Here is a 57,223-nt window from a genome sequence, read left to right as displayed (position 1 = left end):
GAACAGGCCGCATGGGGCGACGTGGCCGGGTTCGGGGCGGGGCTGTGGCGCTGGCCGTCGAAGCTTGCGCAGGCCGCGAAGCTCGTCTCGGCCGCCTATCGGCCCGATGCGCATGTCGTCGAAGCGTTCGGCGACAAGCGGCTCGAACGCGTGCGGATTCGTCAGGGCGATCGCGAGTTCGACGTCGACTGCGACCGGCTCGCGTGCGGCTTCGGGCTTGTGCCGAACACCGTGCTGCCGAGTCATCTCGGCTGCCGGATCGACAACGGCGCGGTGGCGGTCGATGCGCACCAGCGTACGAGCCGCGATGGTGTTTTTGCGGCGGGTGAGTGCACGGGCGTCGGCGGCAGCGAACTGGCGATGGTCGAAGGCGAAATCGCCGGTTTGGCGGCGACCGGGCAGACGGCGCAGTTGGCCGCGCTGGTTACGCAGCGGGCGCACTGGCAGGTGTTTGCCGATGCCGTGCGCGAGCGTTTCGCGATCCGCGAGCCGATCCGCCGGCTCGCGCGGGCCGACACGTTGCTGTGCCGTTGCGAGGACGTGCGTTTCGATGCCGTCGCGCAAGCGCCGGGCTGGACGGCCGCGAAACTGCAATCACGTTGCGGGATGGGCGCGTGCCAGGGCCGCGTGTGCGGCGCCGCCGCGCAGGCGCTGTTCGGCTGGACGCCGCCGGTGCCGCGCACGCCGCTCGTGCCCGCGCGGGTCGGCACGCTGATGCTGGACAGTACGGCATCCTGCGATGGCGCGTGACGCGTCGCGGCAACCCGGCACCACGGCACCACGGCACCACGGCCCCACGGCCCCACGGCACCACGGCACCACGGCACCACGGCACCACGGCACCACGGCACCACGGCCCGGTTGACACCGGGCCGAGCCATTCATTCCGCCTTCACTTTCTCCCATCCGCCGACCTGCGGCGCCGCACAGGCGCGCAGGCACTCGATCGTCGCGGCCACGGCCGCGCGATTCGCGCTGTCGGGGTGCCAGTACATCGACACCGCGCCCTGGCCCTCGAGCCGCATCGGCAGGATCCGGATCGCGTTCAATTGCGCGAAGCGCTGCGCAGCACGATGCGACGCCACGCCGAGCAGGTCGGTGTTGTTCAGCAGCGTGAGGTTGAGGATCGACGAATTCGATTCGACACAGTGTGGCGGCCGTACGCGGCCGGCGGCCGATAGCGCGGCCTCCAGCGCGTTGTGCACGGGCGTGCCCGACGGCCATACGATCCACGAGTAAGCGAGCACGTCGTCCCAGCCGACCGACGTCGCACCGGCGAGCGCATGGCCGGGCCGTGCGACGAACACGACCGGGTCGACATACAGCGCTTCGGCATGCAGCAGCGGATCGACGGATGTCGACCCCGAGCGGCCGACCACGATATCCAGTTCGCTGCGTGCGAGCTGCGGCATCAGCTGGTTCATCGTGCTCTCGGTCATCCGCACTTGCGCGCGCGGCATCCGTTTCAGCAGCTGCGACACCGCGAGCGGCACCGTGTCGGCCGCCGCCACGCCGGACGTGCCGATCGTCACGAGGCCGCTGCCGCCTTCCCGCAGGGCGGCCATGTCGTCGCGCGCGACGTCGAGCTGCGCTTCGACACGGCGCGCATGCTCGATCAGCGCTTCGCCGTACGTCGTCGGCCGCAGGCCGCGCGCATGCCGCTCGAACAGCGGCAGCCCGACATCCTCTTCCAGTTCCTTCAGCCATTTCGACAGCGCGGGCTGCGTGGTCGCGAGCGCGACCGCCGACTGGCTCAGATTGCCGGTGCCGGCAAGGCTCAACAGTACCTGCAGATGCCGCAGTCGCAGCCGGTGGGTCCAGTCCATCGCATGCCTCGTCGCGAGTAGGTATATCCAGAAATATATGGATCAGATGATTTGACCATTTTACCGGGTATGTCTGGGTCGAATATAAATCAGCTAACGGACTGCAGCACGGTCCCGCCCCGACATAGCGCCGACGCCGATCGGCCGACTCCAAGGAGACATCATGACGACCCACCCGGACGCGTCGCGCGCCGCCTACTACGCACGGATCGCCGAGCAACGCCTGGCGCCGCTGTGGGAATCGCTGCACAACCTCGTGTCGAAAACCCCGCAGCCGGCCGCGCAGGCCGCGATCTGGAAGTACGCGCAGGTGCGCGACCTCGTGATGCAGGCCGGCAGCGTGATCAGCGCGGAAGAGGCGGTGCGCCGCGTGCTGGTGCTGGAGAACCCGGGGCTGCCCGGCAAATCGAGCATGACGCCGACCCTGTACGCGGGCCTGCAACTGATCCTGCCGGGCGAGATCGCGCCGAGCCACCGGCATACGCAGTCGGCGCTGCGCTTCATCGTCGAAGGGCGTGGCGCGTGGACGGCCGTGAACGGTGAGCGCACGACGATGCATCCGGGCGACTTCATCATCACGCCGTCGTGGGCATGGCACGACCATGGCAACCCGCCGGAAGAAGCGGGCGGCGAACCGGTCGTGTGGCTCGACGGGCTCGACATCCCGCTGCTCGCGAACCTCGACGCAGGCTTCGCGGAGAACTACCCGGAAGCCGTGCAGCCCGTGAATCGCCCGGAAGGCGACAGCTTCGCGCGCTTCGGTCACAACATGGTGCCGGTGCGGCATCGCGCGAGCGATCCGACGTCGCCGGTATTCAGCTACCCGTATGCCCGCACCCGCGAGGCGCTCGACGCGCTGTACCGGAACGGTGAGCTCGACGCGTGGGACGGTGTGAAGCTGCGCTACGTCAACCCGGCGACGGGCGGCTGGCCGATGCCGACGATCGCCACCTTCATGCAGTTCCTGCCGGCCGGTTTCGATGGCCGCACGTACCGCAGCACCGACGCGACGATCTATTGCGTCGTCGAAGGCGGCGGCACCGCGCATATCGGCGGCAATGCATTTGAATTCGAACCGCACGACATTTTCGTCGCGCCGTCGTGGGCGCCCGTGCGGCTATCGGCGTCATCCGACAGCGTGCTGTTCAGCTATTCCGACCGGCCCGTGCTGTCCGCGCTGAACCTGCTGCGCGAAGCGCGCGACTGACAGCGGTCGCTTTCGACGATTCGTTTCCCGTTTTCCGTTTCCCGTGCGTCGCTGCGGCGGCGCGCCCCCTTCATTCGAATTGATGCTGGAGCCATTCATGACTTTCGTTTTTCCGCCCGAAGCGCCGGTGGCGCTCCCCGTCGCCGGCAGCGACGCGCAGTTCGCGGTACGCCGGGTGTATTGCGTCGGTCGCAACTACGCGGCCCATGCACGTGAAATGGGCTTCGATCCCGATCGCGAGCCGCCGTTCTTCTTCTGCAAGCCGGCCGATTCGATCGTGCCGGTCGCGTACGGCGAAACGCTCGATCTCGCATATCCGTCGCAGACGCAGAACTATCACTACGAAGCCGAACTCGTCGCGGTGATCGGCAAGGGCGGCTCGGACATCCCGCTCGAGCGCGCGCTCGAACACGTGTGGGGCTATGCGGTCGGCCTCGACATGACGCGCCGCGACCTGCAGATGAAGATGCGCGAGATGGGCCGGCCGTGGGAGATCGGCAAGGCATTCGACCGCTCCGCGCCGATCGGGCCCGTGCATCCGGCGAGCGACGTCGGTCATTTCGAGCAGGGCGGCCTGTGGCTGACCGTCAACGATGCGACGAAACAAAAGAGCGACGTGTCGCACCTGATCTGGTCGGTCGCGGAAACGGTGGCCGACCTGTCGAAGTTCTTCCGCCTCGAACCGGGCGACGTGATCTTCACGGGCACGCCCGAAGGCGTCGGCGCGGTGGTCGCGGGCGACGTGATGAAGGTCGGCGTCGAACGGCTTGGTGAACTGACCGTGCGCGTGGTCTGACGCATCTTGATCAAAAGGCGACATCGTGCAACTGCATAGCTTCTTCAACAGTTCGACGTCCTACCGGGTGCGCATCGCGCTCGCGTTGAAAGGGCTGCCGTACGACACGCTGCCGGTGAACATCCGCACCGGCGAGCATCGCGAGGCGGCCTACGTCGCGAACGTGAACCCGTCGGCCGCGGTGCCGGCGCTGGTCGACGGCGATTTCCGTCTCGGGCAGTCGCTTGCGATCCTCGATTACCTCGACCAGATCCAGCCGACGCCTCGCCTGATTCCGCTAGAACTGCGCCAACGCGCGCGCGTGCTGGAACTCGCGGCGCTGATCGCATGCGACATCCATCCGGTCAACAACCTGCGCGTGCTGCGCTATCTCGACACCGAGTTGAAGGTCACGCCGCAGCAGAAGACCGCGTGGTACCGGCACTGGATCGCGGAAGGAATGGCCGGCGTCGAGCGGCTGCTCGCGCGCGCGGACGAGGGCCCGTGGTGTTTCGGCGACACGCCGACGCTGGCCGACGTGTGCCTCGTGCCGCAGGTCGCGAATGCGTTGCGGATGGATTGCGACCTGAGCGCCTATCCGCGCAGCCTCGCGGTGTTTGAACACGCGCGGCACGAGCCGGCGTTCGACGCGGCACAGCCGCAGCGACAACCGGATTACGTCGCGTAACACAAAGCAGGAGACAGACATGGGTGAGACAAAACACAACGGCCGGCGCGTGCTGGTGATCGGCGGCGGCATCGGCGGCCTTGCGACGGCGCTCGCGCTCGCGCGCCAGGGCATTCGCGTGAAGCTGCTCGAACAGGCAGACCGGATCGGCGAGATCGGCGCGGGTATCCAGCTCGCGGCGAATGCATTCAACGCGCTCGACGCGCTGGGTGTGGGCGAGGCCGCGCGCAGCCGGGCGGTGTTCACCGACTGGCTGCAACTGATGGATGCGGTCGATGCGCGCGAGGTGGCGCGCGTCGATACGGGCGCCGCGTACCGCGAGCGCTTCGGCAATCCGTATGCGGTGATTCATCGCGCGGACATTCACCTGTCGATCTACGAGGCGGTCAAGGATCATCCGCTGATCGAATTCCGGACGAGCACGCAGGTGTGCGGCTTCGAGCAGGACGGCAACGGCGTGACCGTGACCGACCAGCACGGCGAACGTTATCGCGCGGATGCGGTGATCGGCTGCGACGGCGTGAAATCCGCGATCCGTCAAGCGCTGATCGGCGACGCGCATCGCGTGACGGGCCACGTCGTGTATCGCGCGGTGGTCGACGTCGACAACATGCCGCAGGACCTGCAGATCAATGCGCCGGTCGTGTGGGCCGGCCCGCATTGCCATCTCGTGCATTACCCGCTGCGCGGCGGGCGGCAGTACAACCTCGTCGTCACGTTCCACAGCCGCGAGCAGGAAACCTGGGGCGTGCGCGAGGGCAGCAAGGAAGAAGTGCTGTCGTACTTCGACGGCGTCCATCCGCTGCCGAAGCAGATGCTCGACCGGCCGACGTCGTGGAAGCGCTGGGCGACCGCCGATCGCGATCCGGTCGAACGCTGGAGCGAAGGCCGCGCGACGGTGCTCGGCGACGCCGCGCATCCGATGACGCAATACATCGCGCAGGGTGCGTGCCAGGCGCTCGAGGACGCGGTGACGCTCGGCGCGGCCGTGGCCCGCACCGATGGCGACTTCGAGGCCGCGTTCGCGCTGTACGAACGTGTGCGGATTCCGCGCACCGCGCGCGTGCTGTATTCGGCGCGCGAGATGGGGCGGATCTATCACGCGAAGGGCGTCGAGCGGCAGGTGCGCAACGGGCTCTGGGTCGGCCGCACGCAGGCGCAGTTCTACGATGCGCTCGACTGGCTGCACGGCTGGCGCGCGGAGGATTGCCTGAAGTCCGTCGCGTAACGCGGCACGGTTGGCCCGATTCCGGCGGCGCGTCATTCAACGACACGACGCGCGACCGCCTTCCTGGAGGAGACACCATCATGACCGATACGCTGTCCATCGACGTCAGCGAATGGATCGACCGGCATCGCGTGGCGCCGTTTCAGGCCGCGATCGTCGTCCTGTGCTTTCTGATCGTCGCGATCGACGGTTTCGATACCGCATCGATCGGGTTCATCGCCCCCGTCATCCGCGCGGAATGGGGGCTGTCGCCCGCGCAGCTTGCACCGGTGTTCGGCGCGGGGCTCGCGGGACTGATGGCCGGCGCACTCGTGTTCGGGCCGTTCGGCGACCGGTTCGGCCGCAAGCGGCTGCTGCTCGCCTGCGTGGCATGCTTCGGCATCGCGAGCGCCGCGTCGGCGAGCGCGGGCGGCCTGACCGAGTTGATCGCGTGGCGCTTCGTGACCGGGCTCGGGCTCGGCGGCGCGATGCCCAATGCGATCACGCTGACGTCCGAATACTGCCCGGCGCGACGCCGCTCGCTGCTGGTGACGACGATGTTCTGCGGCTTCACGATCGGTTCCGCACTCGGTGGGCTTGCGGCTGCGTCGTTGATCGAACACCACGGCTGGCGTTCGGTGCTCGTCGTCGGCGGCGCCGCGCCGTTGTTGCTGCTGCCGGTGCTCGCGTGGCGGCTGCCGGAATCGGTGCGCTATCTCGTCAACACCGGCGCGGCGCGCGAGCGGATCGCGGCGATGCTGGGGCGCATCGCGCCGGATCCGCATCTTGCGAACGCGTCGTTCATCGCGCCCGCCGGCAAGCCGGCCGGGTCGCCGCTCGGCCGCCTGTTCGGTGCCGACCTGCTGCGCGGCACGCTGCTGCTGTGGCTCACGTTCTTCATGAGCCTGCTCGTGATCTACCTGCTGTCGAGCTGGCTGCCGACGCTGCTGCGCACGACCGGCGCGACGCTGCAGACGGCCGCGCGCGTGACCGCGATGTTCCAGGTCGGCGGCACGCTTGGCGCGATCGTCCTCGGCGGGCTGATGGACCGTTTCGACCCGCATCGCGTACTGGCCTGCAGCTATGCGGCGGCCGGCGTATTCGTCGCCGCGATCGGCGTGTTTGCCGCATCGCCCTGGGGCGCCGCGCTCGCCGTGTTCGCGGCTGGCTTCTGCGTGTCGGGCTCTCAGGTCGGTGCGAACGCACTGTCGGCTGCGTTTTATCCGACCGAGTGCCGCACCACCGGCGTGAGCTGGGCGAACGGGATCGGCCGGGGCGGTTCGGTCGTCGGATCGATGGCGGGCGGCGCGATGCTCGCGATGGGCGTGCCGTTGTCGACTGCGTTTGCCGTCGTCGCGGGGCCTTGCGTGATCGCGGGGATGGCGGTGCTGGCGCTCGGCGTGGTGCGTGCCGATGCGGCGCGCATGCCGGCCGCGAAGGCGATCGCGGGCAAGCAGACCACTTGAGCGAAGGAAGCGGTGTAAAGCCGTTTGCCGGCAAACAGCGAGGATCATCATTATATAAATTAATATAATATTGATGCTTTAATTGTCCCCCTGCGCCGATGAACGACGATCTATCCCCCGGGTTGCCGGAACCCGGCCCGATGCGCGCGGCCGCCGAATCGGCCTGCGCGCTGCTCAAGGTGCTGTCGAATCCCGACCGGCTGCTGCTGCTTTGCGAACTGTCGCAGGGCGAGCGTTGCGTCAGCGATCTCGAGACCGCGCTGGACATCCGCCAGCCGACGCTGTCGCAGCAGCTCGGCGTGTTGCGTGACAACGCGCTGGTTCGCACACGCCGCGAGGGCAAGAACATCCACTATTCGCTCGACAGCCCGGCCGCGATCGCGGTGATGGGCGTGTTGTACGAACAGTTCTGCGGCCCGGCCGCGAAGGGGCGGCGCGATGCAGCTTGATGCGCTTCATTTCACGCCGTGGCTGTCGCTGGCCGGCGGCGTGCTGATCGGGCTCGCGGCCGCCTGGCTCGTTGCGTTCAACGGCCGGATTGCCGGCATCAGCGGCATCGTCGGCGGTCTGCTCACGGCACGCGCCGGCGAGCGCGACTGGCGCGCGGCGTTCATCGCCGGACTGATCGCCGCACCGCTTGTGACGTACGTCGCAGGGAATCGTATGACGCCGCTTGTCGATGCAGGCTGGGTCGAACTGGCGGCGGCCGGGCTGCTGGTCGGCGTCGGCACGCGCTACGCGGGCGGTTGCACGAGCGGTCACGGCGTGTGCGGGATGTCGCGCGGTGCGCTGCGCTCGGTGGTCGCGACGGTGGTCTTCATGGTCGCGGGCTTCGTGACCGTCTTCGTGCGACGGCACGTGCTGGGAGGCTGACATGCAGGCAGGGTTCGCGTTTCTGGCCGGGCTGCTGTTCGGCGTCGGCCTCATCGTGTCGGGCATGGCCAATCCGCAGAAGGTGCTCGGTTTTCTCGACCTGGCGGGGCGCTGGGATCCGTCGCTCGCGTTCGTGATGGCCGGCGCGATCGGCGTGGCCGTGTTTGCGTTCGCCTGGGCGAAGCGACGGACGCGGACGTGGCTCGGCTTGCCGATGCAGTTGCCGGCCGCGCGGGCGATCACCGTGCGGCTGGTTGCCGGAAGTGCGGTGTTCGGCATCGGCTGGGGGATCGCCGGCTTCTGCCCGGGGCCTGCGATCGTGTCGATCGGCTTCGGGTCGGCGAAGGGGATCGTGTTCGTCGTCGCGATGCTGGCCGGGATGGCGGTATTCGAATGGGTCGAGCGGCGCAGGAGTGTGCGGTGATGTCGTGATCGTCGCGTGGCAGGTAGGGCGCGACGGTTGAACCGGTCAAAGTCGGTTGATTCGTATGAGCGCGGTCGAACCGGATCGCGCCAGATTTCTGCTGAATGATGCGGTGGCAGCCTGATGCACTTCAGTGACGCGACATATCGCGATTTCAGGAATGCTCGCGTACTTGATGGCCGCCGCGTATCCGTCCGGACAGCCGGCGCAGGATCGTGCGCCACACCGCGAGCACGCCGGGCGGTTCGGCCGGCGCCACGATCGCGGTACTGACCGCGCCCGTGCCGCCGGCCGACAGCGCTACGTGACCGGCCGTCTCGAGCGTCAGGCATTCGCCTTCGTCGAGCAGGCGGCGAATGTGCTGCGGGGTGTCGGGCAGCCAGTCGAGCCCGCCGTGGCGCAGCGTGACCGCCAGCGCGCCGTCCAGCACGATTACTTGGCTGCCCTTGTCGAACCACGCAAAGTGGCTTTGCCCGGCGTCGAGCCGGATGTGATGCGTTCGCATGGCGATTCCCTTTCCCGGTTGCACGGCCTCGCGACGGCGAGGCGACAGCGTGCCATCAGGTTAGGGAAACGGGCACCGGCACGACAGATTCAGGGGCCGGGAATCTGTTGCGGTGCAGACGACGATTTTGCGTCGCTGTATCGGTGGGTTTCCCCGGAATCTGTATCTGGCGTGCGATCGGCCGCGCGGGCACGATCGGCTGCATGACGCCTTTCGCCGATTCATCCCGCCTGCCTTTGCCCATGGACGGCGAGCCGCTTTACGAACGGCTCGCCGAGCATTACCGCCGCATCATCGCGGCCGGCACGCTGTCGCCCGGTGACCGGATGCCGTCGGTGCGCGCGTTCATGGCACAGCACGGCGTGAGCCTGTCGACCGCGATCCAGGCGTTCCGGCGGCTCGAGGATACCGGCTGGTGCGAAGCGAAGCCGCGCTCCGGCTACTTCGTGCGGCGCCGCGCGTCGGCCGCGCTCGACACGCTGCCGGAAAGCGACGGGCCGCCGCTGAGCGTCGAGCCGCCGTTCGCGGGGCTGCACGAACGCGTGTCACGCGTGATCGACCGCGCGAACGCGGCACCCGATGCGCTGAATCTCGGCGGCGCGTCCGCGCTGGCCACGCTGTATCCGGCCGAGCGCCTGCAGGCGCTCGCGATCCGGTTGTTGCGGCGCAAGCCCACCTTGCTGACCGATGCGGGGCCCGTCGGCGGTTCGCCCGAATTCCGGCAGACGATGGCCAAGCGCGCGCTGTCGTATGGCGTGACGGTGACGCCGGACGACGTGATGTCGACGAGCGGCGGCGTCGATGCCGTGAATCTCGCGTTGCGCGCGGTGGCGCGCCCCGGCGACACGATCGCGATCGAATCGCCGGCCTTCTTCGGCTTGATCCAGTTGCTCGAAAGTCTCGGCCTGCGCGCGCTCGAAATCCCGGCCAGCCCGACGACCGGCCTGTCGATCGATGCGCTCGAAGTGGCGCTGACCGCGTACCCGGACATTCGGGCCGTGGTCGTCGTGCCGAACCTGCAGAACCCGCTCGGCTGCGTGATGCCCGACGCGCGCAAGGCCGCGCTTGTCTCGCTCTGCGCGCGCCATGGCGTGGCCGTGATCGAGGACGAGCCTTATCGCGAGCTCGTCGAGGCGCCGCAGCCGGTCAAGCCGGTGAAGGCGTGGGACCGCGACGGCACGGTGATCTACTGCCCGTCGTTCAACAAGGTGCTGGCCCCGGGGATGCGGCTGGGCTGGATCAGCGCGGGGCGCTGGCACGCACGCGTGAAGATGCTGAAGTTCGCACACAGCCGGCACAACGCCGCGTTGCTGCAGGCCGTTGCCGCGGAATTCGTCGGCTCGGGCGCGTTCGATCGCCATCTGCACCGGTTTCGCGAACAGTTGCGCGTGCAGCGCGACGTGACGATCGATGCGATTGCGCGGCATTTCCCGGCCGGAACGCGGATGAACCAGCCACCGGGCGGGATGCTGCTGTGGATTGCGCTGCCGGACGGTGTGCGCTCCGAGGCGCTGTTCGACGCCGCGCTGGCACACGGTGTCAGGGTCGCGCCCGGCTCGATCTTCTCGAATTCCGACCGCTTCGACGGCTATATCCGGCTCGCTTGCACGCGCGTGGCCGATGCGGCGCACGAAGCGGCATTCGAAACGCTCGGCCGCCTCGTACGGGAAGCCACCGTGGCCACGTAAGCACGGTGTCGGCCGGGCGGGCTAGCGAATGCGCAGGCCCTCCGTCTTTCCGGGCCACCGACACGGCGAGCCGCCGCCATTTCATCGGCTGGCCGAGTGCGTGGCGAGGTGCTGGCGGATCAACGACAGGTAACGATCGCCGACCGAGAAATCGCGTGCGGCGCGCGGCCGTTCGGCCTGGCGCAGCGTGGCCGGTGCGCTCATGCCCAGATACCGGCAGACGGCGGAGGGGAAGGGCTTGCGCGTATGCCCGAGCTGGCGAGCCGCGCGCTCGACGCGGGCATCACCGACCTGAGCGCGGAGCCACGCCAGCACTTGGCGATCAGCTTCGTTGACGATACGGACCAGATGTTCCATCGCGCACCTCACTGTTCATAAATACAGTACTGTAAATATAACCAGTGTTTGCGGTGACCGCAAGCGGGTGCGCGTGCGGCTGGCCGTTCGGCCAGGGTCAGCGAGCCGGCACGGCGGTTCGCGTGATCCGGCCGGCAGGGGCGGCGGGCGCCACAGGGGCGGCCACCTTCGTATAGCGCGCGTCGGTCAGCGTGCCGAGGAACGCGACGATGTCGTCGATTTCCGCGTCGCTCAACGCGGGCGGCGTGCCCGGCCGGCGGTTCATCGGCGTCGAGTTGACGTTGATGTTGCCGCGGTATGCGGCCGGCACGTCGTCGAACGTTCTGGCCCCGTGATACCAGAAGCCCGGGTCGGTCGAGCGCGTGTTGTAGAACGCGACCGCGTCGCGCAGCGTCGTGAACACGCCGTTGTGCATGAACGTTTGCTTGACCGCGACGTTGCGCAGCCCCGGCGTGCGCAGGTAGCCGCACCATTGCGTCGGCTCGGGCCAGCGCAGCCGCCTTGCGGTGTCGCACAGCCCGTTGTCGAAATGGCGCGGATCGCGGTTCGCCGGCAGCGCGCGGTTACGCGGCACCGCGATCGCGTCGTAGCCGAAATCGGTGAAAAGCGAACGCTCCGGGCGGCTCGATGTTTCCGACAGCGTATGGCAGCTCATGCAGTTGCCCTTGTCGGGATTCCGGAACAGCGCGAGGCCGCGCATTTCGGCCGGCGCGAGTGGCTTGCGCGTGCGCAGGAATACATCGAAACGCGACGTGAACGGCGCCATCTCGTCGCTCTGCAGATAGGCCTCGATGGCGAGACCCATTGCACGCACCAGTTGCTCGGGATCGCGCCGCACCGGCGCGCCGAAGCGCGCGGCGAGATCGGGCGCGAGTTCGGTCGCGTCGACCTTGCGCAGCAGCGCGGCCGGCGACGGGTTGTTCATCTCGTTCGGGTCGAACAGCGGCCCGCGGATCTGCTCGGCAAGCGTATCCGCGCGGCCATCGCTGAACAGGCCGCCGAACGGCGACGGCGCGGGTGCGTCGTCATCCTGATAAAAGTGGCGGCGCGGGACGTAGCGAACGTAGAGCAGCGACGGCGCGTTGCGCTGGCTGAAACGCCCGGGCCGGCTGCCTTCCGGCACGCCGGGCCCCGCGAGCGAGGCGGCCGACAGCGTCGGCGCGAACGCGCGGCCCGGGTCGTGGCAGCCCGCGCACGACATGCCGCGCGGCTCGGACAGCCGCGGATCGAAGAAAATCCGGCGGCCGAGCGCGACGAGCGTCGGGTCGGGCGCGAAGCGCGCGGTCGCCGCATCGACCTTGCCCGTCACCTGCGGCGTGCCGTTGCCGATCGTGTCGACGACTCGCGACGGCGGCGCGCCGGGGAGCAGGACCGTTTCGGCCGGCGCGGCGTGAGCCGCGAGCGCCAGGCCGGCGAATACGGCCGCCGTGGCCAGCGTGCGCAGCGTTTGCAGGCCGCCCGCACGGCGGCCGTCACATCGAACCACTTCACTCACGGCGCAATGAACCCCGTCTTGTCGCAGGCGAGCGTCGTGCCCGACTGGTTGCACGACGCGAGCAGCTTGCCGGCCGCCGAATACGCGTGGAACACCCAGCCGGTCGCCGGGGCGGCGCGGCGTTCCATGATCAGGAAGCCGAAGCTGTTGTTGTGCGACAGCCGTTCGATCACGGCGCCCGGTGCGGGCGTCAGGCCGGCCGGGAACGGGTCGGGCAGCGCGACGTCGAGATTGTCGCCGCCGTTGCCGGACACGATCGTCGCCGGATGCCCGGACGAGAAGTTGATCGCCTGGAAATCGTGCACGTGCCCGTGCAGCGCGACGTGCACGCCGGGCGGGTAGTACGCCTGGGCGTTGAGGCTCGACATCACCGACTGCAGCGCGAGGTTGCCCGGCGCGGGCGTGCTGCCGGCGATCGGCGCGAACGCGAGGATCGGATGATGGTTCGTGAAGATCGTCGTGGTCATGCCGGCCTTCGACGCGAGCGCGGCGACCGTCTGGAACTGCTTCTGGTAGATGCCGAATTGCGCGTCGGTCGTCTTGAGCGGCGTGCGGCCGACCTTCGCGGTGTCGAACACGATCACCTGCGAGCCACCGCCGAGCGACACCGCATAGGGTTCCGAATAGTTCGCGTTGTTGTCGTTGGCCGGATCGTCGCACGAGCGCGCGGCCGAATACGGGCGCGGATCGAGGAAGCGGAACCAGCCCTGGCCCGCACGTGCGCACTCCTCGTGGTTGCCGCGCACGACGACCCATGGCGCCTTCGCGAGCAGCGGGGCGGCCGGGCGGAACAGGTCGGCCTGCCACGTATCCCAGCCATAGCCCCACGGGCTGTCCTTGCAGCCGGCGATGTCCGGCGGGCACGCGTTCTCGCGATAGTGGTAGTCGCCGATATGCATCACGAGGTCGGGCGACAGCTTCGCGACGCTGGCCGCGATCGTGTCGAGCGGCCAGACCGATGCGTCGTTGCACGCCTGCCACGCGTTGTCGGCCTTCTTCATGCGGCAGCCGGTGTCGGCGATGATCGCGATGCGTTGCGGCTGCGCCTTCGGCAGCGGCAGCGTGCGGCCCGCGACGCTCGCCGCCTGCGCGCCGGCCGGCAGCGTCATCTCGCAGACGGACACCGGGAAGCTCGACGGCTTCGAATCGGCCGGATCGCTGGCGGTCGGCCGCTGGGCGAGGGTCGCGGCGCCCGCGCGCACGGACATGCGCGACAGCTTGCCGTCGGCGGTCAGTTGCGGGCACAGCGGATCGCCGGCCGACGCGGGCGTGTAGTTCGTGATGACGCGCGCGATCGCCTGGTTCGCATCGCCGATCTCGACCCATGCGGCCTGGACGTTGACCGACGCGCTCGCCGGATCGGCCGGCGAATCGATGTGGTTCGAGCACGCGGACAGCGCGGCGAGGGCAGCAAGGGGAGCGCAGCGCACGAGCAGCGCGCGCGTGAGGAGTCGTCGCATGGGAGGCACCGTAGGAAAGTCGTCAACGATACGCAGCGCGAATGTAAGAAATGTGAAAAGAGGGGGGCGCTTGCATGTGGCCGGGTGTCGCCATCGGAGTGCTTGACCTCAAGCCGGCTTGAAGCAGCAAAGTGTGATGCACGATCAATGAACCAGAAGGGGAATCGACGATGGAAACCGGCCAGCCCAATGACGAACAATCCGCGCTCTGGAACGGCCCGTCGGGGCGCGCGTGGGTCGACACGCAGGCGCCGATCGACCGGATGTTCGAACCGCTGGAGAAGTTGCTCGTGGATGCGGCGGCCACGTCGTCCGCGCGCAGCGTGCTCGACGTCGGCTGCGGCACGGGCGCGGTCACGCTCGCGATCGCGCGGCGGCTCGGGGCGGACGCGCAATGCACGGGCATCGATATCTCGGCCCGGATGATCGACGCCGCGCAGGCGCGTGCGGAACGCAGCGGCGTTCTCGCCCGCTTCGTGCGCGCCGATGTGCAGACCCACGCGTTCGAGGCCGCGAGCGTCGACCTGATCGTGTCGCGCCTCGGCGTGATGTTCTTCGCCGATCCGGTCAGGGCGTTCGCGAATCTGCGGCGTGCGGCACGGCCGAATGCGCGGATGCGGTTCATCGCATGGCGCAGCGCGGCCGACAATCCGTTCATGACGCTCGCCGAGCGGGCCGCCGCGCCATTGCTGCCGAAGCTGCCCGCACGGCGGCCGGGCGCGCCGGGGCAATTCGCGTTCGGCGACCGGCAGCGCGTTGCGTCGGTGCTGTCGGACAGCGGTTGGGCGGACATCGCGATCGAGCCGGTCGATCTGGCGTGCGCGCTGCCTGCTTCCGCGCTGGACGACTACATCTCGCGGCTGGGCCCGGTCGGGCTGGCATTGCTGGAGGTGGACGAGGCAACGCGGCGGCGCGTGGTCGACACGATGCGCGCCGCGTTCACGCGTTACGTGGAGGGTGCCGATGTACGCTTCGACGCGGCATGCTGGCTCGTGACGGCGCGGGCACCGTCCGTGTGACGCGTTGCGGTAACGAGGCAGGTCAAGGAAGGGCCGGCCGGTTCGCCCCGCGCGTGGCCGTTCGCGCGGGACGAAGCCGGGCCGCGTGACGCACGCGCGTCAGTGTCGCCGCGCGCGCAACATCAACCACGCGCATCCGCCGGCGACCAGGGCGAGACCGAGCAGGACGGCTTCGATGCCAAGCGCAAACCCGGGCGGCATGTCCCCGGTATCCGGCACCGGCGACAGGTTGATGCCCATCGCGATGGCGCCGCCGGCGAGCAGCGCCGCGCAGACGATCCAGTAGACCTTGCCGCGGGGCGCCGCGGCCCGGATTCGCCACAGCGCGATGCCGGCGCCGCCGAGGTAGAGCACGGCGAGCGTGCCGAGCGCGATGACGTCGGAGGCACGGCTTTGCAGGAGTCCGGTCATCGTGCCGCTCCATCGCGGGCGGCGGACCGCCACGGCGAGGCAAGGGTGGAGTTCATTCGGCCTCCGTCGCATGCCCCGGCGCGCGGCTCAGCAGATGCGTGCGCTTGTCGGCCGCGAGCGACACGTAGCGTTCGTACTGGCGCAACACGTCGGCAATCACTTCGTCGCCGCGCAGGTATTCGACGTCGTAGCCGAGCCGCCCGTCCTCGAAGAACGTGACGATCCCGTACACGTGGGCCCGTTCCGCTGCCGGCTCGGCCGCCTCGCGCACCAGGAACGCGGCCGCGGATTTCACCGTCACGCGCACGCCATACACGAAATCGCGGTGGTCGGCGGTCGGCACGGTGAGCCGCACGGCGTCGTCGCTGTCGCGCTGCACGTTCGCATCGACACCGCTCGCGCGCAACTCGTCGGCGACTTTGCGCAACGCGGGCTCGACCGTCTCGGCGACGAACTGGCGCGCTTCGGCTTCGGTCGTCTGCCGCAGGATGTGCGTCAGGCGGTGACGCCAGTGCTGGCCGGTCCAGAAACTCGTCGCGGGCGCGACGTCCTGAGAATAGTGCACGCGGTCGGCCGCGAGCCCGCGCCACAGCCCGTAGCAGAGCGCGAGCATGATGATGGCCACAGGCAGCGCGGCGATCAGCGTCATCGCCTGCAAGGCGCCGAGCCCGCCTGCCACGAGCAGCACCGCGGCCGTCACGCCGAGCAGCGCGGCCCAGAACAGCCGTTGCCAGACGGGCGAGTGCGCGTTGCCGCGCGTCGCGATCTGGTCGAGCACGAATGCGCCCGAATCGGCGGACGTGACGAAGAACACCGCGATCAGCACGATCGCGACGATCGACAGCCCTTGCGACAGCGGCAGGAAATCGAAGAAGCGGAACAGCAACGCGTCGACATTGGTGGCCGTCTGCGCGAGCGCGCCGGCGGCGCCGTGCGTATCGAGCCAGATCGCGCTGTTGCCGAACACGGTCATCCACACGAGATTGAACGCGGTCGGCACGAGCAGCACGCCGATCACGAACTGGCGGATTGTGCGGCCGCGCGAGATGCGCGCGATGAACATGCCGACGAACGGCGACCACGATACCCACCAGGCCCAGTAGAGGATCGTCCAGCCGCCGAACCAGCCTTCCTCGCGCGGCGACGCGTATGCATAGGTGCGGAACGACAGGTCGACGAGATGCGACAGGTACTGGCCGATGTTGTCGCCGAGCGCGCGCAGCAGGAACGACGTCGGTCCCGCGACGACCACGAACGCGAGCAACAGGAACGCGAGCAGCAGGTTCAGCTCGGACAGCCGCCTCACGCCCTTGTCGAGGCCGCTCGCGGCGGAAGCACCCGCGAGCAGCACGACCAGCACGACGAGCCCGATGCGGAACGCGTTGCCGCTGGTGTCCCAGCCCACGACCGTGTGCAGGCCGGCGCTGATCTGCATCACGCCATAGCCGAGCGTCGTCGCGATGCCGGCGACCGTGCCGACCAGCGCGAACGCGTCGACCGTGTGGCCGATCCAGCCGTTGATGCGCTCGCGCAGCACCGGATACAGCCCCGAGCGCAGCGTCAGCGGCAGGTTGTAGCGGAACCCGAAATACGCGAGCACGAGCCCCATCAACCCGTAGATCGCCCACGCATGGAAGCCCCAGTGGAAGAAGGTCATCAGCATCGCTTCGCGCGCGGCGGCGGGCGTGCCGGGGTCGACGGTCGGCGGCTTCAGGAAGTGCTGCATCGGCTCGCCGACGCCGAAATACATCAGGCCGATGCCCATGCCGGCCGCGAACAGCATCGCCGTCCACGACACGAAGCTGAATTCGGGTTCGGCGTCGTCGGGGCCGAGCCGGATGTTGCCGAAGTCGCTGGCGGCGATCAGCACGAGAAACACGAGGAAGCCGGTCACGGCGAGCACGTAAAACCAGTCGAAGCGTGCGATGACCCATTGCTGGCCGGCGGAGAACAGCGCGCCGGCTTCGCTCGGGTGCAGTGCGCACACGACGAGCAGCGCGCCGATGACCGCGAGCGCGGGCAGGACGACCTGCGGCTTGAACGTCGTGCGGGGCGAGGGACGGGAATCTGGCATGGCTGGCATCCAGTTGTGGGCGCAACGAGGCGCGACGCCGCCCGGCGCGCGTGTCGCGCGTCGGACCCTGATACGGCGTGCGTCGAGTGTACCGCGGTGTCAGGACTGCAAGAAGGGGCATGCAGAAGAGATAAACCTGACGAATTGTAAGGTATTGAGAAGATCGAGAAAACCCGGGAGGTTCGCCCGGCGGGCGGACGGGGCGCTGCGAACGCCGTGGCGGACGTATATCGGGCGCCCGGACGGCGCGCGTGGAATGCGGGAAATGCGCGTGTCGTCCGGGGCAGGGGCAGCGCGCCGAAAGCGCTGCCGCGAGGGTTCAGAACGTGACGGCGATGCCGGCCATGCCGACGAACTGGCCGTGCGTCGTCGATGGCGTGAGCTGCTGCGAATCGCCGACGATCGGCGCCGCATCGATCACGTGGCCGGCGCCTTGCGCACCGAGCGTCTGCCCGCTCGAATGCGTGTACGCCTGCAGCGCATAGAGCGTCGTGCGCTTCGACAGGCTGTACGACTCCTTCAGCGAAACCTGCTGGTAGCGGGCCGCACTGTTGATGCCGTTCGCCTTCGACGCGAGCGTGTACGCGAACGCGCCGGCCACCGAGAACGCCGGCGTGAAGCGATACGCGGCGAGCGCGCCGTAGGTGTTGAACACGGCCGTGTCCGTGAACGCGGAGCCGTTGCCGGGCAGGTACTTCACGTTCGAGTAGTTGAGACCCATCGTCAGGTCGCCGAGCGTGTAGTTGCCGGCCGCCGCGACCTGCTCGACGGCCTTCGCGGTCAGGTAGCCCTGGTTCAGCACCGACACCGCGAAGCTGCCCGACGCGGCGGTCGCCGGATTCAGGAAACCGGCCGACGAGCCCGAGCTGTTGATGCGCAGGTAGCCGGCCGCGACGCCGATCGGCCCGTTCGCATAACGCAGCGCGGCGCTGAACGTGTTGCCCTTGCCGGTCGCGCCGGCAATGCCGCCGAAGGCATACATCGCGCTCGCGGTCAGCCCGGCGAAGGTCGGCGACGTATAGGTAACCGAATTGTTCACGCGTGTCGTCGTGTCGAGGCCGTCGATGTCGCCCGGATGCGCGCCCGTCGCGCCGGTCAGCCAGCTGCTCGACGCGTAAGGCCCGACGAACAGGAAGTAGGGTGTGTACTGGCGGCCGGCCGTCATCGTGCCGTAGCGATCGTTGCGCAGGCCGACGAACGCCTGGCGATTGAAGATCAGGCCGGCGGCGGATTGCGCGCCGTTGTTCAGGTTGAAGCCGGACTGCAGGTCGAAGATCGCATGCGTGCCGCCGCCGAGATCCTCGTCGCCGCGCAGCCCGAACTTCGATGCATACAGGTTGCCGTCGCGCATGTAGATGTTCGAGTGGCCCTGCTGGTTGTTCACGTACGCGAGCGAATCGTCGACGACACCATACAGCGTCACGCTGCTCTGCGCGTGGGCGGCGGTCGTGCCGAGCGATGCGGCCGATAAAATCAGGATTGCATAGCGGTTGACGGGTGCTTTCATTGACGATCTCCAGATCTCTTCATCTTTTCAAGGTGGGCGGGAGGCTCGGTCGCCTCCTCTGTGGCGGGCGGCGGGCCGTGTGAACGGCCCGTCTTGCGAGGGTGACGCGGTTCAGCTGTCGAATGCGACGACGAGGCGGCGCCATGCACCGTCCTGCGCATCCTGCTCGACACGCGCGCCGCGCACGGCGACCGCGCCGTGCAGCGACGCGGGCAACAGGATTTCGACGCGGTCGGCCGGGCGTGCCGGGCGGCCGTCCCAGCGCACCGATACGCCGAGCGCGCCCGACGCTTCGCGGCCGGTCTCGATGCGCCACAGTCCGTATTCGCCGTCGCGCCATGCTTCCGTCTCGCCATCGTCCTCGACGCATTCGCCGTAGGCGACGCCGTCCTCGATGCGCGGCGCGACGAGGAAGCCGCGCGTGTCGGCACGCGCGCCGAAATGCTGTTCCGCGACGTTCAGCGGCAGCACGCGGCCCTCGCGCAGCAGCATCACCGGCGAGTCGAGCGGCGCGGGCAGCGTCACGCTCGCGCCGCCGTCGAACGCTTGCGCGCTCGCGCAGCACATCCAGCGCGCGCCCGACGGCAGGTAGACAGTGCGCGCAGTCAGGCCCGGATCGACGACCGGCGCGACGAGCAGCGCGTCGCCGAGCATCATGTCGTCACATTCGTCGTAGCAGCGTGCGTCGCCGGGGAAATCGGCGAAGGTCGGCCGCAGCACGGGCTCGTAGCGCGTCGTCGACAGCCACAGCAGGTGATAGAGGTAGGGCAGCAGACGGTAGCGCTGCTTGATCAGCGACGCGATCTGCGCGGTGATCTCCGGGTACATCCACGGTTCGTTGACGGTGCCGTCGTCGTTCCACGAGTGGATGCTGAAGCGCGGCATGAAGATGCCGAACTGCACCCAGCGCAGCAGCAGCTCCGGCGACGGTGCGGGCCCGGAGAAGCCGCCGATGTCGTGACCGATGTTCGACACGCCCGACAGCGCGAGCCCGAGGCCCATCTTCAGGTTGTAGCGCAGGGTTTCCCACGACGTGTAATTGTCGCCGGACCAGGTCTGTACATAGCGCTGCATGCCGGCGCCGCCGGAGCGCGACACGAGGAACGGCCGCCGCGCCGGCGCATGCGCGCGCTGCGCGTCGCGCGACGCACGCATCATCAGCATCGTCTGCAGCACCTTCGCTTCACGCGCGGGATACGGTTGGCCGAAGCCGTGCGCGATCGCGTCGGGCGACCAGATTTCATACTCGTTGTTGTCGTTCCAGGTCGACTCGATCCCGTATTCGAGCAGCGCCGACGTGACCTGCTCGCGCCACCAGCGATACGCGTCGGGCTGCGTGAAGTCGAGATACGCGCCGACCTCGTCCCAGAACTGCACCCACGCGGGCTCGCCGGACGCCGAGCGGATCAGCAGCCCGCGCGTGGCCGCCTCTTCGAATGCGGGATGGTCGCGCAGCAGGCACGGCTTGATGTTCGCGCACAGGCGGATGCCGTGGTCGCGGTAATGCTTCACGAAGCCCTTCGCGTCGGGAAACTTGTCGCGGTTCCAGTTGAACACGTAGCGCTTCGCGCCGATCGACGTATAGCCCGACGACAGGTGGAACGAATCGCACAGGATGTCGTGCGTGTCGCACTGTTCGACGAACTGGTTCATCTGCTGCTGCGCGTCCGGCGCATCGGTGTAGCTCATCGTCGAGCCCGAATAGCCGAGCCCCCATTTCGGCGTGCGCGCGGGGCGCCCGGTGAGCCACGTGAAGCGCCGTGCGGCCGCGAGCGGCGTGTCGGGCGAGGCGATGAAGTAGTAGTCGAGATCGCCGTGCTCGGCGACGAAATAGCGGTACGGGCCGTGATAGTTGTCGAGCTCGCGGCCCATGTCGAACGCGCAGTCCGACAGCGTGTCGTAGAACAGCCCGAACCCCTGGCAGGCAGCGGGCGACCACGTGATATAGAACGGGATGTGCTTGTACAGCGGGTCGGTGTGCTTCGCGCTGTAGCCCATCGCGTCGATGTTGCGCATCTCGAAGCGCGCGCCGGTGCGGTCGAGGTCGCCCGCGCGTTCGCCGAGGCCGAACACCTTGTCGCCGCGCTCGCGGGCGACGTAGTGATACGCGCGATCGTCCCACCAGCCGAAGTTGTACGCCTGCGTCGCACGGTCGGCGAGTGCGACGCGCCACGTGCCGTCCGCGCCGCGCATCGACCACGTGCAGTGGCCGCCTTGCCGGCGCACCACGACGCGGATCTGCGCAGTGTCGATGCACACGGCATCGTCGTCTTCGACGAGCGTATAGGCCGGCAGCGCGAAGCCGTCGAGATCGAGGCGGTCGCGCCCGTCGAGCGGCACGTCGTCGAGGCCCGGCGCGATCGACCACGTGCGCGGGTTGCGCGCCGTCGCGTCGGGCAGCACGCGCACCCGCACGATGTCGTCCTCGAGCACGAAGATTTCAAGGGTCGCGCCCGCCTCGGACGCGAGCAGCACACGGTTCGCGTGCTGGCCGGCGACGCGGAACACGGGCGGATGAAGAAGCGAAGTCATGAATGCGATTCCTGGTGAGAGCGAAGGTCAGGCGTGCCGGGCGAGCAGGCGTTCCTGCTTCGACTGCCCGCGGATCAGCATCGCGAGCAGCGTGACGCCGATGATGTCGAACAGGCCGAGGCACGCGAACAGCGGCGCATAGCCGATCTTGTCGGCGAGCGCGCCGACCAGCAGCGAGAAGCCGAGCCCGCCGATCCACGCGGCCATCCCGGCGAAGCCGCTCGCGGTGCCGACTTCCTCGGGATCGAACACGTCGGCCGACAGCGTGTTGACGAGTGCGGAAATCATCTGGTGCGCGAAGCCGCCGACGCAGAACAGCGCGATGGCCGTGTACGGCGACGCCACGAGCCCGATCATCGCGGGACCGAGCATCAGCACCGCGCCGAGCGCGACGCCGGCAACGCGCGACCACACGAGCGGCAGCTCGAACCGCTTCGCGAGATACGGCGACAGGTAGCCGCCCGCGATGCCGCCGAGGTCGGCCGCGAGAAACGGCATCCACGCGAAGATCGCGATCTGCTTGAGCTCCATGTGGCGCTCGGTCGCGAGATACAGCGGAATCCAGAAGCTGAAGGTCTGCCACGCGGGCTCGGCGAAGAAGCGCGGCAGCGCGATGGCCCAGAAGCGCCGCGCGGTGACGACGTCGCGAATGCGGCGCTTCGACACGGGCGGCATCGTCGCCTGACCGTCGCGGATCAGCGCGCGCTCCTGCGGCGTGATGCGCGGATGGTCGGCCGGCGACCGGTACTGCGCGTACCACAGCGCGGCCCATACGAAGCCGAGCGCGCCGGTGGCCATGAACGCGGCCTGCCAGCCGAACCGCATCGACAGGAACACCACGAGCGGCGGCGCGATCGCGGCGCCGAGCGACGTGCCCGCGTTGAAATAGCCGACCGCGACGGATTTCTCGCGATCGGGAAACCATTCGGCGACCGCCTTCATCCCGGACGGAATCGCGGCGGCTTCGAACAGGCCGAGAAAGCCGCGCAGGATGCCGAGCGACAGCCAGCCCGACGCGAAGCCGTGCGCGACGCCGACGATCGACCACAGCATCGCGAACAGCGCGAACCCGAGCCGCAGCCCGATCAGGTCGACGACGAAGCCGCACACGGGCTGCATGATCGTGTAACCGATCTGGAACGCGCCGACGATGTACGAATACTGCTGCGTCGAGATCGAAAAGACCTGCTTCAGCTCGGGGGCGAGCACCGCGAGGGAGTTCCGTGCGAGGTAGTTGAGGATCGTGCCGAGACATACGAGCACGATGATCCACCAGCGCAACGCCTTGACTGTCTTCACTGCTGTCTCCTGTCAGAGGGACGGGCGCACAGCGCCCGCCGATCCGTAAGGGCCATCCGCCCAGGATGGCATGTTCGTTTTATTCGTACGATGTCCGATCTTGATGGGCGCGAGTCATGCCGCCTTATATCGAAAATACGGTATTCGAACGAACATTTTGTCGTCACCGAGCTGCAATGTTATCTGACGACTGATCATTTTCGAGCATCCTATGTTCGAATTCGAATCCGGTCAACGTGAAAATGCATTCGAACGAACTTGCTCGGGGTTTTCCCGAGCAGCACGGCCACGCGGCGTGGTGGGCAACGCACGGTCATTACGCGCCAAGGCCCGTGCGGCGGGGCTGTGCGCGCATCGGCGGATCGAAAGACGCGGGGCCGGGCGTGATGAACCCTGATGAAAATTTATTTCTTTTCAAGGCGGGAGTTGTGTAAATTCATTTTCATCCTCCTTGCAACAACCCTTCGCATGACGCCTCTCGTTCCGCCCGACGCCAGTCACGACGAACCCGCCATCGCCGAGCGGATCGCGTCGACGATGCCGTTGATGACGCCGATCCACCGTCGCATGGGCGAGTTCGTGCTCGCGAATCCGTTCCGCGCGGCGACGATGCGCATCGACGAACTCGCGCAGGCCGTGAACGCGTCGATCGCGACCGCGAACCGCTTCGCGAAGGCGCTCGGTTTCGACGGCTATCCGGCGATGCGCGCGGCGCTCGTGCGCGGCTTCGAGGCGACGCTCGGGCCGGTCGAGCGGCTGCGTTCCGCGCAGGAGCAGGAGCCCGGCGTGCGCGGCGCCGCCTGGATCGACGCGGTATTCGACCAGGCCGTCGCGAACATCGAGAACACGCGTGCGCAACTGGACGCAGCCGATGTCGAGGCCGCGGTCGAGGCGATCGTCGGCGCGCGGCGCGTGCTGATCCTCGGCGCGGGGTCGAGCGCGTTTCTCACCGGGCTGATGGAGCACGGGCTGTCCGTCTGCCATGACAACGTGCAGTCGCTCGCGCTGCTCGGCGGTCCGTCGCACGCGGCGCGGCGGCTGTACACGGCCGACTCGCGCGATCTCGTGATCGCGCTCGCGTTTCCGCGCTACGTGAAGGACACCATCGAACTGGCCCGCCGCGCGGCGGCGCGCGGGGCACGCGTGCTGGGTATCTCCGACGGCCCGCAATCGCCGCTTGCGCCGATCGCGTCGCTGAACCTGTACGTCAGGGCCGAGCGGCGCTTCGCGGCGACGTCGGAAGCGGCCGTGCTCGCGATGATCGAGGCGCTGATCGATGCGGTTGCGCTGCGCACGCACCGGTCCGCGAAATCCGCGGCCGAGATGACCGAATTCCTGCTGCCGTGGCTCATCCAGCCGCAAGCGACGCCGCCGGCCGCCAACCCTTCAACTCACCGTCCGAAAAAAACATGACTTCACCCGCGATCGTGGCGATTCACGGCGGCGCAGGCACGATCCTGCGCGAGGCGATGGATTCCGACACCGAACGTCAGTACCGTGCCGAACTGACCGCCATCCTGACGGCCGCGCAGCAGGTGCTGGCCGATGGCGGCAGCGCGCTCGACGCCGTCACCGTCGCGGTGCGGATGCTCGAGGATTGTCCGCTGTTCAACGCCGGGCGCGGCGCCGTCTATACGGCCGAGGGCAAGCATGAACTCGACGCGGCGGTGATGGATGGCGCGACGCTCGGCGCCGGCGCGATCTGCTGCGCGACGCGTGTGCGCAATCCGGTGCTGGCCGCGCGGCGCGTGATGGAAGCCAGCGAGCACGTGCTGTTCGCCGGCGAGGGCGCCGATGCGTTCGCAGCCGCGCAGGGGCTCGAACTCGCGGAACCGGGTTACTTCCACACCGAGGCGCGTCACGCGCAGTGGGTCAAGGCGCGCGCAGCGGCGGGCGCGATGCTCGACCACGACGCGGCGACGTTCACGTTCGGCGCTTCGCAAGCGCAGCAGCAGCCGGCCGAACCGCTCGATCCGGACCGCAAGCACGGCACGGTCGGCGCGGTCGCATGCGACCAGCACGGGCACATTGCAGCGGCGACGTCGACGGGCGGCATCACGAACAAGCAGCCGGGGCGTGTCGGCGATTCGCCGATCATCGGCGCGGGCTGCTATGCGGACGACGCGACCTGCGCCGTATCCGCGACGGGCACCGGCGAGATGTTCATCCGGCTCGCGACCGCGCATGACGTGGCCGCGCAGATCGCGTATCGCGGCGCATCGCTCGCCGATGCCGCGCACGACGTCGTGATGAACAAGCTGCCGCGCCTCGCGGGTCGCGGCGGGATCATCGCGGTCGACGCGCAGGGCAACGTCGCGATGCCGTTCAACACCGAAGGGATGTACCGCGGCTATGCGCGCGTCGGCGAAGCGCCGGTGGTCGGCATCTATCGCGACGACGACACGGCCTGATTCCCGACCGCACGAGAAGGAGATCCACGATGACTTCGAGCCGTAACCCGTCCGGCCTGGTGCTGCCCGAGCAGCGCGTGGTGGCCGTCGACGACCTGTCGGTCACGTTCCGCCGCGAAGGCGCGACGTTCGACGCGGTGCGCAACGTGTCGTTTCACGTCGATCGCGGCGAGACGCTCGCGATCGTCGGCGAATCGGGCTCGGGCAAGTCGGTCACGTCGCTCGCGCTGATGCGGCTCGTCGAGCACGGCGGCGGCGCGATCACGAACGGCCGGATCGCGTTCCGCCGGCGCGGCGGTGCGATTGTCGATCTCGCGCAGGCCAGCGGCGCGACGATGCGCGGCATTCGCGGCGCCGATATCGCGATGATCTTCCAGGAGCCGATGACGTCGCTGAACCCGGTGTTCACGGTCGGCGACCAGATCAGCGAGGCGATCGCGCTGCACCAGTCGAAAAGCCCGTCGGAAGCGCGCGCGGAAACGCTGCGGCTGCTCGAACTCGTGCGCATCCCGGAGGCGCGCCGCGTGTTCGCGCGCTATCCGCACCAGTTGTCGGGCGGGATGCGGCAGCGCGTGATGATCGCGATGGCGCTGTCGTGCCGGCCGTCGCTGCTGATCGCCGACGAGCCGACCACCGCGCTCGACGTGACGATCCAGGCGCAGATCCTGCAACTGGTGCGCGGGCTGCAGGACGAAATGAACATGGGCGTGATCTTCATCACGCACGACATGGGCGTGGTGGCCGAAGTGGCCGACCGCGTGCTCGTGATGTATCGCGGCGAGAAGGTCGAGGAGGGCGAATCGGATCGCATCTTCGCGGCGCCTGAGCATCGCTACACGCGTGCGCTGCTCGCGGCCGTGCCGAAACTCGGCTCGATGCAGGGCACCGATGCACCCGAGAAATTCCCGCTGCTGAAGGTGGAGGGCGCGAGCGCGGCAGCGCCGGCTGCGTCGCCCGCACCCGCGGCGAACGACGCTGCTCAGCCGCCCGTCGACCCCTCCGCTTCGCCGATCCTGCGCGTGCGCGATCTCGTGACGCGCTTCCCGGTGAAGAGCGGCGTGTTCGGCCGCGTGTCGCAATACGTGCATGCGGTGGAACGGGTGAGCTTCGAACTGCGCGCGGGCGAGACGCTCGCGCTGGTCGGCGAATCGGGCTGCGGCAAGTCGACCACCGGCCGCTCGCTGCTGCGCCTCGTCGAATCGCAGAGCGGCTCGATCGAGTTCGACGGCCGCGACATCAGCGCGCTGAAGGGCGCGGACCTGCAGGCGCTGCGCCGGAACATCCAGTTCATCTTCCAGGATCCGTTCGCGTCGCTGAACCCGCGCCTGACCGTCGGCTTCTCGATCATGGAGCCGCTGCTCGTGCACGGCGTCGCGAGCGGCCGCGAAGCACAGGCGCGCGTCGACTGGCTGCTCGACAAGGTCGGCCTGCCGCCCGAGGCCGCGCGCCGCTATCCGCATGAGTTTTCGGGCGGCCAGCGCCAGCGGATCGCGATCGCGCGTGCGCTCGCATTGAATCCGAAGGTCGTGATCGCCGACGAATCGGTGTCGGCACTCGACGTGTCGGTGCAGGCGCAGATCGTCAACCTGATGCTCGACCTGCAGCGCGAGCTTGGCGTCGCGTACCTGTTCATCTCGCACGACATGGCCGTGGTCGAGCGCATCAGCCATCGCGTCGCGGTGATGTATCTCGGCCAGATCGTCGAGATCGGCCCGCGCCGCGCGGTGTTCGAGGCGCCGCAGCACCCGTACACGAAGAAGCTGATGAGCGCGGTGCCGGTGGCCGATCCCGCGCGCCGGCATGCGCCGCGCCAGCTCGCGGCGGACGAAATCCCGAGCCCGATCCGCGCGGTCGGCGACGAGCCGGTCGTCGCGCCGCTGGTCGCGGTCGGCCCCGATCATTACGTCGCGACGCACCGCGTCGGCGGCGCGTACTGAAGCAATGCACCGCCACGGCGATGCGCGAGCTTGAAGGAAGTCGAAACCGAAGCGCCCGTGAGGCGTCACCGATTCACCGTTAGGAGCCCAGCAAAATGACCAAGCAGCATCCGTTCCCGATGTTTCGTCCGCGCGCGTGTTTCGTCGCGCTTGCCGGCGCGTTCGCGCTGTCGGCCGCGGTGCCCGCGTTCGCGCAGCAGACCGCGGTGATGGCGGTGGATTCGACGTTCACGACGATGGACCCGTACGACGCGAACGACACGGTGTCGCAGGCCGTCGTCAAGTCGTTCTACCAGGGGCTGTTCGGCTTCGACAAGGACATGAAGCTCGTCAACGTGCTGGCAACGAGCTACGACGCGAGCCCCGATGCAAAGGTCTACACGATCAAGCTGCGCCAGGGCGTGAAGTTCCACGACGGCACCGATTTCAACGCGGCGGCCGTGAAGGCGAACTTCGACCGCGTGACCGATCCCGCGAACCACCTGAAGCGCTACAACATGTTCCGCGTGATCGAGAAGACCGAAGTGGTCGATCCGTACACGGTGAAGATCACGCTGCGCGAGCCGTTCTCGGCGCTGATCAACACGCTTGCGCACCCGTCGGCCGTGATGATCTCGCCGGCCGCGCTGAAGAAGTGGGGCCGCGACATCGCGCTGCATCCGGTCGGCACGGGCCCGTTCGAGTTCGTCGAATGGAAACAGACCGACGACCTGAAGGTGAAGAAGTTCGCCGGCTACTGGAAGAAGGGCTATCCGAAGATCGACGCGATCGACTGGAAGCCGGTGGTCGACAACAACACGCGTGCCGCGCTGATCAAGACGGGCGAAGCCGATTTCGCGTTCCGCATCCCGTTCGAGCAGGCGGCCGACCTGAAGGGCAACCCGAAGGTCGACATCGTCGAGCGGCCGTCGATCGTGCAGCGCTACGTGTCGCTGAACATGCTGCAGAAGCCGTTCGACAACCCGAAGGTGCGCCAGGCGCTGAACTACGCGGTGAACAAGGAAGCGCTCGCGAAGGTCGCGTTCTCCGGCTTCGCGACGCCGTCCACCGGCGTGGTGCCGCAGGGCGTCGACTATGCGACGAAGCTGGGCCCGTGGCCGTACGACCCGGCGAAGGCGCGCGCGCTGCTGAAGGAGGCCGGCTATCCGAACGGCTTCGAGACGACGCTGTGGTCCGCGTATAACAACTCGACGTCGCAGAAGGCGATCCAGTTCGTGCAGCAGCAGCTCGCGCAGGTCGGCGTGAAGGTGCAGGTGCAGGCGCTGGAGGCCGGCGAGCGCGTCGCGAAGGTCGAGAGCGCGCCGGATCCGGCGAAGGCGCCGGTGCGGATGTACTACATCGGCTGGTCGTCGTCGACCGGTGAAGCGAACTGGGCGATCACGCCGCTGCTCGCCGGCGCGTCGGCGCCGCCGAAGCTCGTCAACACCGCGTACTACAAGAACGACACGGTCGACGGCGATCTGACGAAGGCGCTCGAGACGGTCGATCGCGCGAAGAAGGCCGACCTCTACGCCGATGCGCAGAAGCAGATATGGACCGATGCCCCGTGGATCTTCCTCGTGCAGGAGAAGATCGTCTATGCGCGCAGCAAGCGGCTGCAGGGTGCGTACGTGATGCCGGACGGTTCGTTCAACTTCGACGAAATCTCGCTGAAATGACAGTGGTGATGACGGCGGCTCGTCCGCCATGCGGTGCCGGCGGCGCGAGCCGCCGGTACGCTGAATCGATCGGTGCCCCATGCTGAATTTTCTCGTCAAACGCCTGTTCGGCCTGCTGCCCACGCTCGCGATCGTCGCGGTGCTGGTGTTCCTGTTCGTCCACCTGCTGCCGGGCGATCCGGCGCGGCTCGCGGCCGGCCCCGAAGCCGACGACGCGACGGTCGCGCTCGTGCGTGCCGATCTCGGGCTCGACCGGCCGCTGCCCGCGCAGTTCGTGAACTTCTTCACGAAGATCGCGCACGGCGACTTCGGCATGTCGACGCGCAGCAAGCGGCCGGTCTCGACCGAGATCGGCGAGCGCTTCATGCCGACGCTGATGCTGACGCTCGTCAGCATGGTGTGGGCCACGGCCTTCGGGATGGCGATCGGCATCGCGTCGGCGGTGTGGCGCAACCGCTGGCCGGACCGCCTCGGCATGACGCTCGCGGTGTCGGGCATCTCGTTTCCCGCGTTCGCGCTCGGCATGCTGCTGATGGAAGTCTTCTCGGTGAAGCTCGGCTGGCTGCCGGTCGTGCCGGACGGCTCGTGGAAGAGCTACGTGCTGCCGTCGCTGACGCTCGGCGCCGCGGTCGCGGCCGTGATGGCGCGCTTCACGCGCGCGTCGTTCGTCGAGGTGCTGAACGAGGATTTCGTGCGCACCGCGCGTGCCAAAGGCGTGCACGAGCCGATGGTGGTGCTCAAGCACTGCCTGCGCAACGCGATGATCCCGGTCGTCACGATGATGGGGCTGCAGTTCGGCTTCCTGCTCGGCGGCTCGATCGTCGTCGAGGTCGTGTTCAACTGGCCGGGGCTCGGCCGCCTGCTCGTCGACGCGGTGACGATGCGCGACTACCCGGTGATCCAGGCGATCGTGCTGCTGTTTTCGCTCGAGTTCATCCTGATCAACCTGACCGTCGACGTGCTGTACGCGGTCATCAACCCGACCATCCGGTTCAAGTGAGGCGCGCATGAACGCGACAGTCCAGACCGCGGCGCCGGCCGCACCCGCCGCGATCCGCACGCCGTGGCGCGAATTCTGGCGCAAGTTCCGCAAGCAGACCGTCGCGCTCGTCGCGGGCGGCTTCGTGCTGGCGCTCGTCGTGCTGGCGTTCGTCGGCCCGCACATCGTGCCGTTCGATCCGGAGAACTATTTCGACTACGACGCGTTGAACGCGGGGCCGTCGGTCGTGCACTGGTTCGGCGTCGATTCGCTCGGCCGCGACATTTTCAGCCGGATCATCGCGGGCACGCGCATCTCGCTCGCGGCCGGCTTCTTCTCGGTTGCGCTCGGGGCGGTGATCGGCACGTTCTTCGGGCTGCTCGCCGGTTACTACGAGGGCTGGTGGGACCGCATTACGATGCGCGTGGCCGACGTGCTGTTCGCGTTCCCGGGCATCCTGCTCGCGATCGGCGTGGTGGCGATCCTCGGCAACGGGATGGTCAACGTGATCTGCGCGGTCGCGATCTTCAGCATCCCGGCGTTCGCGCGGCTCGTGCGCGGCAACACGCTGATGCTCAAGCACATGACCTACGTCGAGGCCGCGCGCAGCATCGGCGCGTCGGACTGGACGATCATCATGCGGCACATCCTGCCGGGCACCGTATCGTCGGTCGTCGTCTACTTCACGATGCGGATCGGCACGTCGATCATCACGGCCGCGAGCCTGTCGTTCCTCGGGCTCGGCGCGCAGCCGCCGACACCGGAGTGGGGCGCGATGCTCAACGAGGCGCGCGCGGACATGGTGACGGCGCCGCACATCGCGATCTTCCCGAGCCTGGCGATCTTCCTGACCGTGCTCGCGTTCAACCTGCTCGGCGACGGGCTGCGCGACGCGCTCGATCCGAAACTGGAGCGCCGCTGATGCGTCACTCTCCGATGTGGACGGCGACGCTGCCGTCCGGGCCGCGCGGCACGATCGCCGACGTGCCGGGCGTGACGGTCGGCCATTGCACGCTCGATGCGGGCAACGTGCAGACGGGCGTGACCGTCGTGAAGCCGCATCCGGGCGACGTGTACCGCAGCAAGGTGCCGGCTGGGGCGGCGGTGATCAACGGGTTCGGCAAGAGTGTCGGGCTCGTGCAGGTCGACGAGCTCGGCACGCTCGAGACGCCGATCGCGCTCACCAATACGTTCGGCGTCGGCGCGCTCGCGCAGGCGCAGATTCGTGCGGCGATCGCGGCGAATCCGCAGATCGGCCGCGACTGGTCGACCGTCAACCCGCTCGTGTTCGAGTGCAACGACGGCTATCTGAACGATATCCAGGCGTTCGCGGTCACGCCCGCGCATTACGACGACGCGTGCCGCGCGGCATCGCGCGACGTCGCACGCGGCGCGGTGGGCGCGGGGCGCGGGATGGCGAGCTTCGACCTGAAGGGCGGGATCGGTTCGGCATCGCGTGTCGCCGTTGCGGCCGGGCGGCCCTATACGGTCGGCGCGCTCGTGCTCGCGAATTTCGGCCGGCTGCCGATGCTGACGCTCGGCGGCGTGCCGGTCGGACGCATCGTCGCGCAACGGCGTGCGGCCGAGGCCGCGCATGCGGCGCCGCCGGAGCAAGGATCGATCATCCTGCTGCTGGCGACCGACGCGCCGCTCGATGCGCGGCAACTGTCGCGGCTTGCGCGCCGCGCAGGGGCGGGGCTGGCACGCACCGGCTCGGTCTACGGGCACGGCAGCGGCGACATCGCGCTCGCATTCTCCACCGCCTACACGATCGCGCACGACGCATCGACTCTCGCGCTGCCGGCCCTCGTCGCCGATGCGGCGCTCGATCCGCTGTTCGTGGCCGCGGCCGAAAGCGTCGAGCATGCGATCGCCGACGCGCTGCTGCAGGCCGTGACGGTGGCCGGGCGCGACGGCCACGTGCGGCAATCGCTGCGCGATGCGGTGCCCGATCTCGATCGCCTGTTCAACGAAGGTCACGAAGGACGTCTTACCCAGTCATGAAGATCCTGATTTCGACCGACATCGAAGGTGTCGCCGGCGTATTCGCCACCGAGCAGACGCGCGCCGGCAATCCGGAATACGAGCGCGCGCGCCGCTGGATGACCGCCGAGGCGAACGCGGCGATCGAAGGCGCGTTCATGGGCGGCGCGCAGGCGGTGTGGGTCAACGATTCGCACGGCGGTTTTCGCAACCTGCTGCCCGACGGGCTCGATGCGCGTGCGCGCGTCGTGCTCGGCAAGCCGCGCACGCTCGGATTGATGACGGGCCTCGAGCAGCAGCCCGATCTCGTGTTCATGATCGGCTATCACGCGAAATCGCAGACGCGCGGCGTGCTCGCGCACACGATCAACAGCTTTGCGTTCACGCAGGTATGGCTGAACGGCGTCGAACTCGGCGAAGCCGGGCTGTACGGTGCGCTGGTGCGCGAATACGGCGCGCACGTCGCACTGGCCACGGGCGACGACGTGTTCGCGGCGGAAACGCAGCCGCTGTTTCCGGATGCGCATTTCGAGACGGTCAAGACGGCCGGCGGCGCGTCGAGCGGCGATACGCTCACGCCCGCCGCGTCATGTGCGCGGATCGCCTCGGCTGCGCGCGAAGCGGTTGCGCGCGCATTGTCGGCAGGCGTGCGCGCCGGCGCCCATCGGCCCGCGCCGGCCGCGTGCACGCTGCGCGTGCAGACGGCGGCGCTGGCCGACCTGTTCTGCGTGCTGCCGTCGCTGGAGCGCGTCGATGCGGTGACGCTGCGCTTCGACGGGCCTTCGGTCGAGCATGTGGTGCGCACGCTGAACAGCTTGTCGGCGATGTCGTTCATGCTGCGATGATGCGCATGACTGCCATGCTCGTTGCGCGCCGCGCGTCGTCAAGGGTTGCCGACGGGGTTCGCCGTCACGGCGCGCAGGAACGCTTCCATCGCGGCGACCAGCGCGAGCGGCGTCTCGTTCATCGGGTAGTGGCCCGCGTTGCGCAGCACGTCGACGGTGGCGAGCGGATAACGCCGCAGGTAGGTGCGGGCCATCAGTGCCGCGTCGAACGCCGGATCGTGCTCGCCGATCAGCACTTTCACCGGATGGATGCCGGCGATTTCGTCGCCGAAATCCGTATCGGCCCACGCGCGGAAGTACGCGCCGAACGCAGGCGGCGACGAACGGGCTGCCGAATACGCCGCTTTCCACTCGACCCAGGAAGCGGGCAGGCGGCCGCCGGTGCTGCGGTCGATGATGGTCCGGCGATCGGCGACATGGTCGGCGGCGCGCTCGAATAGCGCACGTTTTTCCGCGTCGAACGGCAGGCCGCCGCACGGCACGGGCGTGACCGGCACCAGCGCGCGCACACGCCCGGGCGCGATGACGGCGATTTTCTCGGCCGCCATCGCACCCATCGAATGGCCGACGACGCTGAAGGTCGCGAAATCGAGCGTGTCGGCCAGCGCGAGCGCGTCGGCGGCGATCTCGTCGATCGTGTAGTGGCCCGCCGCGTCGCGCATGCGGCCGTAGCCTCGGTAGTCCATGAATACATAGCTGAAGTGCTGGCGCGACAGCCACGCTTCGACGGGTTCGAACGCGTGGGCGTCGCCGAACCAGCCGGGCAGTACAAGAACAGGGTGGGGGCCGTCCCCCACGCGATGAAACGTATTCGGCATGTCCGCTCCGATGCAGTGGTAATCCGGCCGATCAGGCCGACGGGTCTTGCGGCCGTCAGGTCGCGCAAGGGTGGAGCGGATCGTAGATCGCGCGAAGGAGACCCGCCTTCGATATCGGGTCATTGATGATGGAATTCGGGCCGTGAGAAATACCCTGCTGGATCCCTACGAAAACATTCCGCGAAGCGTGGTCGTGACCGCGAACGACTATGCGGCGGGCACGACGTTTCCGGAACACGCGCACGGGCGCGGGCAATTCGCGTTCGCGTCGCGCGGCACGATCAGCGTGTCGACGCCGCACGGGCGCTGGCTGGTGCCGCCGCAGCGCGCATGCTGGGTGCCGGCCGGCGTGCGGCACGAAATGACGATGACCGGGCCGGTCACGATGCTCAACACGTTCGTGTCCGGCGACGCCGCGCTTGAGGCGGGCCTGCCCGAGCAGTGCGGTGTGTATGGCGTATCGGCGCTGCTGCGGCAACTGATCGACGATGCGATCGACTTGCCGGCCCTGTACGACGTCGACGGGCGCGCGGGCAAGCTGATGGCGCTGCTGGTCGCGGAAATCGCGACGATGCCGCGCCTGTCGTTGCATGCGCCGCTGCCGGCCGACGCGCGGCTGGCGAAGGTGTGCCGGCACCTGCTTGCCTCGCCGTCGATCGCGGCCGATCTCGACCAGGTCGCCGCGGACGCGGGCTTGAGCCGCCGCACGTTCACGCGGCAGTTCCGTGCGCAGACGGGCGTGAGTTTTGCCGTATGGCGCCAGCAGGTGTGCATGCTCGCGGCGATCGCGCGCCTGAGCGACGGGCAGCCGGTGACGCGGGTCGCGCTCGATCTCGGGTATGCAAGCGCAAGCGCGTTCACGTCGGCGTTTCGCCGCATTCTGGGTGATACGCCGAGCCGCTATCTGGAGATTCGGCGCTGACCGGAACGAAGTGGCGCATGCCACGTCGGCGTGCCGGTTGCCGCAAAAAAAACGCGCCTGCCAACTTCGGTCAGACGCGTTTCAAGGCACTCGGTCAGAAAGAATGCGCGCACGGCCTGCCGGGCGGTGTCGCGCATGACATGCGTAATTGTTTCCTGTTTCGATTCAATCTCATTGAAGCGTTGCGGATAGCGAAGAATACGTCACGTAACGCGCAAACGATATCGTGTCCGACGAACGACTTGTGTGCTATCGCAGCATGCGCTTCAACCGTTCGTTCGATCCGGGGGCGGGAGTCCCACGGCAAGGCCGTCGGCACCCGCGACGCGGCGCGATGCACTGCAGCATCGAATGATGACGGCTGACCATGGAAAACGCCGCGTGGCGCGATGCCTGTCGGAATCGCGCCACGCGGCGGTGCGGTAGCGGGCGAAGCCGGCGTGCGCCGGCCCGCGCGTCACACGTCGAAGAACACGGTTTCGTCCGGCCCCTGCATGCGGATGTCGAAGCGGTAGACGACCGGGCGGCCCGGCTGCGCGTCGCGTTTCGCGACGAGTGTCGCGCGGCGTTCGGCCGGCACGGCGTTCAGCACGGGGTCGGCTGCGTTCGCGGCGGCTTCGTCGTCGAAGTACACGCGCGTGAACGCGTGGGTGAGGATCCCGCGCATCATCACGGTCACGTTGATGTGCGGCGCTTCGCCGGCGGCGACGCGGCCCGGCTTCACCGTCTCGACGACGAAGCGCTGCTGCGCATCGGTGCCGGTGCCGACCCGCGCGAAGCCCGTGAAGCCGGATGTCGCGATGTCGTCGCGCGACGCGGGGTAGCGGCCCGCGCCGTCCACCTGCGTGAATTCGAGCACCGCGTCGCCGACGACGTTGCCGTCACCGTCGAACACCTGGCCGACCAGCAGCACGTGCTCGCCTTCGGCGTGCGCCGCGGCGATCGTCGGCGTGAACAGGCTCTTCAGGTCGTAGTCGTATTGCTGCGGGCACAGGCCGTACGCGAAGTACGGGCCGACCGTCTGCGAAGGGGTTTGCTTCAGCGTCGTCATGGTTCAGCGCTCCATCGGGGTAGCGTCGCGGCCGCGCAGCACGATGTCGAATTCGTAGCCGAGCGCATAGCCTTCTTCGGTGATGTCCATCGAGAAGCGCGAGATCAGGCGATCGCGCGCGGCCTCGGGCGTGCCCTGGAAGATCGGGTCGTACGCGAGCAGCGGGTCGCCGGGGAAGTACATCTGCGTGACGAGACGCGAGCCGAAATAATCGCCGAACAGCGAGAAGTGGATGTGATTGGGGCGCCACGCGTTCGGATGGTTGCCCCACGGGTATGCGCCGGGCTTGATCGTCAGGAAGCGGTAGCGGCCTTCGTCGTCGGTCAGGCAACGGCCGGCGCCGAGGAAGTTCGGGTCGAGCGGCGCGTCGTGCTGGTCGACCTTGTGCACGTAGCGGCCGGCGGCGTTCGCCTGCCACACCTCGACGAGCGTGTTGCGCACGGGCTTGCCGCCTTCGTCGAGCACGCGGCCCGTGACGACCATGCGCTCGCCGAGCGGCTCGCCGTTCTTCACGGCGTTCTTCGTCAGGTCATGGTCGAGCGCGCCGAGATCTTCGGCGCCGTAGACGGGCGCGTACTGGTCGCGGAGCTTCTCCTTCAGCGGGATCAGCGGGCGCGTCGGGCCGCGCTTCACGGACGAACGGTACTCGGGGTGGACATAGGCCGGATGCGACGGCCAGTCGCGCGGCGTGAGGATCGTGGGGGAATCCATCGGAGCGTCTCCTGATAGGTATTTCGCGAAGTGGATGGCACGACTTTAGCCAATCCGGAAAGTTATGCAAAATGACCTTTTTTCGCGAATCGCATAACCGTTCGTTATGTCCGATGCACCAATGAAAATTCCGCCGGACAGGATGCCTGTCCGGCGGAAAAAGCGATCGGGCTTCGCGTCGTCGGTGACGACCCCGTGCACGGCCCTCCAGCCAGCCCGTCGCCGCTTTTTTGTGTTGTCGTTCTTGTTGTTATCCGGTCTCCCTGAGCGCCTGTTATGACGGGCGGCCGGGATCGAACACGATCCCGTCGAATTCGAGTGACAGCGTGCCGCTGCGCAGCAGGGCGGCCGGCGTCGCATCCCGGTCGGCACCGAGCACGTCGCTCGCGTAGCGCGCGCAGAACCCGCGCCGCGTCCGCAGGTTGAAGCGGTTGCCGAGCAGGGCGTCGATCCGTTGTTCGGCGGTTGCGTGCACCTGGCGCTGCGCATCGGCGCTCGGCTCCGCGACGCGACGGGCCAGCGCGATGCGTCCGCCGTCGGTACGGGCGACGAAGCGCGATAGCGGCGTGAGCTTCGTCCACGCCAGCGCCGGTTCGGCGATCACGGGCTCGTCGCCCGATGTGTCGACCACGATGCCGAAGCGATTGGCCCACGCACCCGTCGCGCCTGCCGCGTCGCGCGGCGCATTCGCCGTCACGCGGATGAACACGAGATCCCCGACGTGCGCGCTGGCGGCCAGCGTGCGGACCGTGGCGAGCGGCATCGTGCGATCGGTGTCGCGGGCATCGCGCGGGGCGGGGTGATGCGATTCGTAGGCAGCGGTGTCGGTTCGGGTGGTCATGTCGGCTCCGTCGTTCAGTGACAGCACGGAGTGGATTATGCAGACAAGTATCCGAATGTGTTCACCGGCGCGCGCAGGTAGCCTAATATCTGACCTCGAGCATCACTTTTCGATACCAACATGACCGAAACCGCCCAACTCATCGACATGCTGAAGCGCCAGCTGAAGGCGCAGGGCATGACCTACCGCGACGTCGCACGTGCGCTCGACGTTTCCGAGACCAGCGTGAAGCGGCTGTTCGCCAGCGGCCGCTTCACGCTGGAGCGCGTCGTGGAGATCTCCCAGCTGCTCGGCTATACGCTGGCCGAGCTCGTGCAGGAGGCGTCCGCGTCGGCGCCGAGGCTGCACGTGCTGACCGAGCAGCAGGAGGCGCTGCTCGTGTCGGACGACAAGCTGCTGCTCGTCGCCGTCTGCGCGATCAACTACTGGACGGTGCAGGACATCGTGTCGGCCTATCAGGTGACGAAGGCCGAATGCGTGAAATACCTGCTGATGCTCGACCGGATGAACGTCGTCGCGCTGTTGCCAGGCGACCGGATTCGCGTGCGCGTCGCGCGGGATTTCGACTGGCTGCCGGGCGGGCCGATCCGCCGTTACTTCCATGCGCACGCGCTCGGCGATTTCCTCGACAGCCGCTTCGACGGCGAAGGCGAGACGATGACGTTCTCGCAGGGGATGCTGACGGAGGCCGCTTCCGCCGAGCTCGAACTGGAATTGCGCCGGCTGCGCAGCAAGGCGGCCGCGCTGCATGCGGAATCGTCGTCGGCCCCGCTCGCGCAGAAGCGCGGCACCAGCTTGCTGATCGCGAAGCGGATGTGGGAGCCGGCCGGTTTCCAGGCGCTGCGGCGCAACGCGTGACGCGTGACGTATCGTCAAGCGCTTGGGGCTATCCGGAAAGTTATGCAAAATGGCATTTCATCGTCAATCGCATAACCACCCGTTATGAATAACCGTATCGCCGACGGCCGCGTCAAGTTTCGGCACCTGCAGTGCTTTCTCGCGGTCGCCCAGCTGGGCGGCGTGCAGAAGGCAGCCGAAAGCCTGTCGATCACGCAGCCGGCCGTTTCGAAGACGATCGCCGAGCTGGAGGCGATCCTCGGCGTGAAGCTGTTCGAGCGCGGCCGGCAGGGCGCGCAGCCGACCCGCGAGGCGCAACTGTTCATGCCGCACGCGAACGCGTGCGTGCTGGCGCTGCGGCAAGGTGTCGGGCTGCTCGCGCGCGAAGGCGGGGCCGCCGCGGCGACGCTGGAAATCGGCATGTTGCCGACCGTCGCGGCATCGCTCGCGCCCGCGTTGATGAAGGCGCTCGCGGAGCGCTGGCCGCGCGTCGTCGTGCGGATCGCGACGGCCGCGAACGCCGATCTGCTCGAGCGCCTGAAGTCCGGCGCGATCGAGTGCGCGATCGGGCGGCTGTCGGAGCCGGAGCGGATGATCGGGCTCGCGTTCGAGCAGTTGTACAACGAGCCGCTCGTCGCCGTCGTGCGCGCCGGGCATCCGCTGCTCTCGAATGCGGCGCCGGCGGCCGAGCTTGTGCGCTATCCGGTCGTGCTGCCGCCGTTCGGCACGCTGATCCGCCAGTCGGCCGAGCAACTGCTTGGTGCTTGCGGCGTGCCGCCGCTGGATGCGTTCATCGAGGTGTTGTCGGTATCGGTCGCGCGTGCGCTCGCGCTCGAAAACGACGCGGTCTGGTTCGTGCCGCTCTATGCGGCCGAATACGACCTGTCGGCCGGGGCGCTGGCACGCCTGCCGCTGCCGGCGGCGGGCACCGACGAGCCGGTCGGGCTGGTGCTGCGCACCGATGCGCAGCCGTCGCCGGTCGCGCGAACGCTGATCGACGCCGTGCGCGACATCGCGCGGTCGCGGTTCGGCGAGACGCGTGAGCGCGGGACGTCACGTGCGGCGCGCAAGCCGGCTCGTCGCGACGATTGAGCGGGCGGACCGGCCGCCGTTCCCGGCTGCCGGGTTGGCCATCCGGTCAGTAGCCGGCTGCGGGGTGCTTGGCATATCGTACCGATTTTGGTACGATTGGTGTCAAGACGATGACGAGACAGCAGATCCAGGTCACGCTCGGCGTGCGATTCTTCCAGACGGCCCGTGGCAACGAGCCGGTGCGCGAATGGCTGAAGGCGCTCGGGCAAGCGGAGCGAAGGGCGATCGGCGAAGAGATCAAGACCGTTCAACTCGGCTGGCCGCTCGGCATGCCGCTCGTTCGGAAGATGGCGCAGGATCTGTGGGAGATCCGCGTGATGTTGCCGGGGCGAAGCGCGCGCGTGCTGTTTACGGTCGTCGGCGACACGATCGTCCTGCTGCACGGCTTCTTCAAGCAGTCGCGGGCCACGCCGTCGGACGATCTCGATGTCACCGTCGCGCGCCTGAAAGCGCTGATGCGCGCCATCTGAATTTCCCGGTTGCGCCGGAACGCGCCGTCTTCGACGGTCAGGCCACCGGCAACGCCATGCACTGGAGTACCCATGACGACCACGAACAATCCGCATATCGGCAGCGATTTCGATACCTTCCTCGAGGAGGACGACAATCTCGAAGCGGCCACCGCCACCGCGATCAAGCGCGTGATCGCGTGGCAGATCGGGCAGGAAATGAAGGCGCAGCACATCACGAAAACCGCGATGGCCGCACGGATGAAAACCAGCCGCGCCGCGCTCAACCGCCTCCTCGACGAAACCGACACGAGCCTCACGCTGGCGACGCTCGCGAGCGCGGCCACCGCGCTCGGCAAACGGCTCAGCTTCGAGCTGGTGCCCGCCTGACGGGCGCGAAGTATCGGCGGACGGCCGAGGCCGCGCCCCTACGCAGGATGCGCGCGGCGGCGTGGCCGGCAATCCGGCCAGCGGTTCGGGGATGATCAGCCCGCGCGTCGCCGCCAGCAGGCGCGGGCCGGCCCGCGCGCAGCTGCCGGGTCACTGGCGCGGTCCGGCCACCTGCAGATAGAGCAGCGCACCGCCCGCGAGCAGCAGCGGGCACAGGATGTACCAGCCGGTCGTCAGGAACAGCGCGGCCACCGCGACCAGCGAAATCCATGCGCAACGGTGTGCGATGCCGCCGCGCGGCAGCAGTTTCAGCGCGGCGGCCGCGCCGAGCCCGTACACCATCACGAAGCACCCCGAGGTGACGAGCACGAGCGGCTTCGGCCCGACGTCCGACAGCGTCGTCGCAGCGAGTGCGACCACTGCGAGCAGGGCGATCACACCGAGGCTGCGGCGCGGGACGCCGCCGACCTGGCTGCCTTGCGCGAGCCACGCGGGCAATGCGCCGTCGCGCCCGAGCGCCGCGCCGAGCTTCGCCGCGCCCGCGAAATACGCGTTCATCGTACCGAGCGTGAGCAGCACTGCGGCCGCGGCGGCCAGCACCTGCGCATGGCCGCCGATGCCGCCCGCGATCAGTTCGGCGAGCGGCGCACCCGTTCCGCCCGCGGACGGCCCGAGCACCGTCACGCTCGCGGCAGCAACCGACAGATACAGAAACCCGACCACCACGACCGCAATTCCCGCCGAGCGCGGCATGTCGTGCGCGGGCCGGCGGAATTCGGCCGCGAGATGCGTGATCGCTTCCCAGCCGGCGAAACTCCACACGAGCAGCGCGGCAGCCTGGCCGACCGCGAGCCAGCCGTGCGGCGCGAACGGATGCAGGTTCGCGGTGCGCGCGTGCGGCGCGGAGGCGAGCACCGCGGCGAGCAGCAGCGTGACGAGCAGTGCCGACAGCACGAGCTGCATGCGGCCCGAAACCGTGACGCCGAATGCATTCGCGGCCGACACGGTCGCGATCAGCGCGGCAGCGGTGACGATGACCGTCGTGTGCCCGCCGCCCGTGACGGCCGCGACGTATGCGCCGCCGAACATGGCGGCGGCCGGTGCGCCGGCCGGTACCGCGAAGTAGAAGCACCATCCGACGATCGCCGCAGCTTTGGGCCCGAATGCGCGCCGCGCATAGGTCGAGACGCCGCCTGCGTCGGGATAGCGCGCGCCGAGTGCGGCGAAGGTGGCCGCGAGCGGCCCGGACAGCACGACCAACGCCGCCCAGGCGAGTAGCGAGGCGGGCCCCGCCACCTCGGCGGCCAGTGCGGGCAGCGCGATCACGCCGGTGCCGAGCACCGCGCCGATATAGAGCGCGGCGCCCTGGAAAATCGTCAGCGAGCCCGCGTGATGAGCGGCGGGCGATTCGACATGCGAGGGCATGGCCAGCAGTCTCCGGAAGTCTTGTTGTGTTCGAGCGCGGGCGCTCGTGCGGAAAATCGTTCGATGCTACCCGAACGACGGCGGCAGCGCGGCCCAGTGATCAGTAGTCCGTGCGGTGTCGCGTGTCAGCCGATGTCAGCAGTGGCGTGCGAGCCGCAGGCGGGCATCCTCGCGCGCGGCGGGCGACAGTTCGGGGGCGTAGTGGAACGCCCCCGAAACCAGCGAGGCGACGGGCACGCCGTCGCGGAACAGCACGCGATTGCCGGCCAGTGCCGGCACCTTGTCGCCGGGCAGCAGCGTGCCGGCAAGATTCAGCGGATCGGCGCCCGTCACGCACACGTACTGTCCGTCACCGGGTTGTCGCCGCAGCTCGCGCAGGATCGGAATCGCTTCGGGCAGCGCGAACTGTTCGCCCGCGAGCCCGGCGACGAAGCGTCCGCCGCGAATCTCGCCGCGCGCTTCGAGGCGCTGCAGTACCCGCACGAGTTCACGCCAGCTCGGCAGCCAGTCGGCTTCGCGTTCGAGCAGCCGCCAGAACACGACGCCGTAGCGGCGCAGCAGCGTCCAGGCGATGTGTTCGAGCGCGTCGGGGTCGGTCGCGGCCTGGCCGCGTTTCGGCACGGGCGCATCGTCCGGCGGCGCGTGACGTTGCACGAGTGCCCAGCGACCCGCGTCATCCATCCCGCCGATCAGCGCACCGCCGCGCCGGGTGCGTGGCGCATAGGTCGCGCTGCGCTTGACGGCGGGCTTCAACAGCGCACGCAGGCCCGCGTAGCTGTCCGCATTCACGAGGCCGGCCGACACGAGTTCGCCGAGTGCCTGTTCGAGTTCGACGGGCAGCATGTGCAGGTCGTCGAGCAGCGCATCGAAGAACATCGCGCCATGCGCGGCGAGGGCGTCGCGTACCTGCGTGGCGCGCGCGGACAGCGCCGGTTGCGCGTCGGGATCGCGCAGCGCCTGCCACGCGGAGAGGTGGCGGCGCGGCAGCAGCACGATCGGCGTCGTCTTCACGGGTGTGCCGGCCGCGCGCGCCGGTGCGCCGATGCGTGTCCACACGAGCTTGCCCGAGCGGCACAGCTCGTCGAGCCCGCCCGCCATGTAGTCGGTGAGCCGCGCGGGCAGCAACGCGTCTTCCCAGGCGCTCGCCGCGGCCTCGTAGCCTTCGAGCTGTTCGACCACGGCCGCGAGTGCGTCGCGGCCCGTGCCGCGCGTGTCCGGCGTCAGGTGTTGCCAGTGAAACAGGAAGCGCATGAAGTCTGCACGCTCGACCGGCTCGATCTCGCGACGTAGCCGCTTCACCGTATAGCGATGAATGCGTGCAAGCAGATGGCGTTCGCACCATTCGTCCGTCGTCGTGCCCGGCGTGAACCGGCCGCGCATCACATAGCCTTCGCGTTCCAGCGCCGCGAGTGCCGTCGCGACCGACGCAGGCGGCAGGCCGAGCGGTGCCGCGATCGCGTCGAGCGCAAGCGGTCCGAAGCCGGTGAGCCGTGCGCGGATCACGTCGACGAGTGCGGCATCGGCTTCCCACGGCTGCGCGCAGGCGGCCGGCACCTTGAGCGCCGGCACGATGCGTGCGCCGGGATGCAGCGCACGCACGCATACGAGTCGTTCGACCGGTACCCATAGCGCGGCGTCGCCGGGTATCACGAGTTTCGTCGCACGGCGGCGTTCGGCGAGTTCCGCGAGCCGGTCGAGCCAGCCCTCGTGTTGGTGAGCTTCGCGATCGGCGATGCACGCGAGTGTGAGCAGCGCGTCGTGCATTTCGTCCGCGTCGCGCACGAGCGGCCAGGCTTCGTCGCGCACCGCATCGATCGCGTCGGCGTCGAGCGCCCCGAGATCGTCGGTCGATTCGGGATCGCTCCAGCGGCGCGACTGCACGGCCTGCGTGCGGCGTTCCTCGAGCGGTGCATCGTCGAGGAACGCGTAGGGTTTTGCGTTCAGGATCTCGGCCGCGAGCGGCGACGGCGCGGGCAGGTCGCGCGCGACGAGCTCGATCGCGCCGCTCTCGATCCGGCGCAGCAGCGCAAGCCAGCCCTCGGTGTCCATCGCGTCGTGCAGGCAGTCGTCGAGCGTCTGGTCGACGAGCGGGTGATGCGGGATCTCGCGCTCGCCGACGATGTTCTCGAGGCACGCGACCTGATCGGGGAACACGATCGCGAGCAGGTCGTCGCTCTTCATCCGCTGCAGTTGCGGCGCGGTGCGCTTGCCGCCGGTGAAGCGCGGCAATGCAAGCGCGGTCGTCGCGTTCCAGCGCCAGCGCACGCCGAACATCGGCGCGTCGAGCAGGGCCTGGACCAGCACGTGCTCGGCGCTCGTCGAACGCAGGTAGCGCCACACTTCGTCGAGCGCGAAGCTGTGCGCGAGCGACAGCGACAGGATGATCGCGTCGTCGGTCGCGGCCGCCTGCAGCTCGAAGTTGAAACTGCGGCAGAAGCGCTTGCGCAGCGCGAGCCCCCACGCGCGGTTGATGCGGCTGCCGAACGGCGAATGGATCACGAGCTGCGTGCCGCCCGATTCGTCGAAGAAGCGCTCCATCACGAGCGTGTCCTGCGTCGGCAGCGCGCCGAGCGCGGCGCGCGTGCGCGCGAGATAGTCGGCGATCTGGTGTGCGGCGTCGGGCGACAGGTGCAGATCGTCGACGAGCCAGCGCAATGCAGGCGCGAGGCGGCTGTCGGCCGGGCTGGCAGGGGCGGCACGGGCGACGTCGTTTCGTACACTGATCGCGGCTTCGGCTTCGGCTTCGGCTTCGGCTTCGGCTTCGGCTTCGGCTTCGGCTTCGGCTTCAGCTTCGGCTTCGGCTTCGGCTTCGGCACGTCGCGTCGATTTTGCACCGCCTTTGGTCTTGGCCTTGGTCGTCGCCTTTGTCTCAGCCGTCGTCTTCCCGCGGATACCGTCGTCAGTGCGTTCACCGCCTCGGGCATGCCCTTGCCCTTGCCGTTCGCCATCGGCGAACAGCCCGTCGAGCCGCGCGCGCAGCCGGCCGACCGCCGCGGACAGCTCGTCGCTGCGCCCCGGCGCCTCGCCGAGCCAGAACGGAATGTTCGGCGACTGGCCCTGCGCATCCTCCACCCGCACGCGGCCCGTTTCCACGCGAATGATCCGGTACGACTGGTTGCCCAGCTGGAACAAGTCGCCGGCCAGGCTTTCGATCGCGAAATCCTCGTTGACCGTGCCGACCTGGATGCCCTGCGGTTCGAGGAGCACCGCGTAGTCGGCCATGTCGGGGATCGTGCCGCCCGACGTGGTGGCGGTCATCATCGCGTTGCGGCGCCCGCGCACGGTGCCGCCGACCACGTCGCGATGCAGGTACGCGCCGCGCACGCCGCGCCGGCTCGTGAAGCCTTCGGCGAGCATCTTCATCACTTCGTCGAAGCGCTCGCGCGTCAGCCGCGCATACGGCGCCGCGCGCGTGAAGCTCGCATACAGCGCGTCTTCCTGCCATTCCGTGCACGCCACTTCGGCGACGATCTGCTGCGCGAGCACGTCGAGCGGCGCTTCGGGAATGCGCAGCGTGTCGAGCTCGCCGCGCTGCACGCAATCGAGGAGTGCCGCGCATTCGACGAGCTCGTCGCGCGACAACGGGAACAACCGGCCCTTCGGCACGCCGCCGACATGGTGCCCGGAGCGGCCGACGCGCTGCAGGAACGGTGCGATCCCGCGCGGCGAACCGACCTGGCAGACGAGATCGACGTCGCCGATATCGATGCCGAGTTCAAGTGATGCCGTGGCGACGAGCAGTTTCAGTTCGCCGCGCTTCAGGCGCTGCTCGGCGTCGAAGCGATGCTCCTTCGCGAGACTGCCGTGATGCGCGGCGATCGCTTCCTTGCCGAGCCGGTCGGCGAGATGGCGCGCCATGCGCTCGGCGGTGCGCCGCGTGTTGACGAACACCAGCGTCGTGCGATGCGCGGCCGCGAGGCCGGCGATGCGGTCGTACACCTGTTCCCACACGTCGGTTGCCATCACGGGTTCGAGCGGCACGTTCGGCAGTTCGAGCGCGAGGTCGCGCTCGCGCGTGTGGCCCGTGTCGACGATCGTGCAGTCGCGCGGCGCGTCTGCCGGGCCGCCGACCAGGAAGCGTGCGACCGCGTCGATCGGCTTTTGCGTGGCCGACAGCCCGATGCGCGGCAGCGCACGGCCGGCCAGCGCGTCGAGACGTTCGAGCGACAACGCGAGATGGCTGCCGCGCTTCGATGACGCGAGCGCATGGATTTCGTCGACGATGACCGAGCGCACGTTCGACAGCATCTGCCGCCCCGACGTGGACGACAGCAGCACGTACAGCGACTCGGGCGTCGTGACGAGAATGTGCGGCGCGCGCTTGCGCAGCGCGGCGCGCTCGGCCTGCGTCGTGTCACCGGTGCGCACGGCGGTGCGGATCGCCGGCACCGGCAAGCCGAGTTGCGCGAGCGATTCGGCGATGCCGGCCAGCGGCGCATCGAGGTTCACGTGGATGTCGTTCGACAGCGCTTTCAGCGGCGACACGTACACGACGAGCGTCGCGTCGGGCAGCGTGCCGTCATGCGCCAGCGCATCGCGCACCAGATCGTCGAGCGCACACAGGAACGCGGTGAGCGTCTTGCCGGAGCCGGTCGGCGCCGCGACGAGCGTCGAGCGGCCGGCCTTGATGTGCGGCCACGCAAGCGCCTGCGCGCCGGTGGGCGCGGCGAACGTGCGCCCGAACCACGCGGCGACGGCCGGGTGGAACACGTCGAGCGCACGGGCGGCAGGGCAGGTAGTGGTGACGTCCATCGGAGCGTTGAAATGGGGTGCAAGCGCGCGGAGGGCGCGCGTGCGAATCGAATCGTCAGTGTGCCAGACGTCGCGCGTGCGCGCCGGGCACGCGTATCGACGATTCCCCTTCAGATGGGGGCCGTCACCGCACTTTCAACGAACGGAAAGTTGCATGCGCGTCGGCACGCCGATCGCGTGCCGAATTGCGTCGAATTGCAATTAAACGCGATTGAGCCAGCCGAGCCAGTGCTCGAGCAGCGGTGCACGCGAGCACAGCGACTGCGCGAGCCACAGCGTGCCGCCCCATGCGGCGGCCACGACGATCAGGTCGCAATGCCCGCTCTTCCACAGGTTGAGCGAGTGACGCCGCCAGATCCACGGCACGCCGAGCGGGTTCGGCCAGTCGGCGAGCAGGTGCATCAAGCCGCCGCATGCGAAGCCGAACAGCGGTGCGGCCCACAGGGGGTGCGGATGACGGATGAGCCCGTGCCATCCGAGCGCCAGCAGCGCGATCCAGCCGATGCCCCAGTGCGTGACGGTGCGATGCGTGATCCACAAACGGCGCTTGCGGCTCCACCATGCGACTTCGAGCCAGTCGGGCGCGGTGCCGCCCGCGACGCCGGCCGCGAACGCGGCGAACAGGCCCGAATGCCACGGGCCGGTTGCGCCGGTTTGCGCGACGAGGACGGCGGCGGCGACACCGGCCGCGAAGCCGGACGCATGATGCGCATTGTGTGATGCCATAGGAAGCGAGACGAAGAAACGTGAAGCGATGCGTGCACGAAAAATGATGCACCGCGAAAGCGGGGCGCTATCTTCGCAGATCGGCCCACGCAGCGGGAGGGACGTTTGCAGATTTTTTTGCATGTGCCGCGCGGCCTTCCGCGCAGTTCGCAACTTTCGGTTTTTGTGCGTTGCGTGATGACGGGTACCGCGCGTCATTTCGACCGATCCGCATCCCTGTTCGGACGCCTCGACATGACGTCGCGCACATGACGAATAGGCTTTCGCGGCACGCCCCGTGTTCGACCCTTTTTGTCCCCCTATACTACGAGACCGGATGTGGCCGTCGGCGCGCCAGCGGCCATGAGCGGAACAGGTGCTTTTCCTGCCTGAAGGAGATCCACATGGGGGACATGCAATGACTACGCTGAATCGCTTCAAATCATCCGCTGTCGTGCTCGCGACGGTGGCCGGCATCGGCTTCCTGCCGAACGCGCCCGTCTATGCGAAGGGGCCGCAGCCGGCCCTCCTGACGAGCTCGGCGGTCGCGGTCGCCGACAAATACAGCGCGGATGCCGCGGAGCGAATCTTCAAGGAAGGCGGCAACGCGATCGACGCGGCCGTCGCGATCGCGTTCACGCTCGCCGTCACGTATCCGGAAGCCGGCAACATCGGCGGTGGCGGCTTCATGACGATCTACAAGGACGGCAAGCCGTACTTCATCGATTACCGCGAGCGCGCGCCGCTTGCCGCGACGAAGGACATGTATCTCGACAAGGACGGCAACGTCGTCAAGGGCATGAGCCTGTACGGCCCGCGCGCGGTCGGCGTGCCGGGCACGGTCGCGGGCATGTGGGAAGCGCAGAAGCGCTTCGGCAAGCTGAAATGGAAGCAGGTGCTCGCGCCGGCGATCCACTATGCGCGTGACGGCTTCGTCGTCGATGAGCAGCTCGCGCAGCGCGGCGTCGACGCCTCGAAGGAGTTCGGCGGCAAGACCAACTTCGACAAGTATTTCTCCGGGCTGAAGGCGGGCGTGAACTTCAAGCAGCCGGATCTCGCCGACGTGCTCACACGCATCGCGGACGGCGGCGCGGAGGGCTTCTACAAGGGCAAGACGGCCGAGCTGATCGCCGCGTCGATGAAGACCGGCGACGGCAACGGGCTGATCACCACCGAGGATCTCGCGCAGTACCGCGCGGTGTGGCGCCAGCCGGTGCAGGCGAAGTGGAACGGCTATGACGTGATCACCGCACCGCCTCCGAGCTCGGGCGGCATCGGCCTCGTGCAGCTGCTGAAGATGAAGGCCGACCTCAAGCAGGACTTCGAGGGCGTGAAGCTCAACTCGCCGCAGTACATCCACCTCGTCGCGGAAATCGAGAAGCGCGTGTTCGCCGATCGTGCGCAGTATCTCGGCGATCCGGATTTCTACAAGGTGCCGATCGCGCAGCTGACCGACGACGCGTACATCGCGAAGCGGGCGGGCGAAGTCAACCCGAAGGAGCCGTCGGATACGAAGAGCGTGCAGCCGGGCCTCGGCACGACGATGCCGGAGAAGGCTGAAACGACGCACTTCTCGGTGGTCGACAAGTGGGGCAATGCAGTGTCGAACACGTACACGATCAACGGCTATTTCGGCTCGGGCGTGATCGCCGACGGCACCGGCATCGTGCTGAACGACGAGATGGACGACTTCTCCGCGAAGCCGGGCGTCGCGAACATGTTCGGCGTGGTCGGCAGCGACGCGAACGCGATCGAACCGAAGAAGCGTCCGCTGTCGTCGATGTCGCCGACGATCATGACCAAGGACGGCAAGGTGTCGCTCGTGATCGGCACGCCGGGCGGCTCGCGCATCTTCACGTCGATCTTCCAGGTGATCAACAACATCTACGACTTCAAGATGCCGTTGAAGGAGGCCGTCGGCGCGATGCGCTTCCATCACCAGCTGCTGCCGCCGAACACGATCTTCTGGGAGCCGTACCACCCGATCGAAGGCGAACTCGCGAAGCAGATCGAGGCGCGCGGCTATACGCTGAAGGGACAGGATTTCAGCGGCGACATCCAGGTGATCAAGATCGACGGCAAAACACCGGAAGCGATGGCCGACCCGCGTGGGCGTGGCGTGACGCGGATCATCCACTGACGTGAAGTCGCGCGTGCGCGGTGGCGAAGGCGGCCGCGCACGCCATGTTCCGCAGCCGGGCGTCGTGGCGCCGGCCGCGGAACACACTCAGCCGGTGGCCCGGATGAATTCGGCGATGCGTGACGCAATGACGTCGGACGCATCCTCGAAGCAGTAGTGCCCGACGCCCGCCAGCCGTTCGACGGGCGCGGACGGAAACAGTGCCGTGAAGAGCGGCAGGAAGTGTTCGGCGCCGAGCGTTCGGTCGGCGTCTCCCCAGATCGCGAGCGCGGGCTTGTCGCGGATCGCGCGCAGCGCCGCCGCATCGGGTTCCTCGAACCGGTGCGCGCCAGCGGCAAACCCGCGGGCCCATCCGATCGCGCCGACGCAGTCCTCCGGTTGCGCGAACGGCGCACCGTATGCGGCGATCCACGTGTCGTTGATCACCGCGTGATTTTCGAACCCGTTCAGCTTCAGCGTGCTCAGGATATTGAAGCCGAGCTGACCGAGCACCGTCTCGAGCGTATCGTCCGCCGCCGCGCGCGCGATCCACTGGAACCACGGTGCCGCGCGACCGTTCGCGTTCAGGCGTTCGACCAGATCGGGCTGGCCGAACGGCGTCGGCCCGTTCGCGGACACGATCCGCCGGATGCGATCCGGATGCCGCGCGGCCAGCCCCATGCCGACCGGGCCGCCGAAATCGTGCATCACGAGCGTGATGCGATCGAGGCCGCGCGCGAGCACGAAGCGCTCCAGGTTGTCGACATGGTCCTGCAGCCAGTAGCTGCGGTCCTGCGGCGTCGCGCTTTTGCCGAAGCCCATATGATCGGGGACGACGACGCGGTGCGTCGGGCTCAGCGCGGCAATCAGATGGCGGAACAGATAACCCCAAGTGGGTTCGCCATGCAGGCACAGGAGGGTTTCGCCATCGTGCGGACCTTCGTCCAGGTAGTGCATCCGGAAGCCGGATGCGTCGTCGAAATGCGGGGCGAATGGAAAGGTGCCGTCGAACGTGGCATCGGACCGGATCATCGAACGCTCCTTCTGATAGTCGGATAGTTTGGTTTCAAGTTGAAACCGAATCGAAGCGTAGGATACTGGGTTTCAAGTTGCAACCAAAAAGATGGCTGGGATAGCTGCCGAATGACCGGGTCGTGGGCGCGTGATGACGCATCGGAAGGGAGCAGTGCCGGAATTTATTGGCTTTAAATATGCGTTGAAGTACCAATCTGGCCTGGATCGACCATTCCGTTCGTTGATCGCGAACAGTGGGGCCTCGGGCAATTGATCTTTCGTGTAACGAGTTTTATATTGCAACCATTTATTTCAACGGATACGGCCGCCGTTCCGCCCGCATGCCGGGAACGGCATCGCCCCATGCATCGATGAACAGACGAACCACGCACGAAGATTCCCTCTGCGGCGTTGCCCGCCCGCTGGACGCGATCGGCGACTGGTGGTCGCTGCTGATCGTCCGCGATGCGTTCGACGGGCTGCGCCGCTTCGGCGAATTCCAGAAGAACCTCGGGCTGGCCAAGAACATCCTGGCCGCGCGTCTGCGCAACCTGGTCGCGCACGGGATCATGGACATCGTGCCGGCCGCGGACGGCGGCGCGCATCACGAATACGTGCTGACCGAGAAAGGGCGTGGCCTGTTTCCGTTGCTCGTCGCGCTGCGGCAGTGGGGCGAGGATTTCTTCTTCGAACCGGACGAGGCACACGTGCTGCTCGTCGACCGGAAGAGCGGGTTGCCGGTCAGGAAGCTCGAACTGCGTTCGCAGGACGGGCGCGTGCTCGGGCCGGAGGACACGGTCGTGTTGCCGCCGCCCGACTGACGAGCGGCGACCAGGCTCGCGCCGCGTTCAACTCCGGTCGCTCGCCGCGTTGCTTTCGAGGAAGCTGTCCACCGCGATCAGCGACTGTTCGTCGAGCGTACCCAGCACGCTTTTCAGCTTCAGCTGCAGCTTCAGCGCGTCGAGATAGCTGTCGAACAGCTTCTGCCGGATGCCCGAGATGTCGCGCCGCAGGTTCAGCGTCTCGTACGTCGTGCTGTAGCCGACCTGATGCGCCTTCATCGACGAATCGTACGCGAGCCGCGCGGCCTGCAGCGACTGCTGCAGCGCGCGGATGCGCTTGCCGACCGATTCGAGCGCGGACAGCGCCTCGCGATGATCGGTGCCCAGTTGCTCCTCGACCTCGCGCAGCCGGTTGCGGTATTGCTCGGTCACGTGTTCGGCTTCCACCTGCCGGTAGTACACGCTGCCGCCGGAGAAGATCGGAATCGTCACCTGCACGCCGACCGCGCTCTGATGGAAGTCGGAGCGATCGGTGAGCCCGCGCAGGTTCGGGTTGAGCCCCCGCGAATACGACGCGAACAGGTCGACGGTCGGCAAGTGCTCGGCGCTGACGCGCTTCGCGGCGAGCCGCGCGACCTGGACGTCGCGATATGCCTGCCGGTACGCGGGGTTGTCCTGCGGTGCGTAGTCGCCCGACGGAATCCGCGGCGACGACCCGCGCATCGCGAGCCGCGGCCAGCGCGAGAAATCGATCGTCGAACCGAGCAGCGTCTCGTAGCGCGCACGGCGTGCGTCGACGTCGGTTTGCGCGAGGGCTTCGTCGGATTCGGCGAGGCTGCGGCGCGCCTCGATTTCCGCCGTATCGCCGATCGTCTTCATCCCGAGCTGCGCCATGCGCCGCGTGTCGCTTTCGAGCCGGGTGAGCGCGTTCACTTCGTCGTCGGCCGACTGCAGTTTCTCGCGCGCGCTCAGCAGGTCGAAGCACGCGTTCGCGACGCGCAGGATCAGGTCCTGCCGCGCCACCTCGAGCTTCTGTTTCGCCGATTCCTCGTACTCGGTCGCGCGCCGCATGTCGTACAGGTAGGGCACGTTGAACAGCGCCTGCGTGACCTGCGCGGAACCGTATGCGGCATTGCTCGACCCGCTGACGTCGATGCCGAACAGGTTCGCGTGCGTACCGTAGCGTCCCCATTCGAGTTGCGCGGCGGCCTGCGGCAGCATCTGCGCGCGCGCTTCGGGGAATTTCTGGCGGGCCGCGTCGTATTCGCTGCGCGCCTGCAGGTAGCGCGGATCGTGCACGACCGCGTACTGGAACGCGGTGTCGAGGCAGAACGCCTGCACGTTCGCGGACAGGCCGCCTATCGTTACAGCGAACAATGTCACGGTTGCAAGTCGGGGATTCCACCTAGTCGAAAAACTTGATAGGGAATTACCCGCATTTCGCGTTGCCGGTCCGCGATTCGCGCGCCTCGTTTCAAACATGGCCGTCTCCGTCTCCTGCCCATGCCGTAACGCATTGCGGCAGGATTTAAACGTATTGAAATTGAAATTCAAACAGCGTGAATGCCTGTCAACCGTGGTGCATCGGAAAACGCCACTGTAAGAGTGTGTCCTCCATTGAATTCCGATGCGCTCGCATGATAGCCTGATTTCGGCTCGTAATCGCGGTGATTATTAGATTAACAAGTCGCTAGGGATTAAAAGCCGTTTGTCTTTCAATGAAGGTTCTTTGCATCATCTTTATTTTTTACGAGGAGAGAATGATGAAGGTCATGACGACGGAACAGGTCAGGAATGTGCATGGCGGCGGTGCGATCAGCTCGCTGGGTAGCCTCGCCGTTGACGCCGCGCCGGTGGTGACCGCGCTCGGCCAGTTCCTGCCGAGCCTCGGCAATTACCTGCAGAACCCGAAGACGTTCAATAACACCGGCAAGTAACCGCCGTGCGCGGGGAGGCGCCCCCCGCGTGAAATGCTGCGAAACAGAAGGAAAAGAATCGATCGCCGCAGTGGAGATAAAGCGAATCCGAATGCGTTATTTTCGGTTCGGGCGATTATCAGGAGGCAGGAGTGCCGGATTTTCCCCGTAATAAAGTGAACGGTCATTGATATTTCAATTGGCTGACGGTGGCGGGCATTCCGATAATATAAAGGCCACGACAAATGCGAGACATCACGGAAGAACAGGCCCGCCAGATTCGCGGCGGCGCGTCGCTTTACTCCAATTCGGCCGCCTATACGGTCGATCTCGTCAACCAGTCGATCGGGACCACGCTCCAGGGCCTGATGACCCAGTACCAGATCCGCGCCGTCGAACAGTTCCGGATGTCGCTCGGTTCGTCGCGCTGAGCGGCCCGCCCAGCAGCCGGTAACACCGATCTTCCGTCGCAGCCGGCAGCGTGCCGGCTGCGCCCATGCGTATCGCGCACGACCCGCCACGGGCCCGCTAGCGGCAGGCCCGGGCGGCGCGTCGTCGCGCCCCGGGTGCCCGACCATGCTCTTCAATACGCGTAAAGTCCGTCCGGTCCTGCAGGACGAGGTGACGGAGTGCGGCCTGGCCTGCCTCGCGATGATCGCGTCGTGGCACGGGCGCGAAACCACGTTGCGCACGCTGCGCAACCGCTATCCGGTCCGGATCGATTCCGGGCTCTCGTTCTTCGACCTGATGGAAATCTCGAACGATCTCGGCCTGCGCGCACGGGGGCTGCAGTTCGACGCGGGCGAGCTCGACGCGCTCAAGACGCCGTGCATCCTGCACTGGGGGATGAACCACTATGTCGTGCTGACGAAGGTCGGCTACGGCAGCGTGCACATCGTCGATCCCGCGCTCGGCGAGACGAAGCTGCCGCTCGCGCAGGCGCTCACGCACATCACCGGCTACGCGCTCGAACTGAATCCGGACATCGGCTTCACGCGGGCGGGGCAGGCCGACCGGATCCGGCTGCGCGACTACCTCGACGGGTTGACCGGCATCCGCAAGAGCCTCGCGATCGGCATCGCGGGCGGCGTCGCCGCGCAGCTCCTGCTGCTGCTCGGCCCGTCGTACGTACAGCTGACGATCGACGAGGCGCTGAAGAAGACCGACGTCGACATCCTGTACCTGCTGACGATCCTGTTCGCGATCGTGTTCCTGTTCGACACGCTCTACGCGAACCTCGTCGGCAACATCAAGAGCTACCTGCGCAACATCGTGTCGCAGCAGTTGTCGGCGAACATGGTCGGGCATCTCGCGCGGCTGCCGATCGGTTATTTCCTGTTCCACAACACCGGCGATTCGATCTCGCGCGTGTCGTCGGTGTCGGAGGTCGGGCGCTTTCTCGTCGACGGGCTGGTCGGCGGGCTGCTCAATATCGTCACCTGCACGCTGACGCTCGTGCTGATGCTGTATTACAGCCCGGTGCTGGCCGGCATCAGCCTGGCGGGGATGGTGCTGTTCGCGCTGAGCCGGCTCGCGATCCAGCCGCAACTGCAGGACGCGATGTCGCAGATCCTCACGCGCGGCGCCGAAGCCGACGCGCTGCTGATCGAGAACATTCGCTCCGCGCACTCGATCAAGCTGCTGTCGGCCGAGACCGCGCGCAGCAGCCTGTGGGTCAACGCGTTCACGCAGAAGCTGCAGGCGATGCGCCAGCAGGAGCGGCTGCAGCTGCTGTTCGACGCGATCTCGAAAGGGATCGTGCACGTCGAGCAGCTCGTGATCGTGACGTACGGCGCGTGGCTCGTGATGCATGGGCAGAGCACGATCGGCGTGATCTACGCATTCATCCAGTACAAGAACCTGTTCGCCGACAAGTTCATCGACTCGATCCAGCTCTACGTGCGCCGCAAGGTGCTGCAGGTGCACATGGACCGCGTCGCGGACGTGCTGCAGACCGAGACGGAGGAGCCCGAGCCGGACGCGGTCGTGCGGCCGATCGACGGTTTCGACGGCACGCTGGCGATCCGTGCGCTGTCGTACACGCCGAAGGGCGGCAACCGCCCGATCCTGCGCGACATCGCGCTCGACGTGCCGGCGGGCGGCAAGATCGCGATCGTCGGCCGCACCGGCAGCGGCAAGACGACGCTGTTGAACCTGATCTGCGGGCTCGTGCGGCCCGAGCCCGGCACGCTGTTCGTCGGCGGCGTCGATCTCGCGGAAGTGAACCTGCGGCAGTACCGCAAGCATCTCGCGGCCGTCACGCAGTCCGACCAGCTGTTTCGCGGGACGATCCGCGACAACATCACGAACTTCGCGCCCGCGCCGCGGATCGGCGCGATGTTCGAGGCGGCGAAGCTCGCGTGCATTCACGACGAGATCGAGCGGCTCGACCATCGCTACGACACGCCGCTCGGCGATACGCAGAAATTCCTGTCGGCCGGACAGATGCAGCGGCTCCTGATCGCACGCGCGCTGTATTGCGAGCCGCGCCTGCTGATCCTCGACGAATTTTCGTCGAACCTCGACCAGGCGACGACGCACGAGATCTGCCGGAACGTGCTGACACTGCCGTGCACGATCGTGCTCGTCACGCACGACGCGTCGATCCTGTCGCGGGTCGACCGGATCTGCGAGATGCGGGACGGCGTATTGACCGATGTGACCGACGCGTGGCGTTCGGCCGAGGAGACGCAGTGATGCTCGGACGACTTTTTCTGCTCAATCCGTTCTCGTATGCGTTCCTGGTGCGGCGCGTGGTGCGCGCCGTCGCGCTGCGCACGTCGCCCGCGCGCGGGCTGTGGCTGATGCGCTGGTGCTCGGGCGCGTGCCTGCGCTGCTTTCCGTGCATTCGCGAGTCGATCGAGCGCGCTGTCGCGTTCATGCTGGGCGCGCACCTGAACGACGATCCGCGGCGCGTGCGGGAAGTGTCGGCGGCGATCGTGCGCGAGCTGTTCGAGGCCGAGTTCGCGGGGCTCAAGCTGCGGTCGCACAGCCTCGAATCGATGAAGTCGATGATCGACGGGATGGCGTGCGAAGGCGGCGCGCAACTGCAGGCGGCGCTCGCGCGCGGCGGCCCGCTGATGCTCGCGGGGCTGCATTTCGGCAACCTGATGCTGTTCGTCACGAAGCTGCGCTTCATGATTCCCGACGACCGCAAGCTGATGGTGATCCTGCACCGCGATGCGCCCGGCGCGTTCTTCGACGATGCGTTGCGGCTCGTCGCCGAATACGGCGCAGGCGTTGTCGAGTTCATCGACATCGAGGAGCGCGTGCACCTGCGGCGGCTGATCACGAGCCTGCGCCGCGAGGCGCCCGTGTTCCTGCTGTTCTCCGACCTGCACGGCAAGTTCGGCAAGACCAACCGCTGCCGGCTCGGCGGCCGCTGGGTGCGGATGGCCGGCGGCGGCGTGAAGCTCGCGGTCGAGCAGGGGATTCCGCTGCTCGTCGCGTATGCGACCGGCGTGCCGTTCCGCGATCGCTGCGCGGTGCATTTCACCGAGCTCGCGGCGAGCCCGCTCGCGCCGATGCTCGGCGCGGACGACGACGCGTCGCCCGTGCGCGCGACGCACCAGCGCATCGTCGACCGGCTCGAGCAGGCGCTCGTGCGCCAGCCAGAGCAGTGGCATTTCTGGGAACACTTCACGCCTTACCTGATGCCGGCGCCGCTGCTCGATGCGGCCGCGCGGCGTCGCTCCTGACGAGCCCGCCCCATGCCGACCTGGAATTCCGCCCTTCGAGAACAGAAGCCGTCGCGCAAGCTCGCGCGCGGCACGACCTTCGGCACCGTGATCCATGGCGTCGTCGACGTGCCGGTGTCGATGCGGTTCTTCTGCTACCTGTCGCTTGCGATGTTCGCGATGTTCGTGACCGCGCTCGTCGAACTGAGCTATGCGAACACCGAGAGCGTGTCGGGGATGCTGACGCCGCGCTCGGGGCTGATCGGCGTCAGCGCGCCGCCGGGCTGGGCCGTGCGCGACGTCTACGTCGGCAAGGACCAGCACGTGAAGGCCGGCCAGCGGCTGCTCGCGGTGACGCGCGATACGAGTTTCGTGAGCCAGGCCAACAACGTGCAGGGGATGCGCGCGGCGCTCGACCGGCAGCGCGTCGAGGTCACGCAGCAGATCGACGCGGCGCGGCTCGAGTACAAGTCGTCGGTGCAGCAGATCAACCAGCAGATCGCCGCGCAGGGCGAGAGCAGCGGACTGATCGGCCGGCAGATCCAGGACCAGAAGCGCATCGTCGACGAGTACGGCGAACGGCGCGCGCGCGTGAAGCAACTGCTCGACGAACAGGTCGTGACGCTCGAGCAGTACAACCAGGTCAACACGCAGTACCTGCAGGCGGGGCAGGCGTACCAGGACCTGCTGCTGCGCCGCGCCGAACTCGCGAAGAACGCGATGAAGCTGCGCGGCGACCTCGACACGATGCAGAGCAAGTACGACGGCGCGAACGCGGAACTGAAGATCAAGCAGGAGGAACTGAACGCGAAGGAATACAACATCGACGAGAACGTGAACCAGGTGCTGTACGCGCCGGCCGACGGGCAGATCGTGCGGCTCGACATCGTGCAGGGCGGTGTGATCGACCCGCCGGGCACGCGCGTCGTCGAGATCCTGCCCGCGAAGGCGGACGGGCTGATCGCCGAGGTCTACATTCCGTCGTCGAAGGCCGGCTTCGTGAAGAAGGGGCAGGAAGTGAAGGTGGCGTACGCCAGCTATCCGGTCGAGAAGTTCGGCACGTATCGCGGCAAGGTGCTGTCGATCTCGCCGGTCA

50 protein-coding genes are annotated in these 57,223 nt (G+C 67.9%); 31 read left to right on the top strand and 19 right to left on the bottom strand.

The window, feature by feature from the left end:
• A partial coding sequence (locus G3N96_RS16000; RefSeq protein WP_206137779.1) for an FAD/NAD(P)-binding oxidoreductase occupies positions 1-750 on the top strand: 750 nt, incomplete at its 5' end.
• Positions 751-881: 131 nt separating this feature from the next.
• On the opposite strand, the gene G3N96_RS15995 is transcribed toward G3N96_RS16000, so the two are convergent.
• Positions 882-1,826 (bottom strand): LysR substrate-binding domain-containing protein, encoded by a 945-nt coding sequence (locus G3N96_RS15995; protein WP_206137778.1) that lies wholly within the window; start codon positions 1,824-1,826, stop codon positions 882-884.
• A gap of 163 nt (positions 1,827-1,989) precedes the next feature.
• Here G3N96_RS15995 and gtdA point away from each other — a divergent pair, with 163 nt between their 5' ends.
• The 8 genes from gtdA (at position 1,990) to G3N96_RS15955 (ending at position 8,466) form a co-directional block, all read left to right on the top strand.
• Complete coding sequence (gene gtdA / locus G3N96_RS15990) at positions 1,990-3,033, top strand: gentisate 1,2-dioxygenase (protein WP_206137777.1); 1,044 nt, start codon at positions 1,990-1,992, stop codon at positions 3,031-3,033.
• 97 nt (positions 3,034-3,130) lie between these two features.
• A complete protein-coding gene (locus tag G3N96_RS15985; RefSeq protein ID WP_089462786.1) occupies positions 3,131-3,829 on the top strand; it encodes a fumarylacetoacetate hydrolase family protein in 699 nt (232 codons plus the stop codon).
• Between the two features lie 25 nt (positions 3,830-3,854).
• Positions 3,855-4,496 (top strand): maleylacetoacetate isomerase, encoded by a 642-nt coding sequence (maiA, locus tag G3N96_RS15980; RefSeq protein WP_206137776.1) that lies wholly within the window; start codon positions 3,855-3,857, stop codon positions 4,494-4,496.
• 19 nt (positions 4,497-4,515) lie between these two features.
• Complete coding sequence (locus G3N96_RS15975) at positions 4,516-5,724, top strand: 3-hydroxybenzoate 6-monooxygenase (protein WP_124577585.1); 1,209 nt, start codon at positions 4,516-4,518, stop codon at positions 5,722-5,724.
• Positions 5,725-5,804: 80 nt separating this feature from the next.
• Positions 5,805-7,169: an aromatic acid/H+ symport family MFS transporter gene (locus tag G3N96_RS15970; RefSeq protein ID WP_206137775.1), complete on the top strand. Its 1,365-nt coding sequence runs from the start codon at positions 5,805-5,807 to the stop codon at positions 7,167-7,169.
• A 98-nt stretch (positions 7,170-7,267) separates the two neighbouring features.
• Complete coding sequence (locus G3N96_RS15965) at positions 7,268-7,618, top strand: metalloregulator ArsR/SmtB family transcription factor (RefSeq protein WP_206137774.1); 351 nt, start codon at positions 7,268-7,270, stop codon at positions 7,616-7,618.
• Positions 7,608-8,042 carry a YeeE/YedE family protein gene (locus G3N96_RS15960; RefSeq protein ID WP_206137773.1) on the top strand — a complete coding sequence of 145 codons (435 nt, stop codon included), beginning with the start codon at positions 7,608-7,610 and terminating at the stop codon, positions 8,040-8,042. Before G3N96_RS15965 ends, G3N96_RS15960 begins: the two co-directional genes overlap by 11 nt.
• A gap of 1 nt (position 8,043) precedes the next feature.
• On the top strand, positions 8,044-8,466 hold the full coding sequence (locus G3N96_RS15955) for a DUF6691 family protein (RefSeq protein ID WP_206137772.1): 423 nt from the start codon (positions 8,044-8,046) through the stop codon (positions 8,464-8,466).
• Positions 8,467-8,620: 154 nt separating this feature from the next.
• Here the strand turns inward: G3N96_RS15955 and G3N96_RS15950 are convergent, their stop codons facing one another.
• Positions 8,621-8,971, bottom strand: coding sequence for a hypothetical protein (locus G3N96_RS15950; protein ID WP_206137771.1), 351 nt, complete (start codon positions 8,969-8,971; stop codon positions 8,621-8,623).
• A gap of 203 nt (positions 8,972-9,174) precedes the next feature.
• Between G3N96_RS15950 and G3N96_RS15945 the strand changes: the two genes are divergently transcribed.
• Complete coding sequence (locus tag G3N96_RS15945) at positions 9,175-10,659, top strand: PLP-dependent aminotransferase family protein (RefSeq protein ID WP_206137770.1); 1,485 nt, start codon at positions 9,175-9,177, stop codon at positions 10,657-10,659.
• An 81-nt stretch (positions 10,660-10,740) separates the two neighbouring features.
• Here G3N96_RS15945 and G3N96_RS15940 read toward each other — a convergent pair whose 3' ends face one another.
• The 3 genes from G3N96_RS15940 to G3N96_RS15930 form a co-directional block, all read right to left on the bottom strand.
• Complete coding sequence (locus tag G3N96_RS15940) at positions 10,741-11,016, bottom strand: hypothetical protein (RefSeq protein ID WP_011355479.1); 276 nt, start codon at positions 11,014-11,016, stop codon at positions 10,741-10,743.
• A 97-nt stretch (positions 11,017-11,113) separates the two neighbouring features.
• Positions 11,114-12,451 (bottom strand): cytochrome c peroxidase, encoded by a 1,338-nt coding sequence (locus tag G3N96_RS15935; RefSeq protein ID WP_241022662.1) that lies wholly within the window; start codon positions 12,449-12,451, stop codon positions 11,114-11,116.
• 56 nt (positions 12,452-12,507) lie between these two features.
• Positions 12,508-13,971, bottom strand: coding sequence for a metallophosphoesterase (locus G3N96_RS15930; RefSeq protein WP_206137768.1), 1,464 nt, complete (start codon positions 13,969-13,971; stop codon positions 12,508-12,510).
• A gap of 170 nt (positions 13,972-14,141) precedes the next feature.
• Here G3N96_RS15930 and G3N96_RS15925 point away from each other — a divergent pair, with 170 nt between their 5' ends.
• On the top strand, positions 14,142-14,990 hold the full coding sequence (locus tag G3N96_RS15925) for a class I SAM-dependent methyltransferase (protein ID WP_206137767.1): 849 nt from the start codon (positions 14,142-14,144) through the stop codon (positions 14,988-14,990).
• 99 nt (positions 14,991-15,089) lie between these two features.
• Here G3N96_RS15925 and G3N96_RS15920 read toward each other — a convergent pair whose 3' ends face one another.
• The 5 genes from G3N96_RS15920 to G3N96_RS15900 all read right to left on the bottom strand — a co-directional run bounded on the left by G3N96_RS15920 (position 15,090) and on the right by G3N96_RS15900 (position 22,813).
• On the bottom strand, positions 15,090-15,401 hold the full coding sequence (locus G3N96_RS15920; RefSeq protein WP_206137766.1) for a hypothetical protein: 312 nt from the start codon (positions 15,399-15,401) through the stop codon (positions 15,090-15,092).
• Between the two features lie 52 nt (positions 15,402-15,453).
• Positions 15,454-17,475: a BCCT family transporter gene (locus tag G3N96_RS15915; RefSeq protein ID WP_206137765.1), complete on the bottom strand. Its 2,022-nt coding sequence runs from the start codon at positions 17,473-17,475 to the stop codon at positions 15,454-15,456.
• Positions 17,476-17,794: 319 nt separating this feature from the next.
• Positions 17,795-18,982: a porin gene (locus G3N96_RS15910; RefSeq protein WP_206137764.1), complete on the bottom strand. Its 1,188-nt coding sequence runs from the start codon at positions 18,980-18,982 to the stop codon at positions 17,795-17,797.
• Positions 18,983-19,093: 111 nt separating this feature from the next.
• Positions 19,094-21,514, bottom strand: a complete 2,421-nt coding sequence (locus G3N96_RS15905; protein ID WP_124577605.1) for a glycoside hydrolase family 31 protein — start codon at positions 21,512-21,514, stop codon at positions 19,094-19,096.
• Between the two features lie 27 nt (positions 21,515-21,541).
• Positions 21,542-22,813, bottom strand: a complete 1,272-nt coding sequence (locus tag G3N96_RS15900) for an MFS transporter (protein WP_124577607.1) — start codon at positions 22,811-22,813, stop codon at positions 21,542-21,544.
• 468 nt (positions 22,814-23,281) lie between these two features.
• Here G3N96_RS15900 and G3N96_RS15895 point away from each other — a divergent pair, with 468 nt between their 5' ends.
• From G3N96_RS15895 to G3N96_RS15860, 8 genes are all read left to right on the top strand, one after another.
• Positions 23,282-24,226: a MurR/RpiR family transcriptional regulator gene (locus G3N96_RS15895; protein ID WP_206137763.1), complete on the top strand. Its 945-nt coding sequence runs from the start codon at positions 23,282-23,284 to the stop codon at positions 24,224-24,226.
• On the top strand, positions 24,223-25,224 hold the full coding sequence (locus tag G3N96_RS15890) for an isoaspartyl peptidase/L-asparaginase (RefSeq protein WP_206137762.1): 1,002 nt from the start codon (positions 24,223-24,225) through the stop codon (positions 25,222-25,224). The genes G3N96_RS15895 and G3N96_RS15890 overlap by 4 nt, the downstream gene beginning before the upstream one ends.
• Positions 25,225-25,253: 29 nt before the next feature.
• Entirely contained in the window at positions 25,254-27,161 is a 1,908-nt protein-coding gene (locus G3N96_RS15885; RefSeq protein WP_206137761.1) for a dipeptide ABC transporter ATP-binding protein, read from the top strand.
• Between the two features lie 95 nt (positions 27,162-27,256).
• On the top strand, positions 27,257-28,819 hold the full coding sequence (gene gsiB, locus G3N96_RS15880; RefSeq protein ID WP_124577615.1) for a glutathione ABC transporter substrate-binding protein GsiB: 1,563 nt from the start codon (positions 27,257-27,259) through the stop codon (positions 28,817-28,819).
• A 79-nt stretch (positions 28,820-28,898) separates the two neighbouring features.
• Positions 28,899-29,819, top strand: a complete 921-nt coding sequence (gsiC, locus tag G3N96_RS15875) for a glutathione ABC transporter permease GsiC (RefSeq protein WP_085037810.1) — start codon at positions 28,899-28,901, stop codon at positions 29,817-29,819.
• Between the two features lie 7 nt (positions 29,820-29,826).
• Positions 29,827-30,720, top strand: coding sequence for a glutathione ABC transporter permease GsiD (gsiD, locus tag G3N96_RS15870; RefSeq protein WP_089458029.1), 894 nt, complete (start codon positions 29,827-29,829; stop codon positions 30,718-30,720).
• Positions 30,720-31,802 carry a P1 family peptidase gene (locus G3N96_RS15865; RefSeq protein ID WP_206137760.1) on the top strand — a complete coding sequence of 361 codons (1,083 nt, stop codon included), beginning with the start codon at positions 30,720-30,722 and terminating at the stop codon, positions 31,800-31,802. The genes gsiD and G3N96_RS15865 overlap by 1 nt, the downstream gene beginning before the upstream one ends.
• Positions 31,799-32,626 carry a M55 family metallopeptidase gene (locus G3N96_RS15860; RefSeq protein ID WP_206137759.1) on the top strand — a complete coding sequence of 276 codons (828 nt, stop codon included), beginning with the start codon at positions 31,799-31,801 and terminating at the stop codon, positions 32,624-32,626. The genes G3N96_RS15865 and G3N96_RS15860 overlap by 4 nt, the downstream gene beginning before the upstream one ends.
• A gap of 38 nt (positions 32,627-32,664) precedes the next feature.
• Here G3N96_RS15860 and G3N96_RS15855 read toward each other — a convergent pair whose 3' ends face one another.
• Entirely contained in the window at positions 32,665-33,444 is a 780-nt protein-coding gene (locus tag G3N96_RS15855; protein WP_206137758.1) for an alpha/beta hydrolase, read from the bottom strand.
• Positions 33,445-33,586: 142 nt separating this feature from the next.
• Between G3N96_RS15855 and G3N96_RS15850 the strand changes: the two genes are divergently transcribed.
• Positions 33,587-34,366 carry a helix-turn-helix transcriptional regulator gene (locus G3N96_RS15850; protein ID WP_206137757.1) on the top strand — a complete coding sequence of 260 codons (780 nt, stop codon included), beginning with the start codon at positions 33,587-33,589 and terminating at the stop codon, positions 34,364-34,366.
• Between the two features lie 457 nt (positions 34,367-34,823).
• Here G3N96_RS15850 and pcaG read toward each other — a convergent pair whose 3' ends face one another.
• From pcaG to G3N96_RS15835, 3 genes are all read right to left on the bottom strand, one after another.
• Positions 34,824-35,417, bottom strand: coding sequence for a protocatechuate 3,4-dioxygenase subunit alpha (gene pcaG, locus G3N96_RS15845; protein WP_124577625.1), 594 nt, complete (start codon positions 35,415-35,417; stop codon positions 34,824-34,826).
• Between the two features lie 3 nt (positions 35,418-35,420).
• Positions 35,421-36,128, bottom strand: a complete 708-nt coding sequence (gene pcaH / locus G3N96_RS15840; RefSeq protein WP_006489685.1) for a protocatechuate 3,4-dioxygenase subunit beta — start codon at positions 36,126-36,128, stop codon at positions 35,421-35,423.
• Between the two features lie 274 nt (positions 36,129-36,402).
• The gene (locus G3N96_RS15835; RefSeq protein WP_206137756.1) at positions 36,403-36,969 is read right to left on the bottom strand and encodes a YiiX/YebB-like N1pC/P60 family cysteine hydrolase; all 567 of its coding nucleotides are present in this window, start codon (positions 36,967-36,969) and stop codon (positions 36,403-36,405) included.
• A 120-nt stretch (positions 36,970-37,089) separates the two neighbouring features.
• Here G3N96_RS15835 and G3N96_RS15830 point away from each other — a divergent pair, with 120 nt between their 5' ends.
• The 4 genes from G3N96_RS15830 to G3N96_RS15815 all read left to right on the top strand — a co-directional run bounded on the left by G3N96_RS15830 (position 37,090) and on the right by G3N96_RS15815 (position 39,737).
• Positions 37,090-37,827 (top strand): helix-turn-helix transcriptional regulator, encoded by a 738-nt coding sequence (locus G3N96_RS15830; protein ID WP_124577629.1) that lies wholly within the window; start codon positions 37,090-37,092, stop codon positions 37,825-37,827.
• An 84-nt stretch (positions 37,828-37,911) separates the two neighbouring features.
• Positions 37,912-38,898: a pca operon transcription factor PcaQ gene (gene pcaQ, locus G3N96_RS15825; RefSeq protein ID WP_206137755.1), complete on the top strand. Its 987-nt coding sequence runs from the start codon at positions 37,912-37,914 to the stop codon at positions 38,896-38,898.
• 110 nt (positions 38,899-39,008) lie between these two features.
• Positions 39,009-39,368 carry a type II toxin-antitoxin system RelE/ParE family toxin gene (locus tag G3N96_RS15820; RefSeq protein WP_206137754.1) on the top strand — a complete coding sequence of 120 codons (360 nt, stop codon included), beginning with the start codon at positions 39,009-39,011 and terminating at the stop codon, positions 39,366-39,368.
• 72 nt (positions 39,369-39,440) lie between these two features.
• Entirely contained in the window at positions 39,441-39,737 is a 297-nt protein-coding gene (locus tag G3N96_RS15815; protein ID WP_206137753.1) for an XRE family transcriptional regulator, read from the top strand.
• A 150-nt stretch (positions 39,738-39,887) separates the two neighbouring features.
• Here G3N96_RS15815 and G3N96_RS15810 read toward each other — a convergent pair whose 3' ends face one another.
• The 3 genes from G3N96_RS15810 to G3N96_RS15800 all read right to left on the bottom strand — a co-directional run bounded on the left by G3N96_RS15810 (position 39,888) and on the right by G3N96_RS15800 (position 46,640).
• Positions 39,888-41,162 (bottom strand): amino acid permease, encoded by a 1,275-nt coding sequence (locus G3N96_RS15810; protein WP_206137752.1) that lies wholly within the window; start codon positions 41,160-41,162, stop codon positions 39,888-39,890.
• Between the two features lie 135 nt (positions 41,163-41,297).
• A complete protein-coding gene (locus tag G3N96_RS15805; protein WP_206137751.1) occupies positions 41,298-45,914 on the bottom strand; it encodes a DEAD/DEAH box helicase in 4,617 nt (1,538 codons plus the stop codon).
• 201 nt (positions 45,915-46,115) lie between these two features.
• Positions 46,116-46,640: a metal-dependent hydrolase gene (locus G3N96_RS15800; protein ID WP_206137750.1), complete on the bottom strand. Its 525-nt coding sequence runs from the start codon at positions 46,638-46,640 to the stop codon at positions 46,116-46,118.
• A 397-nt stretch (positions 46,641-47,037) separates the two neighbouring features.
• On the opposite strand from G3N96_RS15800, the gene ggt reads away from it, so the two are divergent.
• Positions 47,038-48,759 (top strand): gamma-glutamyltransferase, encoded by a 1,722-nt coding sequence (ggt, locus tag G3N96_RS15795; RefSeq protein ID WP_206137749.1) that lies wholly within the window; start codon positions 47,038-47,040, stop codon positions 48,757-48,759.
• Positions 48,760-48,846: 87 nt separating this feature from the next.
• Here ggt and G3N96_RS15790 read toward each other — a convergent pair whose 3' ends face one another.
• Positions 48,847-49,770, bottom strand: coding sequence for an alpha/beta fold hydrolase (locus tag G3N96_RS15790; protein WP_206137748.1), 924 nt, complete (start codon positions 49,768-49,770; stop codon positions 48,847-48,849).
• A 353-nt stretch (positions 49,771-50,123) separates the two neighbouring features.
• On the opposite strand from G3N96_RS15790, the gene G3N96_RS15785 reads away from it, so the two are divergent.
• Positions 50,124-50,573 (top strand): helix-turn-helix domain-containing protein, encoded by a 450-nt coding sequence (locus G3N96_RS15785; RefSeq protein WP_039356969.1) that lies wholly within the window; start codon positions 50,124-50,126, stop codon positions 50,571-50,573.
• Positions 50,574-50,600: 27 nt separating this feature from the next.
• On the opposite strand, the gene G3N96_RS15780 is transcribed toward G3N96_RS15785, so the two are convergent.
• The gene (locus G3N96_RS15780) at positions 50,601-52,016 is read right to left on the bottom strand and encodes a TolC family protein (protein ID WP_124577645.1); all 1,416 of its coding nucleotides are present in this window, start codon (positions 52,014-52,016) and stop codon (positions 50,601-50,603) included.
• A gap of 281 nt (positions 52,017-52,297) precedes the next feature.
• Here G3N96_RS15780 and G3N96_RS15775 point away from each other — a divergent pair, with 281 nt between their 5' ends.
• The 5 genes from G3N96_RS15775 to G3N96_RS15755 form a co-directional block, all read left to right on the top strand.
• Positions 52,298-52,471, top strand: a complete 174-nt coding sequence (locus G3N96_RS15775; protein WP_006495012.1) for a hypothetical protein — start codon at positions 52,298-52,300, stop codon at positions 52,469-52,471.
• A 224-nt stretch (positions 52,472-52,695) separates the two neighbouring features.
• Positions 52,696-52,881 (top strand): hypothetical protein, encoded by a 186-nt coding sequence (locus G3N96_RS15770; protein ID WP_124577647.1) that lies wholly within the window; start codon positions 52,696-52,698, stop codon positions 52,879-52,881.
• 145 nt (positions 52,882-53,026) lie between these two features.
• Positions 53,027-55,147 carry a peptidase domain-containing ABC transporter gene (locus tag G3N96_RS15765; protein WP_206137747.1) on the top strand — a complete coding sequence of 707 codons (2,121 nt, stop codon included), beginning with the start codon at positions 53,027-53,029 and terminating at the stop codon, positions 55,145-55,147.
• Positions 55,144-56,148 (top strand): hypothetical protein, encoded by a 1,005-nt coding sequence (locus G3N96_RS15760; protein ID WP_206137746.1) that lies wholly within the window; start codon positions 55,144-55,146, stop codon positions 56,146-56,148. The genes G3N96_RS15765 and G3N96_RS15760 overlap by 4 nt, the downstream gene beginning before the upstream one ends.
• Before the next feature lie 12 nt (positions 56,149-56,160).
• On the top strand, positions 56,161-57,223 hold a 1,063-nt coding region (locus G3N96_RS15755), incomplete at its 3' end, for an HlyD family efflux transporter periplasmic adaptor subunit (protein WP_206137745.1).

Origin of the sequence: Burkholderia sp. Se-20373 (genome assembly GCF_017104705.1) — a bacterium.
Taxonomy (GTDB): domain Bacteria; phylum Pseudomonadota; class Gammaproteobacteria; order Burkholderiales; family Burkholderiaceae; genus Burkholderia.
Note: the sequence above shows the minus strand (reverse complement) of the source record. Positions and strands in the feature narration are given on the sequence as shown.

Excerpts from the sequence above, each read along its gene's own strand:
- gsiC (WP_085037810.1), top strand. The coding sequence starts at position 28,899 with ATGCTGAATTTTCTCGTCAAACGCCTGTTCGGCCTGCTGCCCACGCTC.
- G3N96_RS15785 (WP_039356969.1), top strand. The coding sequence starts at position 50,124 with ATGAACAGACGAACCACGCACGAAGATTCCCTCTGCGGCGTTGCCCGC.
- G3N96_RS15770 (WP_124577647.1), top strand. The coding sequence starts at position 52,696 with ATGCGAGACATCACGGAAGAACAGGCCCGCCAGATTCGCGGCGGCGCG.
- G3N96_RS15950 (WP_206137771.1), bottom strand. The coding sequence starts at position 8,971 with ATGCGAACGCATCACATCCGGCTCGACGCCGGGCAAAGCCACTTTGCG.
- G3N96_RS15805 (WP_206137751.1), bottom strand. The coding sequence starts at position 45,914 with ATGGACGTCACCACTACCTGCCCTGCCGCCCGTGCGCTCGACGTGTTC.
- G3N96_RS15955 (WP_206137772.1), top strand. The coding sequence starts at position 8,044 with ATGCAGGCAGGGTTCGCGTTTCTGGCCGGGCTGCTGTTCGGCGTCGGC.
- G3N96_RS15905 (WP_124577605.1), bottom strand. The coding sequence starts at position 21,514 with ATGACTTCGCTTCTTCATCCGCCCGTGTTCCGCGTCGCCGGCCAGCAC.
- G3N96_RS15940 (WP_011355479.1), bottom strand. The coding sequence starts at position 11,016 with ATGGAACATCTGGTCCGTATCGTCAACGAAGCTGATCGCCAAGTGCTG.
- G3N96_RS15925 (WP_206137767.1), top strand. The coding sequence starts at position 14,142 with ATGGAAACCGGCCAGCCCAATGACGAACAATCCGCGCTCTGGAACGGC.
- G3N96_RS15885 (WP_206137761.1), top strand. The coding sequence starts at position 25,254 with ATGACTTCGAGCCGTAACCCGTCCGGCCTGGTGCTGCCCGAGCAGCGC.
- pcaH (WP_006489685.1), bottom strand. The coding sequence starts at position 36,128 with ATGGATTCCCCCACGATCCTCACGCCGCGCGACTGGCCGTCGCATCCG.
- gsiD (WP_089458029.1), top strand. The coding sequence starts at position 29,827 with ATGAACGCGACAGTCCAGACCGCGGCGCCGGCCGCACCCGCCGCGATC.
- G3N96_RS15920 (WP_206137766.1), bottom strand. The coding sequence starts at position 15,401 with ATGACCGGACTCCTGCAAAGCCGTGCCTCCGACGTCATCGCGCTCGGC.
- G3N96_RS15970 (WP_206137775.1), top strand. The coding sequence starts at position 5,805 with ATGACCGATACGCTGTCCATCGACGTCAGCGAATGGATCGACCGGCAT.
- ggt (WP_206137749.1), top strand. The coding sequence starts at position 47,038 with ATGACTACGCTGAATCGCTTCAAATCATCCGCTGTCGTGCTCGCGACG.
- G3N96_RS15765 (WP_206137747.1), top strand. The coding sequence starts at position 53,027 with ATGCTCTTCAATACGCGTAAAGTCCGTCCGGTCCTGCAGGACGAGGTG.
- gsiB (WP_124577615.1), top strand. The coding sequence starts at position 27,257 with ATGACCAAGCAGCATCCGTTCCCGATGTTTCGTCCGCGCGCGTGTTTC.
- G3N96_RS15995 (WP_206137778.1), bottom strand. The coding sequence starts at position 1,826 with ATGGACTGGACCCACCGGCTGCGACTGCGGCATCTGCAGGTACTGTTG.
- G3N96_RS15855 (WP_206137758.1), bottom strand. The coding sequence starts at position 33,444 with ATGCCGAATACGTTTCATCGCGTGGGGGACGGCCCCCACCCTGTTCTT.
- gtdA (WP_206137777.1), top strand. The coding sequence starts at position 1,990 with ATGACGACCCACCCGGACGCGTCGCGCGCCGCCTACTACGCACGGATC.
- G3N96_RS15860 (WP_206137759.1), top strand. The coding sequence starts at position 31,799 with ATGAAGATCCTGATTTCGACCGACATCGAAGGTGTCGCCGGCGTATTC.
- G3N96_RS15800 (WP_206137750.1), bottom strand. The coding sequence starts at position 46,640 with ATGGCATCACACAATGCGCATCATGCGTCCGGCTTCGCGGCCGGTGTC.
- pcaG (WP_124577625.1), bottom strand. The coding sequence starts at position 35,417 with ATGACGACGCTGAAGCAAACCCCTTCGCAGACGGTCGGCCCGTACTTC.
- G3N96_RS15910 (WP_206137764.1), bottom strand. The coding sequence starts at position 18,982 with ATGAAAGCACCCGTCAACCGCTATGCAATCCTGATTTTATCGGCCGCA.
- G3N96_RS15965 (WP_206137774.1), top strand. The coding sequence starts at position 7,268 with ATGAACGACGATCTATCCCCCGGGTTGCCGGAACCCGGCCCGATGCGC.
- G3N96_RS15945 (WP_206137770.1), top strand. The coding sequence starts at position 9,175 with ATGACGCCTTTCGCCGATTCATCCCGCCTGCCTTTGCCCATGGACGGC.
- G3N96_RS15835 (WP_206137756.1), bottom strand. The coding sequence starts at position 36,969 with ATGACCACCCGAACCGACACCGCTGCCTACGAATCGCATCACCCCGCC.
- G3N96_RS15815 (WP_206137753.1), top strand. The coding sequence starts at position 39,441 with ATGACGACCACGAACAATCCGCATATCGGCAGCGATTTCGATACCTTC.
- G3N96_RS15775 (WP_006495012.1), top strand. The coding sequence starts at position 52,298 with ATGAAGGTCATGACGACGGAACAGGTCAGGAATGTGCATGGCGGCGGT.
- G3N96_RS15790 (WP_206137748.1), bottom strand. The coding sequence starts at position 49,770 with ATGATCCGGTCCGATGCCACGTTCGACGGCACCTTTCCATTCGCCCCG.
- G3N96_RS15820 (WP_206137754.1), top strand. The coding sequence starts at position 39,009 with ATGACGAGACAGCAGATCCAGGTCACGCTCGGCGTGCGATTCTTCCAG.
- G3N96_RS15975 (WP_124577585.1), top strand. The coding sequence starts at position 4,516 with ATGGGTGAGACAAAACACAACGGCCGGCGCGTGCTGGTGATCGGCGGC.
- G3N96_RS15865 (WP_206137760.1), top strand. The coding sequence starts at position 30,720 with ATGCGTCACTCTCCGATGTGGACGGCGACGCTGCCGTCCGGGCCGCGC.
- G3N96_RS15810 (WP_206137752.1), bottom strand. The coding sequence starts at position 41,162 with ATGCCCTCGCATGTCGAATCGCCCGCCGCTCATCACGCGGGCTCGCTG.
- G3N96_RS15890 (WP_206137762.1), top strand. The coding sequence starts at position 24,223 with ATGACTTCACCCGCGATCGTGGCGATTCACGGCGGCGCAGGCACGATC.
- G3N96_RS15985 (WP_089462786.1), top strand. The coding sequence starts at position 3,131 with ATGACTTTCGTTTTTCCGCCCGAAGCGCCGGTGGCGCTCCCCGTCGCC.
- G3N96_RS15960 (WP_206137773.1), top strand. The coding sequence starts at position 7,608 with ATGCAGCTTGATGCGCTTCATTTCACGCCGTGGCTGTCGCTGGCCGGC.
- G3N96_RS15830 (WP_124577629.1), top strand. The coding sequence starts at position 37,090 with ATGACCGAAACCGCCCAACTCATCGACATGCTGAAGCGCCAGCTGAAG.
- G3N96_RS15930 (WP_206137768.1), bottom strand. The coding sequence starts at position 13,971 with ATGCGACGACTCCTCACGCGCGCGCTGCTCGTGCGCTGCGCTCCCCTT.
- G3N96_RS15895 (WP_206137763.1), top strand. The coding sequence starts at position 23,282 with ATGACGCCTCTCGTTCCGCCCGACGCCAGTCACGACGAACCCGCCATC.
- G3N96_RS15780 (WP_124577645.1), bottom strand. The coding sequence starts at position 52,016 with ATGTTTGAAACGAGGCGCGCGAATCGCGGACCGGCAACGCGAAATGCG.
- pcaQ (WP_206137755.1), top strand. The coding sequence starts at position 37,912 with ATGAATAACCGTATCGCCGACGGCCGCGTCAAGTTTCGGCACCTGCAG.
- G3N96_RS15915 (WP_206137765.1), bottom strand. The coding sequence starts at position 17,475 with ATGCCAGATTCCCGTCCCTCGCCCCGCACGACGTTCAAGCCGCAGGTC.